Annotated in this window: 54 protein-coding genes and 6 pseudogenes (2 of these 60 running past the window's edge); 24 read left to right on the top strand and 36 right to left on the bottom strand. The window is 69.1% G+C overall.

Features of this window, described 5'->3' with window-relative positions:
• Window positions 1-131: pseudogene (locus OG293_RS41295) on the bottom strand (ABC transporter ATP-binding protein); its annotated part reaches 139 nt to the left of the window's first position; the annotation flags it as partial.
• A 139-nt stretch (window positions 132-270) separates the two neighbouring features.
• On the opposite strand from OG293_RS41295, the pseudogene OG293_RS41290 reads away from it, so the two are divergent.
• The 4 genes and pseudogenes from OG293_RS41290 to OG293_RS41275 all read left to right on the top strand — a co-directional run.
• A pseudogene (locus OG293_RS41290) lies at window positions 271-530 on the top strand (IS110 family transposase); the annotation flags it as partial.
• Between the two features lie 6 nt (window positions 531-536).
• Window positions 537-921, top strand: a pseudogene (locus tag OG293_RS41285) (transposase); the annotation flags it as partial.
• 230 nt (window positions 922-1,151) lie between these two features.
• Entirely contained in the window at window positions 1,152-1,475 is a 324-nt protein-coding gene (locus OG293_RS41280) for a hypothetical protein (protein ID WP_331752442.1), read from the top strand.
• Window positions 1,476-1,562: 87 nt separating this feature from the next.
• Window positions 1,563-4,808, top strand: a complete 3,246-nt coding sequence (locus OG293_RS41275) for a type 2 lanthipeptide synthetase LanM family protein (protein WP_406003925.1) — start codon at window positions 1,563-1,565, stop codon at window positions 4,806-4,808.
• Window positions 4,809-4,830: 22 nt separating this feature from the next.
• Here OG293_RS41275 and OG293_RS41270 read toward each other — a convergent pair.
• From OG293_RS41270 to OG293_RS41235, 8 genes and pseudogenes are all read right to left on the bottom strand, one after another.
• Window positions 4,831-5,112, bottom strand: a pseudogene (locus OG293_RS41270) (IS630 family transposase); the annotation flags it as partial.
• A 165-nt stretch (window positions 5,113-5,277) separates the two neighbouring features.
• Window positions 5,278-5,859: a DUF6262 family protein gene (locus OG293_RS41265; protein ID WP_331752438.1), complete on the bottom strand. Its 582-nt coding sequence runs from the start codon at window positions 5,857-5,859 to the stop codon at window positions 5,278-5,280.
• Window positions 5,856-8,378, bottom strand: coding sequence for a site-specific integrase (locus tag OG293_RS41260; RefSeq protein WP_331752436.1), 2,523 nt, complete (start codon window positions 8,376-8,378; stop codon window positions 5,856-5,858). The genes OG293_RS41265 and OG293_RS41260 overlap by 4 nt, the downstream gene beginning before the upstream one ends.
• Window positions 8,375-9,526, bottom strand: coding sequence for a tyrosine-type recombinase/integrase (locus OG293_RS41255; RefSeq protein ID WP_406003924.1), 1,152 nt, complete (start codon window positions 9,524-9,526; stop codon window positions 8,375-8,377). The genes OG293_RS41260 and OG293_RS41255 overlap by 4 nt, the downstream gene beginning before the upstream one ends.
• Complete coding sequence (locus OG293_RS41250; RefSeq protein ID WP_331752568.1) at window positions 9,483-11,249, bottom strand: ABC transporter ATP-binding protein; 1,767 nt, start codon at window positions 11,247-11,249, stop codon at window positions 9,483-9,485. Before OG293_RS41250 ends, OG293_RS41255 begins: the two co-directional genes overlap by 44 nt.
• A 534-nt stretch (window positions 11,250-11,783) precedes the next feature.
• Complete coding sequence (locus tag OG293_RS41245) at window positions 11,784-12,920, bottom strand: hypothetical protein (protein WP_331752432.1); 1,137 nt, start codon at window positions 12,918-12,920, stop codon at window positions 11,784-11,786.
• 52 nt (window positions 12,921-12,972) lie between these two features.
• Entirely contained in the window at window positions 12,973-13,845 is an 873-nt protein-coding gene (locus OG293_RS41240) for a TauD/TfdA family dioxygenase (protein ID WP_331752430.1), read from the bottom strand.
• A 26-nt stretch (window positions 13,846-13,871) separates the two neighbouring features.
• Window positions 13,872-14,750 carry an amino acid--tRNA ligase-related protein gene (locus OG293_RS41235; RefSeq protein WP_331752428.1) on the bottom strand — a complete coding sequence of 293 codons (879 nt, stop codon included), beginning with the start codon at window positions 14,748-14,750 and terminating at the stop codon, window positions 13,872-13,874.
• 503 nt (window positions 14,751-15,253) lie between these two features.
• Here OG293_RS41235 and OG293_RS41230 point away from each other — a divergent pair.
• The 11 genes from OG293_RS41230 (at window position 15,254) to OG293_RS41180 (ending at window position 24,750) form a co-directional block, all read left to right on the top strand.
• Complete coding sequence (locus OG293_RS41230; protein ID WP_331752426.1) at window positions 15,254-15,565, top strand: hypothetical protein; 312 nt, start codon at window positions 15,254-15,256, stop codon at window positions 15,563-15,565.
• Window positions 15,566-15,699: 134 nt separating this feature from the next.
• Window positions 15,700-16,743 carry a fatty acid desaturase gene (locus OG293_RS41225; protein ID WP_331752424.1) on the top strand — a complete coding sequence of 348 codons (1,044 nt, stop codon included), beginning with the start codon at window positions 15,700-15,702 and terminating at the stop codon, window positions 16,741-16,743.
• 112 nt (window positions 16,744-16,855) lie between these two features.
• Window positions 16,856-18,001 (top strand): inosamine-phosphate amidinotransferase 1, encoded by a 1,146-nt coding sequence (locus tag OG293_RS41220; RefSeq protein ID WP_331752422.1) that lies wholly within the window; start codon window positions 16,856-16,858, stop codon window positions 17,999-18,001.
• A 76-nt stretch (window positions 18,002-18,077) separates the two neighbouring features.
• Window positions 18,078-19,403: a JmjC domain-containing protein gene (locus tag OG293_RS41215; protein WP_331752420.1), complete on the top strand. Its 1,326-nt coding sequence runs from the start codon at window positions 18,078-18,080 to the stop codon at window positions 19,401-19,403.
• Entirely contained in the window at window positions 19,400-20,230 is an 831-nt protein-coding gene (locus OG293_RS41210; protein ID WP_331752418.1) for a DUF3865 domain-containing protein, read from the top strand. The genes OG293_RS41215 and OG293_RS41210 overlap by 4 nt, the downstream gene beginning before the upstream one ends.
• On the top strand, window positions 20,230-20,658 hold the full coding sequence (locus OG293_RS41205) for a GFA family protein (protein WP_331752416.1): 429 nt from the start codon (window positions 20,230-20,232) through the stop codon (window positions 20,656-20,658). The genes OG293_RS41210 and OG293_RS41205 overlap by 1 nt, the downstream gene beginning before the upstream one ends.
• A 130-nt stretch (window positions 20,659-20,788) precedes the next feature.
• Window positions 20,789-21,655, top strand: coding sequence for an arginine deiminase family protein (locus OG293_RS41200; RefSeq protein ID WP_331752414.1), 867 nt, complete (start codon window positions 20,789-20,791; stop codon window positions 21,653-21,655).
• Window positions 21,656-21,716: 61 nt separating this feature from the next.
• Entirely contained in the window at window positions 21,717-22,991 is a 1,275-nt protein-coding gene (locus OG293_RS41195) for a cation:proton antiporter (RefSeq protein WP_331752412.1), read from the top strand.
• The gene (locus tag OG293_RS41190) at window positions 22,988-23,554 is read left to right on the top strand and encodes a nitroreductase (protein WP_331752410.1); all 567 of its coding nucleotides are present in this window, start codon (window positions 22,988-22,990) and stop codon (window positions 23,552-23,554) included. The genes OG293_RS41195 and OG293_RS41190 overlap by 4 nt, the downstream gene beginning before the upstream one ends.
• Before the next feature lie 93 nt (window positions 23,555-23,647).
• Window positions 23,648-23,932 (top strand): hypothetical protein, encoded by a 285-nt coding sequence (locus OG293_RS41185; RefSeq protein ID WP_331752409.1) that lies wholly within the window; start codon window positions 23,648-23,650, stop codon window positions 23,930-23,932.
• Window positions 23,905-24,750 carry a class I SAM-dependent methyltransferase gene (locus tag OG293_RS41180; protein ID WP_331752407.1) on the top strand — a complete coding sequence of 282 codons (846 nt, stop codon included), beginning with the start codon at window positions 23,905-23,907 and terminating at the stop codon, window positions 24,748-24,750. The genes OG293_RS41185 and OG293_RS41180 overlap by 28 nt, the downstream gene beginning before the upstream one ends.
• Window positions 24,751-24,859: 109 nt before the next feature.
• Here OG293_RS41180 and OG293_RS41175 read toward each other — a convergent pair whose 3' ends face one another.
• From OG293_RS41175 to OG293_RS41060, 24 genes and pseudogenes are all read right to left on the bottom strand, one after another.
• Window positions 24,860-25,957: a transcriptional regulator gene (locus tag OG293_RS41175; protein ID WP_406003923.1), complete on the bottom strand. Its 1,098-nt coding sequence runs from the start codon at window positions 25,955-25,957 to the stop codon at window positions 24,860-24,862.
• 394 nt (window positions 25,958-26,351) lie between these two features.
• Window positions 26,352-27,320: an MFS transporter gene (locus OG293_RS41170; protein WP_331752566.1), complete on the bottom strand. Its 969-nt coding sequence runs from the start codon at window positions 27,318-27,320 to the stop codon at window positions 26,352-26,354.
• The gene (locus tag OG293_RS41165; RefSeq protein WP_331752403.1) at window positions 27,317-27,625 is read right to left on the bottom strand and encodes a hypothetical protein; all 309 of its coding nucleotides are present in this window, start codon (window positions 27,623-27,625) and stop codon (window positions 27,317-27,319) included. The genes OG293_RS41170 and OG293_RS41165 overlap by 4 nt, the downstream gene beginning before the upstream one ends.
• Window positions 27,626-27,693: 68 nt before the next feature.
• A complete protein-coding gene (locus OG293_RS41160; RefSeq protein ID WP_331752401.1) occupies window positions 27,694-29,838 on the bottom strand; it encodes a tetratricopeptide repeat protein in 2,145 nt (714 codons plus the stop codon).
• 34 nt (window positions 29,839-29,872) lie between these two features.
• Entirely contained in the window at window positions 29,873-30,406 is a 534-nt protein-coding gene (locus OG293_RS41155; protein ID WP_331752399.1) for a hypothetical protein, read from the bottom strand.
• The gene (locus OG293_RS41150; protein WP_331752397.1) at window positions 30,403-31,071 is read right to left on the bottom strand and encodes a hypothetical protein; all 669 of its coding nucleotides are present in this window, start codon (window positions 31,069-31,071) and stop codon (window positions 30,403-30,405) included. The genes OG293_RS41155 and OG293_RS41150 overlap by 4 nt, the downstream gene beginning before the upstream one ends.
• Entirely contained in the window at window positions 31,068-31,571 is a 504-nt protein-coding gene (locus OG293_RS41145) for a LuxR C-terminal-related transcriptional regulator (RefSeq protein WP_331752395.1), read from the bottom strand. Before OG293_RS41145 ends, OG293_RS41150 begins: the two co-directional genes overlap by 4 nt.
• A gap of 609 nt (window positions 31,572-32,180) precedes the next feature.
• Window positions 32,181-33,971, bottom strand: a pseudogene (locus OG293_RS41140) (glycoside hydrolase family 15 protein); the annotation flags it as partial.
• 340 nt (window positions 33,972-34,311) lie between these two features.
• Window positions 34,312-35,514, bottom strand: coding sequence for an acyl-CoA dehydrogenase family protein (locus tag OG293_RS41135; RefSeq protein WP_331752393.1), 1,203 nt, complete (start codon window positions 35,512-35,514; stop codon window positions 34,312-34,314).
• A 54-nt stretch (window positions 35,515-35,568) separates the two neighbouring features.
• Window positions 35,569-36,096, bottom strand: a complete 528-nt coding sequence (locus OG293_RS41130; protein WP_331752391.1) for a GAF domain-containing protein — start codon at window positions 36,094-36,096, stop codon at window positions 35,569-35,571.
• Window positions 36,093-36,710 (bottom strand): ATP/GTP-binding protein, encoded by a 618-nt coding sequence (locus OG293_RS41125; protein ID WP_331752389.1) that lies wholly within the window; start codon window positions 36,708-36,710, stop codon window positions 36,093-36,095. Before OG293_RS41125 ends, OG293_RS41130 begins: the two co-directional genes overlap by 4 nt.
• Complete coding sequence (locus tag OG293_RS41120) at window positions 36,688-37,053, bottom strand: DUF742 domain-containing protein (RefSeq protein WP_266814589.1); 366 nt, start codon at window positions 37,051-37,053, stop codon at window positions 36,688-36,690. The genes OG293_RS41125 and OG293_RS41120 overlap by 23 nt, the downstream gene beginning before the upstream one ends.
• 1 nt (window position 37,054) lies before the next feature.
• On the bottom strand, window positions 37,055-37,513 hold the full coding sequence (locus OG293_RS41115) for a roadblock/LC7 domain-containing protein (RefSeq protein WP_331752386.1): 459 nt from the start codon (window positions 37,511-37,513) through the stop codon (window positions 37,055-37,057).
• 46 nt (window positions 37,514-37,559) lie between these two features.
• On the bottom strand, window positions 37,560-39,077 hold the full coding sequence (locus tag OG293_RS41110; protein ID WP_331752384.1) for an ATP-binding protein: 1,518 nt from the start codon (window positions 39,075-39,077) through the stop codon (window positions 37,560-37,562).
• The gene (locus OG293_RS41105; RefSeq protein WP_331752382.1) at window positions 39,070-39,612 is read right to left on the bottom strand and encodes a hypothetical protein; all 543 of its coding nucleotides are present in this window, start codon (window positions 39,610-39,612) and stop codon (window positions 39,070-39,072) included. The genes OG293_RS41110 and OG293_RS41105 overlap by 8 nt, the downstream gene beginning before the upstream one ends.
• The gene (locus tag OG293_RS41100; protein ID WP_331752380.1) at window positions 39,612-39,881 is read right to left on the bottom strand and encodes a DUF5999 family protein; all 270 of its coding nucleotides are present in this window, start codon (window positions 39,879-39,881) and stop codon (window positions 39,612-39,614) included. Before OG293_RS41100 ends, OG293_RS41105 begins: the two co-directional genes overlap by 1 nt.
• A gap of 112 nt (window positions 39,882-39,993) precedes the next feature.
• Complete coding sequence (locus OG293_RS41095; RefSeq protein ID WP_406003922.1) at window positions 39,994-40,602, bottom strand: AAA family ATPase; 609 nt, start codon at window positions 40,600-40,602, stop codon at window positions 39,994-39,996.
• Window positions 40,603-40,862: 260 nt separating this feature from the next.
• A complete protein-coding gene (locus tag OG293_RS41090; RefSeq protein ID WP_331752376.1) occupies window positions 40,863-41,435 on the bottom strand; it encodes a hypothetical protein in 573 nt (190 codons plus the stop codon).
• A gap of 80 nt (window positions 41,436-41,515) precedes the next feature.
• The gene (locus OG293_RS41085; RefSeq protein ID WP_406003921.1) at window positions 41,516-42,055 is read right to left on the bottom strand and encodes a class I SAM-dependent methyltransferase; all 540 of its coding nucleotides are present in this window, start codon (window positions 42,053-42,055) and stop codon (window positions 41,516-41,518) included.
• A gap of 95 nt (window positions 42,056-42,150) precedes the next feature.
• On the bottom strand, window positions 42,151-42,807 hold the full coding sequence (locus OG293_RS41080) for a hypothetical protein (protein ID WP_331752372.1): 657 nt from the start codon (window positions 42,805-42,807) through the stop codon (window positions 42,151-42,153).
• A complete protein-coding gene (locus OG293_RS41075; RefSeq protein ID WP_331752564.1) occupies window positions 42,804-43,001 on the bottom strand; it encodes a DUF5999 family protein in 198 nt (65 codons plus the stop codon). The genes OG293_RS41080 and OG293_RS41075 overlap by 4 nt, the downstream gene beginning before the upstream one ends.
• Before the next feature lies 1 nt (window position 43,002).
• Window positions 43,003-43,536, bottom strand: a complete 534-nt coding sequence (locus OG293_RS41070) for a DUF6302 family protein (protein WP_331752370.1) — start codon at window positions 43,534-43,536, stop codon at window positions 43,003-43,005.
• Between the two features lie 66 nt (window positions 43,537-43,602).
• Window positions 43,603-43,650, bottom strand: a pseudogene (locus tag OG293_RS41065) (hypothetical protein); the annotation flags it as partial.
• Between the two features lie 389 nt (window positions 43,651-44,039).
• Window positions 44,040-44,462, bottom strand: coding sequence for an ATP-binding protein (locus tag OG293_RS41060; RefSeq protein ID WP_406003937.1), 423 nt, complete (start codon window positions 44,460-44,462; stop codon window positions 44,040-44,042).
• A 346-nt stretch (window positions 44,463-44,808) separates the two neighbouring features.
• On the opposite strand from OG293_RS41060, the gene OG293_RS41055 reads away from it, so the two are divergent.
• Window positions 44,809-46,182 (top strand): hypothetical protein, encoded by a 1,374-nt coding sequence (locus OG293_RS41055; protein WP_331752364.1) that lies wholly within the window; start codon window positions 44,809-44,811, stop codon window positions 46,180-46,182.
• Window positions 46,179-47,024 (top strand): DUF1932 domain-containing protein, encoded by an 846-nt coding sequence (locus OG293_RS41050; RefSeq protein WP_331752362.1) that lies wholly within the window; start codon window positions 46,179-46,181, stop codon window positions 47,022-47,024. The genes OG293_RS41055 and OG293_RS41050 overlap by 4 nt, the downstream gene beginning before the upstream one ends.
• A 78-nt stretch (window positions 47,025-47,102) precedes the next feature.
• Here the strand turns inward: OG293_RS41050 and OG293_RS41045 are convergent, their stop codons facing one another.
• The gene (locus tag OG293_RS41045; RefSeq protein WP_331752360.1) at window positions 47,103-47,714 is read right to left on the bottom strand and encodes an ATP-binding protein; all 612 of its coding nucleotides are present in this window, start codon (window positions 47,712-47,714) and stop codon (window positions 47,103-47,105) included.
• 287 nt (window positions 47,715-48,001) lie between these two features.
• Here OG293_RS41045 and OG293_RS41040 point away from each other — a divergent pair, with 287 nt between their 5' ends.
• Window positions 48,002-49,222 carry a helix-turn-helix domain-containing protein gene (locus OG293_RS41040; RefSeq protein WP_406003920.1) on the top strand — a complete coding sequence of 407 codons (1,221 nt, stop codon included), beginning with the start codon at window positions 48,002-48,004 and terminating at the stop codon, window positions 49,220-49,222.
• A gap of 325 nt (window positions 49,223-49,547) precedes the next feature.
• Here the strand turns inward: OG293_RS41040 and OG293_RS41035 are convergent, their stop codons facing one another.
• Window positions 49,548-50,168 carry a hypothetical protein gene (locus OG293_RS41035; protein ID WP_331752356.1) on the bottom strand — a complete coding sequence of 207 codons (621 nt, stop codon included), beginning with the start codon at window positions 50,166-50,168 and terminating at the stop codon, window positions 49,548-49,550.
• A 178-nt stretch (window positions 50,169-50,346) separates the two neighbouring features.
• Here OG293_RS41035 and OG293_RS41030 point away from each other — a divergent pair, with 178 nt between their 5' ends.
• From OG293_RS41030 to OG293_RS41005, 6 genes are all read left to right on the top strand, one after another.
• Window positions 50,347-50,745 carry a hypothetical protein gene (locus OG293_RS41030; RefSeq protein ID WP_331752354.1) on the top strand — a complete coding sequence of 133 codons (399 nt, stop codon included), beginning with the start codon at window positions 50,347-50,349 and terminating at the stop codon, window positions 50,743-50,745.
• Window positions 50,746-50,838: 93 nt separating this feature from the next.
• Window positions 50,839-51,762 (top strand): Ku protein, encoded by a 924-nt coding sequence (locus OG293_RS41025; protein WP_331752352.1) that lies wholly within the window; start codon window positions 50,839-50,841, stop codon window positions 51,760-51,762.
• A 192-nt stretch (window positions 51,763-51,954) separates the two neighbouring features.
• Window positions 51,955-52,719 carry a helix-turn-helix transcriptional regulator gene (locus OG293_RS41020; RefSeq protein ID WP_331752350.1) on the top strand — a complete coding sequence of 255 codons (765 nt, stop codon included), beginning with the start codon at window positions 51,955-51,957 and terminating at the stop codon, window positions 52,717-52,719.
• Between the two features lie 311 nt (window positions 52,720-53,030).
• Window positions 53,031-53,237, top strand: coding sequence for a hypothetical protein (locus tag OG293_RS41015; protein WP_331752563.1), 207 nt, complete (start codon window positions 53,031-53,033; stop codon window positions 53,235-53,237).
• A 16-nt stretch (window positions 53,238-53,253) separates the two neighbouring features.
• On the top strand, window positions 53,254-53,559 hold the full coding sequence (locus tag OG293_RS41010; protein ID WP_331752348.1) for a hypothetical protein: 306 nt from the start codon (window positions 53,254-53,256) through the stop codon (window positions 53,557-53,559).
• A 308-nt stretch (window positions 53,560-53,867) separates the two neighbouring features.
• Window positions 53,868-54,770, top strand: coding sequence for a helix-turn-helix transcriptional regulator (locus tag OG293_RS41005; RefSeq protein ID WP_331752346.1), 903 nt, complete (start codon window positions 53,868-53,870; stop codon window positions 54,768-54,770).
• A 478-nt stretch (window positions 54,771-55,248) separates the two neighbouring features.
• On the opposite strand, the gene OG293_RS41000 is transcribed toward OG293_RS41005, so the two are convergent.
• Window positions 55,249-56,206 carry the 3' portion of a cytochrome P450 gene (locus tag OG293_RS41000; RefSeq protein WP_331752344.1) on the bottom strand. It continues 377 nt past the right edge of the window, so 958 of the gene's 1,335 nt are visible here — the last part of the coding sequence; its start codon lies off the right edge, out of view — the gene reads right to left on this strand; its stop codon occupies window positions 55,249-55,251.

The raw sequence follows: 56,206 nt of genomic DNA, 5'->3' as shown, positions 1-56,206 counted from the left end.
ACGATCCGGTCGGCCACGGCGACGTTGGTGATGCGATGCGTGACCAGCAACACCACCCGGTCCTGGGCCAGGTCCCGCAGCCGCTGGAAGATTCTGTATTCGGCGCGAGGGTCGAGGTTTATCTGGGGTTGTCAAGTAGCTGCCCAGGTCGGGATGCCCAGTGCGACTGAGGCACGTGAGCCAGGTTGCCGCGAAGTCAGTCTGACAGGTTGGCCGTCGATCGTAGGAACTGTCGGCCGATCAGCTTTGGGCAAGAAGCCGAGCATCACCCGCCGATGGTGAAGAACGACCGGCTCAACCACGTCGGCTACCTCTGGGCGTTCTCCGCCATCACCGCCTCATCCGGAGCCAAGGCTCACTACCGGCGACGGCGGGACGAAGCCGGTGACTGGCACGCCGGCGCCCAGAGGAACCTCTTCAACCGCATGATCGGCCAGCTCCACCACTGTCTCCAGAGCCGCGAACGGTTCGACGAGCACAAGGCTTCCCCACCGCACTCGCTGCCGCAGCTTGACGAGTTAGAGCCCTGAGGTGTCTGCTTCGCCACCAGCACCAAGGATGTGCCCATCGGCGCCCTCGAACTGCTGGCATCGCCAGCGAGCCAGAGCCGAGGACCGCATCCGCGCTGCCCGTGCCACTGGCCTGCGCGACCTCCCCCTGCACGACTCCGCGCAGAATCGGATCTGGCTGGAGATCGTTCAGATCGCCCTCGACCTGCTCGCCTGGATGCCGATGCTCGTCCTGACCGGCAAGCCCCGGCTGTGGGAGCCCCGACGGCTCTGCCTGCGGCTGTTCTCCACCGCCGCCCAGCTCGTCACCACCGGACGCCGCCGCACCCTCCGCCTCGCCCACCACTGGCCCTGGACCCGTTTGATCACCGACGCCCTGGCCCGGCTCGACGCCCTCCCGAACCCCGGCTGACCAGTACTTTCCCGTCCCGGCGACACCATCCCGCCGGAGCCGTGGAACCCGGCGCCCACCCGACCGACAGCCGGGCCGCCACCATGCCCGTCTCTGCCCCAACACGCCGAAAGGGCCAGCCAGTTGAACTGACAAGCCGCCATGAAATGCCGAGGTTAGAGCGGTTCGTGCGTCGGGGCACTGACAGCCAGCGGTCGCGGCCGTGGCGGCAGTTAGCTATATTTTGAGTGATGCGCATCACCTGCATGGCGAAGATCTCCCCGCTATGGGTGGGGAGAACGAAGAGCTGGAGGGATGGGCTTGTGATGGAATCACAGTTTTCCGAATTCGTTGAGAAGCTCAAGACCGATGTCCATCTGCGACAGAAGGTTCTATTCGCGGAACACGCTGTCGCGCGTGACATGGACACCCTCAGCCGGATCGCGGCCGGTGAAGGATTCGACATCAGCGAGATTACTCGCCCGCCACATGGGCAGCCGACGCCGACCGACAGTGAAATGGATGCGATGTCGGCGTCGTGCTGTTGGGTCTTTACCTCCGTGTGCACCGTGTAAGCGACCAACATCGGCGACACCTGGGGATTTCGGGGCGTGCTCGCGACATTTCCGACGCGAGAGTGCGGAGTGGTGGATACAATGCCCATGCGCGACGAACTCGTGTCTGAAATCTCAGGGGATCGCCCCTCCGAGGTCTTTCAGGCCTGGATGCGGGCTCTGCAGGCCCACGACCCCGATCAACTTCGGCGTCGACTGCGATGGGACGGACAGTCGCCCGCGGACGCCGCCCCGTTTCTAGCATCTCTGGCGAGAGCTGATGCCTCGGATACATTCCTCGCCCTACAGGGCTGGCTGCGCAGCTCTACGCCGATCGACGCATCGGACGCCCCCTTGAGCGGCAGCCCGCCCGTATCCTTCGTCGAGCTGTGGCAGTGCATCGCACGCGGCGCCATGAGGGAGCTGTCGAAGGGGCTACCGGCTCATATCGCCATCCAATATCGGATCGGGCATGAGTCGTGGGCGGATCACCCAGGCATTCATCGGGACCTGGCCAACAACTTGATTATGAATCTCTCCGCGGTCGGCGAGCCGGCCGTCTGGGAGGAGTTCAGCAGACGCAGGAGTCCCAGCGACCTCGTCATCGCACATCTAGACTCAGGCGAATCTAGAGGTAACTACCCCAGACGCATTGGCTACTGCGCATTCCTCGAGGACCTGCGGCAAGATGGCCTATGGTCACTGAGTGTCAAGTACCCCGTCCTCAAGCGCCACTTGTCGACCACCGTGGAACGCTGGCTGCAATCGAGCCGGGAGATTCTCACTCGAGTCCACAGCGATCGGCATTTGCTAACGAAGATGTTCCATCTCCCCGCCGATGGCAGGCTCACGGGAATCAAACAGAACCTGAGCGATCCACACTGCGGAGGCCGTACGGTCGCCATTCTAACCTTCGCTTCCCCCATCACTCCGTCCGCGTCGCATCACGTCGTTTACAAACCAAAAGACTTGCGCATTGACCGAGAGTTTCAGCGGCTACTGGCCGATATACCGCCGCCAGCCCCAGTGGACGATTCTTTGCGAACTGTCCGGGTGATCGCGCGCGACGGCTACGGATACATGGAATGGGTGCCGCACCGAGTATGTACCAACGAGGGGCAACTCCGATCCTTCTATCGCAACGCAGGCCGACTGGCTGCGATCCTTCATCTTCTGGGGTGTAGTGACTGCCACCACGAGAATCTGATCGCCCAAGGCGACCAACTGGTCCTTATCGATGCCGAAACCCTCTTCGAAGGCATCCCGCACGACCACAATGACAAGGACGTCAACCCCTCGGCCTCCCGAGCCTACAGACAGATCGCCGACTCGGTGATCGGGACGGGACTGCTCCCACAATGGCAGTTCGTTGGCCAGCAACAGATACCACGCGATGTCAGCGCCCTGGGAATCGAACCCCCTCAGAGCCTGGAGCAACAAGACGTCGGGTGGATCGGACTCAACACCGATGGCATGATTCCTGGACGCATCGAGCGGCCCGCGCACCTTCCCACCTCCCTCCCGGTTGCTGTGGGCAGTCGCAATCGCCTCGGCGACTTCGTCGAAGAGTTCTGCGACGGGTTCGAACATCAACTGATGGGGATTCTGGCCGACAAGCAGTGGTGGCTCGCAGACCCTGGACTCATCGCGAGATTCAGGACATATCCATGCAGACTCGTACTGAGACCGACATGGCTGTATATCTGGCTTCATAGACAGCAGATCGAACCCGCTGCGCTTGAGTCTGAGATCGCTCAGCGGCTGCTGTTGGAAAGCCTTGCGCGGAGCTACGTCGTCTCAACGGAGCGGCCGAGGAACTGGGAGCTGTTCGCTGCCGAAGTGGCCCAGACGGAGAACCTGGACGTTCCCTTCTTCGAGCAGTCGATCGGTGGGGTCGACCTAGTTCTCCCCGGGGGGTTGACGATTGCCGACTACTTCAAAGTCAGTGGGTACAACCGCGCGCGGCAGAGGTTGCACGAGCTCGACACTGCCTCGATCGCTCTGCAGCTCAGCATTATCCGCGGTGTGATAGCCGCGAAAGGCATGCACGGCCATCATCGAGTGCCACTGGATCGTTCCTCGTCGAACAATCCTGCTCATTGCGAACCGTCGGCCGAAGAGCGCCGGAGTGAATCCACATACCTGGGAAATCTCCTCGTCAAAACGGCCATCGCCTGCGACACAGGAGCAGTGGAGTGGCTCGGGATCCATGTGGCGGAAGACCTCGAACGGGCTACATACGGGCCTCTCGGCCCGTCCCTCTACGGCGGCAGAAGTGGCATTGCCCTGTTCCTCGCCACTCTGGCTCTCCACCGCAGTGCGAACAGCGACTCCTACCAACGGATCGCATACGATGCAGTTTCGGATCTTGGGTACCAGCTGAGCGACCAGAGAACGGACGACCGCTATCGATGGTGGCGTGACCAGCCGCTGGGCCTGGCAGGCTCAGGAGGAGTACTGCTGGCCCTCCTCCATCTACGGGAACTGCTGCCCGACACGGCAGACTCGGTGAACTGCGGGCTTTCGTCCCTTCTCGACTCTCTCGACACGGACTTTCTGCGGTCGGATCAGCAGTTGGACCTCATGCGTGGATGCGCGGGCCTCATCGGGCCCCTGCTGAAAGCGGGTACACCCAGGGCACTGCTGCTTGCCCAGGAAGCGGGAGACAGGCTCGTCGATCGGCAGGACGCTTGCGGCGGATGGGTGATCAGCTCGATCGGCGCCACTGCTCTTACTGGCTTCTCGCACGGGGCTTCCGGTATGGCCACCGCATTGGCGCGGCTTCATTCGGTCACCGGGCGTTCTGCCTATCGTGAGGCGGCCGTGAAAGCCCTGCGGTATGAGAGAGAAGCCTTCCATCCGGGAGAGCGGAACTGGCCGGACTTCCGAGGTGCTCACGAGGCGGACCGTCCACGCTTCATGCTCAGCTGGTGCCATGGTGCGCCGGGCGTCGCCTTGTCCAGACTCTGCATGTCGCAGACGGCCCTGTGGGACGGGCTCGTGGAGGAGGAGCTCCAGCTCGCTCTGGCCTCCACAGCTGACCAAACGTCGGCGGGCGACTCACTGTGCTGTGGCCGCTTCGGCCGGGCTGCGATTCTCCGAGCGGCGGCGCGACGCGACGGGGAACGGCGGTGGCTGGATGCGGCAATCCGTCTGGAGGCGCACAGCATGTGGCTGAAGCGCGCCAGCGGAGACTATAGTCTCGGCGGGGTACCTGGACTCTTCCAAGGCGCTGCCGGCGTCGGCCTTGCTCTGCTCGACAGCGTGCCCGGTACACCTTCCAGCCTCCTTCCTTCCCTCCTGTCGGCAGGTTTGTGGAGCACACGGGCATGCGTGGAGGGTGTCAACGGGTGAATCCAAATGACAGCGGGATGATTCAGGCTGCGGCTGTGAGGGGGCGTCTGCCCCAGCGGATGCCCTTCTCGCTTCGGATGCGGGCGCGTTCCTTCGTTCGGCGGCCGGGACGTCCCGGTGGCGCGCGTGGGCGTTTCGCCAGCGGAGATAGGCGTGCAGGGCCCGGGTCTGCACGGTGGTGGTGGGAGTTGGCGATGGTGAACTGCCTCAGCGGTCCGAAGTGGGCCTCGATCGGGTTCGCCCACGAGGCGTAGGTCGGGGTGAAGCACAGCTCGACCTTGTGCTTCTTCGCCCAGCGGCGAATGTCTGCTGCACGGAGCCGCGGCAGCGCGAGAGTTCTGCAACCGGTTGATCGCCCGCTTGACGGTGCCCGCCCTTTGCGCCGCCTGGTAGTGGAAGTATCGACCTGACGGGGTGCGGGCTCCACGGCTGGGCGGCTGGCCACGGCGGCGGTACCGGCATCCGAGCGTCAGTCGATTGGACCTCTCTGGTTCTCTGCGCGGATCATGCGTCTCAGGCTGGTGCGGGCTGCGTTGAGGTCCTCGCCGGTCTCGGCCAGGCGTCGCTCAAGGTTCTTGTTCACTTGGTTCAGTCCATCGACTTCCGAGCGCAGCTCGCGGTTCTGCCGGGTCAGTTCCTCCACCCTCGCGGTCAGATCGGCAGAGCCCAGCTGGTCGAGTTGTTGACCGAGTTGCCGCTGGACGGCGGCCCGTGCCTGGGACAGCTCGGCTCGCAGCCGGGCGTTGTCGGCGCGAGTGAGCTCCAGTTCGGTCTGCAGGCTGGCCGCGCTGACCGGCGGGCGAATCTGCGTGGCCCTGGTCGGTTGGCGTTGCTGCCTGGTCCGGGCCGCCTCGATGTGCTCGCGCACGCCGTCAGCGTAGACGAGCCAGCTGGACACGCCGGCTGCCCTGGCCACCCCGGTGAACGTGATGAGGTCACCGCTGGTCAGCATCGCGTCCACGACGGCCACGACCTTGGCGCGCTTGGCCCGGCTGTCCTTGCGCCGGGCCTCGCGTAGCACCTCGCCTGGGGTGCGCGTGACGGCCGTCATTCCGCACCGCCTCCTCGATGGATTACCGTCAGGGGCAGCAGGGCACGTCCCTCGGCCGCGCGGGCCTTACGCAGGATGCGGCTGGCGTCCTCGATCTCCGCCCGTTGGTCGGTGGGGAGTTCGGCCAGGCGGCGGTGCATGGTGTCGGACACGTCCTTGAAGGCGTCGATCTGATCGGTGAAGTTGCGCAGGACAAACGGCGCGGCGTCCATCGCGTCGGCGGTCTCGCGGTCGGCCCGCAGCGCGTGCAGGTGTTCCTCGATGGCGGGCAGGTAGGAAGGGTCGGGGCGGTAGAACCCGCAGCCGGCGCACTGGAACCGCAGCGCGCAACTCTTGCCGCCGGCCTTGACGTTGGTAGGCTCGGTGCAGTTGCCATAGGGCACCGCCACTGATCGGGCCTCGTACGCGGTCGCGGAGGCCATCGGGGCGGGGCGTCCCGACCGGTCCACGACCTGCAGTCGCAGCGTGTTCACTGCGGACCTCTTCCGTTCCAGGGAGATCTTGTAGTAACCCATGGTCGTGTCGATGGACCGGTGATCCATCAGATCGCGTAGCACGTCGGGCTGTACCCCCGCATCGGCGTGCCGCTGGGCGTAGGAGTGCCGGAACGCGTACGGGAAGACCAACGTCGAGTCGAACGGGAGCGGAAAGCCGTCGAGACCGGGCACCTCGGAGTCCAGCACAGGCAGGGCATCGGCCCAGGCGCGGATCGCCCGGGCGAGGTTGCCGGCCAACAAATGGTGCACTCCGGTGTCTTCGGAGATCGCTGGGAATAGGTAGGACCGGCTGTGAGCCGGACCGCCAATCTGTCGGCGGCGCTGCTGCCAGACCTGGATCACGGTCGCGGTGGTCTTGGTGATCGGCAGTCGGCGGCGATATCGCTTCTTCTTGTGGTTGTCCCAGACCAGGGTGAACTCCCCGCCGTCCACCTCCAGACAAGCGGATTTGAGTGAGGTGACCTCGATAGGTCGCCGCCCGGTGTCACGCAGCACGGTGTAGGCGGTGCGGAACATCAGGTGCACGTCCTGCGGGGCCATCGAGCCGTAGGGGAAACCGTCGCCGAGCCGGTCGAGGTGGGTGTCGAGCTGGGCGATGACCGATTCAGGGATCGCCTTGCCGATCTCGTCCTCGTTGTCCTCGTCGCTGGGAATGCTGTGGGATTGCTGGCGGGCGAAGCCGCCGGCCATCCGGTCCAGCAGCCCGGCCCTGCGTCCGAAGTCGAGCATCTGGAAGAACTTCGCCAACAGGTCCCGGCGCACCGAGTTGGAATACCGCTCACCGTCGGGCTTGCGCGCGTCTCTGAACCCCTCCACCACGGCGTCGACGTCGGTAAAGGCCAACCGGGCCTCGTCCTGGCCGCCGCCGGGGCGCGCGTCCAGCGCCTGGGAGGCCCGGACGCAGGAGTTCATCATCCGGTTCAGCGCGTAGCTGTCCGGATCGGTGGTCCGAGCCCAGGCCAGTGCGGCCTCGCGCAGCCAGGGCTGTGAGATCCGGCCGAAGTCGATGGTGCCCTGGTTGTAGCGGCGCCCCGAGCGGCTGTATCGGGAGGCTACCTTGGCGGTGACCGCGTCCCAGACCTCCGAATCCCGAGGCCCGTTGCCACTGGCCTGCTCGTAGCCGGCCTGGACATGCCGGAGGAACTCCTTCACATGCGCGCGGGTGTTGTTCGAGGCTCGTTCCACCATGGCCAGTGCAGTAGGGCGGTCGACCTCGAGCAGGCTCCCGTACCCGGCGAAGACGCGGGTCAGGTGCCGTACGCACTGGGTGTCGAGCTTGGCACCGCGCTGGTCCCGTTGCTGGACTGCGTAGAGGAGCTCCAGTTGCAGCACCGGTGCCAACTGGCGTAGGGAGAACTGGTGCTGCAGCAGAAAGGGAACTTGACCCTCGGCCCACGAGGCCGCGTCCTGGCCCGCCTCGCCCGTCCGCGCGTCGGCGGAGCGGCGGCGACGGTGGTAAGCGCACAGCGGCAGGCCGGAGTCCTGGGCGGTCGGGCAGCCCGGCACCACACACATCGAGACTTCCTCCACCTCCACCTGGATCTCGGCTGACGCGAGCCACTGGCCGGGATCGTCGCCGCCTGGTCCGCCCTTGCGCTTCCAGTCCTGCCACAGTTTGTAGTGGTCCTTGCACACGCCACGTGCCGAGACCGGGTAGCCGCAGTGCCGATCCTCCTGTCGCGCTTCGCAGCGGGCCGGGGACTGCCCGGACGTCGCGGCCATCCGCTGGGGGAGGTATTCGCTGGCAAAGACCTCAGCGTCCAGGCCGCTCACCGAAAGCGCCTTCACACAGACGCTGCAGAAGCTGCGGGTGTGCACCACTGTCGAACACGCCACCGTGCGGCAGGAGTTCGCGCGGGTGCGGGGATTGTTCGGATCTCCAGTGAACAACAGCGCCTGCGGGTCCCACTCCCCTGGGCGCCACTCGGGGACAACGGCGTCCTGTAGCCAGCGGGTCCAGGCCGCCAGGTCCACGCCTCCGGGCAAAGCAGGCGTGTCGTCGCGAATCAGCGCGAGGGTCATTGCCGAGCCCCCTGGGCCACACCGACGCGCTCGACGGCATCCCGCAAATCCGTGTCGCTGGCGTGCAGGTACGGGTCCATCGACGAGGCCGAGGCGTGGCCCATCAGTGTCTGGACCACGTCGCGGTCCACCCCGGAGCGCACCCAGCGGGTTGCGGCGGAGTGCCGCAGCATGTGCGGGCGGGCCGTGAATCCGACCTTCCTGGCCAGCCGGTCGAACAGATCCTTCGCCGAGGCATAGGTCATCGCCCGTCCCAGCGGCCCGCGGAAGAGGTTGACGAAGACCATCTCGCAGTCCTCCGCCTCCCTGACGCTCCCGCGCTCGTACAGGTAGTCGGCATACAGCGCCACCACCTCTTCGGTGACCGGGATCCACCGCGAGACACGGGACTTCGCCAGCGCCCCGTTTGGGTTGCGTCGCCGCCGCACATGCACATGAGGCCCAGTCACCTGGCAGCCGAGCGCACCGGAATCCGACAGCAGGTGCATGTCCTCACGCCGCAACCCCAGCGCCTCCCCGATCCGCATCCCCGTGCAACTCAACAGCGCCACCAGGAAGCGGTCCCGGGCCCGGCGCGTGGCCGCGACCAGCAGGTCGACCTGTTCGCCGGTCAACCACTCGTAACCCTCCACCGCAACCGCGTATTTCAAGGTCCTCGTCCGCACCGTGCGGAACTGGCCTTCCTCGCCCGGGTCGTAGCCCGAGGGGAGGTAGGACAGGTACCTCGGCTCCGACAAGGATGCGGAGATCTCCGTGGGAACCCAGCCATTTCGAGTCCCGAACCGGAGGAACTCGCACACTGTCGTCATCACGGCGTTCGCGGTCGACTCCCGCCGATACCGCGCCTCTATCGCGAGCCCTCGTCCGCGCGGCGGGAGCGGCTCCACCACCAGCCAGCGCAGGAACCTCCCCAGATCCAGCATGCCTGCCTGGGACCAGTCCACGCCGTGCTGGGCGCACCAGCAGAGGTACAGCGCGACCCTGCCCGCATACACCCGCTCCGTGTTCGGCGAACGCCCAGCCGACCTCAACCCGGCCAGGAACGATGACGCCTCCTTGTGCAGGGCGAACGCCTCGTCCACGACCACCCACGCCACCGACTCATCAACTGGCGAGACAGCCCGTTCCGCCCTGTACTTTCCGATCACGATCACAAACATACCTGACATACCTACGACCCCTCAGATACTGCTGAGGCAACGGGTCCCACCGCGGGACCTCTCGTGTGCCTCGCAACCTGCAGCACCTATAGATATCAAGGTTGGCGGTCGGCTCGTCGAGGACCAGGAGCCCTGCCTCGCGGAAGAATGCCCGGGCGAGCGCGATGCGCTGCCACTGGCCGCCGCTCAGTTCCTCTCCGTTCAGCCACTCGCGGGCCAGGAGGGTGTCCAGGCCAGCGCCGAGCTTGTCGACGACCTCGTCCGCGTCGGAGGCCTCACAGGCTTCGAGGACCGCCGAGTCACCGCGGGCCGTGGGCTGCCCCTGGGTGACATTCTCGCGGACCGTCAGCGGCCAGTGCGCGTAGTCCTGCGGCACCAGGGCCACCTGCTGCCACAGTGCCTGCGGGTCGGCGTCGTCGGTGGCTACGCCGTCCCACAGCACCTGTCCTCCAGTGGGCAGGTACAGACCGCTGACCAGCTTCGACAGCGTTGATTTCCCCGATCCGTTGAAGCCGACCAGTGCGGTGACCTCGCCCCGGCGCAGCGTGAGCGAGACGTCGGACAACGCGTCCTGGTCCTTCCCGGCGTAGCGGTGCGAGACCTGCTTGATCTCGATCTCGGCCGGTGGCGCCGGCCGGTGCTCGCCGCGGCGCATGGTGTAGCCGCCGGCCAAGTCGAGGAACCGGGTCCAGTCGTCCATGTAGAGGCCGGTACGCACAGCACGGGCCCCGACGGCGACCAGCCCTCGCACCGACTGGCCCACCGTCTGCAGAGCGAAGACGGCCGTGCCGGCGTGGCCGACGCTGATGCGGCCGGTGGCCAGCAGCCACACCACCGCCGCCCACACGACAGCCGATCCGAGGCCGCCGCACAGCGCGCCGACCAGCGACATGCGGGCGCCCTGGTCGGCCGCGGTCCGGTCTTCGCGGTTGATCCGGGCGACCGTCTGCCGGTACCGGCCGGACAGGAAATCGGCCATGGTGCCGGCACGGATCTGGTCGGCGGCCTCGCGGGTGAAGATGTGCCACCGCAGGACCGACAGCATGCGGTTGTCGCCGTTGCTGCGGAGGTTCGCCAGGTAGCGGACCCGGGCGGCGCTGACCTGGGCGAGGGCCTGCGGCAGGCTGGCGGCGACCAGGAGGGGGAGGAGTACCCAGCTCACCCCGGCCAGCACGATGGCCCCGGCGAGGAAGGAGGCCGCCGAGGCGATAAGGTCCTGGCCCTCGTTGACTAGGTCGCCGGTGACCTGTGCTCCGCGGTCGGCGGCTTCGCGGTCGCGGTTGAAGTCGGGGTCGTCGTAGGCGGAGAGCTCCACCTCGGCGCAGCCGGTGAGCAGCATCTGCTCGGCTTCGCGCGACATGAGCGGGCCCAGTCGGGAGGAGAGCCAGCTGACGGTGATGCCCAGCAGCGCCCGCACCCCGGTCGCAGCCGCCAGCAGGGCTACGGACGGCCATGCCTGGAGGAGCCGGTGGTAGACGTCGCCGCTGGTCAGCAGTGCGGTGAGGGTTCCGCTGATCGCGATGAGGCCAAGGGCCTGCATGACGCCGGCGACCGTCTGGCACAGCAGGAGACCGGTGGTGGCCTTCCGGTCGACGCGCCAGGCCAGTGCCAGCGAACGCCGCACCAGCTGGGGCAGGCGCCGGGCCATGTCCCGCATCCGGATGGAGCGGCCGGCCGCCTCGCGGCTGCCGGTCAGGTCCACGTACCGCATCTCCGGGACGGGGGAGTTCTGCTCCGCACCGGCGCCCGGCGCGGCTTGCGGTGACGCGGCCGGCGGGGCGGGCGGAAGGGGGGTGGGGCGCGGCCCCGGGACGGTCTCGGCGGTTTCATCGGTCGACTCACTCATGCCGCCCACCTCGTATCCAGACGTGCTGAGGAGCGGGTGTCGTCAACACGGCGCACCGTCACGGGGGCGGGCCGTCGTTCGATTCCGGAGGGCTGATGCACGGGGGCGGGATTCATGATGTCCTCCATCTGGGCGGGGAAGTGGCACTGGTGCTCTAAGAACGCGTCGGATCGGGCTCCGTCACGGCTCATTTCGTGAACACACGTTCTGATCGGGCTGTTGGGGCGGGCAGGGTGCGGCGGCGGGCCTTGAAATCTGTTCGACGCAGTCGGCTCACTCCTTCGGGGGATTGCCGTGCCGACCGGGGCTGCGGTGTGGGGCATGGCTGACCGGGCCGTGGCAAGGAGAGGCACGGCCTGGGCGGAGAACGGTCAGATCAGGTAGAAGGCCGGTCGCGGATCATGCTGCGACGACCGTGAACGGCACGGGGGGAAAGCGGCGGCCGTTGACCTGGATCGCGACGGTGTACGGGCCGGGAGCGATCTTCGTGGTGGCCGTCGAACGCAGCTTGTGCGGCTTGGCCAGAAGGAGCGGCCGACCGGGCCGAACGGTGGTGCGGTTGAGGAAGTAGACCTTCTCGCGCGGCTTGCCGGTGGGCGTGGTGGAGGAAATCACGAACATGACATCCACCGGGACGGCCACGGTGGCGGTGAGGGCGGCGGAGAAGGTCAGCACGTCGCCGTCGGCCAACTCGGTACGTTCCAGGACGACGGGTGTCAGCTCGAGAGGTGCGTCGTGCGGGTAGCCGAGGAAGGCGTAGGCGTCCGGCGAGCCCTTCTTGAGCCTGCTCCGCAGAGCCGTCCGGGCGATGAAGGCGAAGTGCTGGTCGGAGGCGCTGGCGGTGTCCTTCCACCGCCCGAGGGTGGCCAGGACGAGTTCGGGCTGCGTGCCGGCGAGGTCGTGGAGGTGGTTGGCGACGGAGGTGCGGACGTAGGTGCTGGAGTCGGCGTAGAGCCGGTCGAGCACAGGGAGCGCCGCATCGTCGGGCAGGGAGATGCGGGGCGCGCAGGGCAGGAGGGGGCGGGTGGCTTCACTCGCGAGCCGGCGGGTCCGGTGGTCCTCGTCGCGGGACCACGCGTCGACGGCCTTCATCGTCTCGTCGGAGAAGTCGTTGAGGAAGTCCCGCACGGCGACCTCTGCCGAGAAGTACCGCGTGAAGCGCGCAAGGGCGTCGAGGGCTTGGTCCAGGTACTCGCCGGTGCGCAGGTAGCGCGCGACGAAGTCGGAGTGCGGGGAGTAGGTGTGCCACCCGAAGTCGTTCGTGATGCCGGCGGCTTCGGGAGTCGGCGGCAGCGAGCGCAGCAGGACGTCGAGGGCTTCGGTGCCGGTGACCGGAAGGTGGGTGTGCAGTGCCTGGCTGGTCCGAGAAATCCGGTCTTTCAGCTCCAGTGCGGGCAGGTCGGACATCACGTCCTGTACGAACGCGCCGGCGTCGAAGTCTGGGCACACGCCGTGGACTTGGTGCCCGATCTGGGTGATGCGCTCGAGGTTGAGGGCGGTTTCCTTCAGGGGCACCTTCACGGCCTTCGACGTCATGGGCAAACACTAGGGCTGGCGACCGGCGCAGACAGCGTGTTCTCGCCGCCGGTCATCCCTCGGAGCCACGGGAATCCGCGTGCTGTCGAACGGCAGCGCGATACAGCAGGCGGGGGTGGCGGGAGCTGTCGCACGGGGATGCGGTGTGGAGGGTGGCGAGGTTGTCCCATACGACGAGGTCGCCCTGACTCCAGGTGTGGCTGTAGAGGTACGGCGCGCTGGTCGTGTGCTCCAGCAGGTCGTCGATCAGGGCGCGGCTGTCCTGAACGGAGAGTCCAGTGACGCAGCGGATCACCATGGAGCCGAGCAGCAGTGAGCGGGCTCCGGTGACCGGATGGGTCAGGACGAGCGGGTGCTCGACCTCCGGGTGGTCGGCGAGGCTCCCGGCCGCGGCCGACGACTGCCCGCCGCTGGCCTGGTTCTGCAACGCGCCGAGCTGTTCGATGGAGTGCACCGCGCGCATCTTCTCGATCCGCTGCTGTACCGCCGGGGGAAGGGCGGTGTAGGCGCGGGTCGCGTCGGCGAAGCGGGTCTCGCCGCCCTCCTCGGGGGTGATGGCCGAGTACAGCAGCGTCGCGGCCGTCAGGTGTGGCTTGAAGCTGTTGTCGGCGTGCCATTCCTCCTCGTCGTCCCCGTCGTAGATGCCGACGTGCTTGCCGTCCTCGACGATGTTGCTGATGACGGTCAGTCCGGGAAAGCCGCCGACGGCGTAGCGGCGGTCGATGTTCGTGTCCACCGTTCCGAAGCAGGAGGCGACGGTCAGGAGATCGGCGTGGGTCAGGTGCTGGCGGGGCACGACCAGCAGCCGGTGCTGGTGCAGGGCTCGCGCGAGCTGGGGCGCGAGGTCTTCGGCTTCGGTCGCGAGGTTGCAGTCGACGACGGCGCCGAAGCCGCTGTCGTTGAGCGGGCGCAGCGACAAGGACATCGCGGCTCCTTTCGGAAGGGTGGCGGTCAGAACTGGGCCGACTGCTGGAAGACGCTGATGTCCTTGATGCCGGAGGCGGCCATGCACAGGCGCTCGATGCCGATGCCGAGCCCGACGCTGTGGGCCGGCGCACGCCCGGCGTCGATCGCCGTCCATGCCAGGGCCTGCTCGTCGTCGTCCAGGTCCACCGCACGGGCCCGCTCGACGAACGCTTCCCGGTCGGGTTCGTCCTCGTAGCCGTGCACGACTTCGAGGCCGTCGATCAGGACCTCGAACCGGTTGAGGACGGCGGTCGTGCCCGGCGTGAGTCGGGCACACGGCTCGTCCCCGCCGACCGGGTACTCGGTCAGGAAGAGTGCGGCCCCGGTGCTCTGGGTCTCCAGTTCGCGCTCTACGAACCGGCCGAGCACCGTCTTGAACGGCACCTCGGTACCCATGTCCAGGTGGGCGGCCATCTGCGCGGGCAGGTCGCCCAGCGGCTCGCGGCGCAGGTCGATGCCGAAGACGTCACGAATGTGGCCGGCGACAGATACCCGCTCGGGGGTGTAGCGGATGTGCGGGACGACCAGGCGCTCGGCCAGCGCGAACAGGAACTCGAAATTCTCGTCGGCGGCGTAGAGGTCGAGCATCTGGAATTCGGGCGCGTGCAGCTCGTCCGGCTTCTCGGGCCGGAAGCACTGACCGATCTCGAAGACCCGCCGGTGGTGCTCCATGTTCACGCGCAGCGCCGGGCCGATCATCGCCCGCAGGAACCGTCCGCCGTCGAGATCGACCGGAACGCGACGTCCCGGGCCGAGGTCGGCTCGGCGCACCGTAGGGGTGACCACCTCGACGAACGTTTCCGAGCGCAGCGTTTCACGCAGGCTGAACAGCAGGTCGGACTTCATCACAACGGGGTTGAGCACGTGTGCTCCTCAAGGCCTGTGTTTTCGACGGCAGATGGAGGGAAGCCGGTCGCCACGGCGCCCTCGTGCACGGCTCCTCGGCGGGCCCACAAGCTAGCCGCGGCGACGCGCGCAGCAGAAGCCCTTCTGCTGGCATCGCAGCGCCCTGCGGCCCCGATCCGCCGTTGTTCCAGGACCAGACATCAGCGTTTCCGCAGCTCAGATGGTGTGGGTGCGCAACGGTCACGCAACGGTCCCGTGCAACCGCCGCAACGCCCACAGCCGTTGCGGCTGCCTCTGGCGCAGCCCTAGCGTGACTGGCCAAGCGCCCAGCGCGACCACGTACCGCAACGCTCATCCACGGATGCAGCGGACGTGCTCCGGCGCGACCTTCCACCGGCGGGCGCCCGCGCCCACGACGTCCGAGCCGACGGTTCAACACTCACCCGACCGCGGCCCGGCAGCTCCATCGCCCGATCACACGGACTCGCGGGGTCACCCGCGACCGAAGAGGGAGAACCTCCATGACCGCTACCGCCGCAATGACCCCGGACACCGGCCTGAAGGCTGGCATGCGCCCGGACGCCCCGGAGCTGAAGCTCGGGATGCGCCCCGACGCCACCGGCCTCAAGGCCGGGATGCGCCCGGACGCCACCGACCTGAAGTTCGGCATGCGTCCCGACGCGGGCGCCCTCAAGCTCGGCATGCGCCCCGACGCCACCGACCTCAAGAGCGGCATGCGCCCGGACGCCCCGGAGCTGAAGCTCGGGATGCGCCCCGACGCCACCGGCCTCAAGGCCGGCATGCGCCCGGACAGCGCCCTCTCCGCCGCCTGATCCGCGGCTGAACCACCCTTCCGTCGTCCTCCGGCGCGCCCGCCAACGGTGCGCACGACAGTGCGCTGCCCAGCCGCGGGCGCGCCGGAGCACGGCACCTCCCCACCCCGCACCACACCCGACTGGAGGACCTGATGGGCAGCCCCGCCGCCAGCAGGACCCGCAACGGCACCGGAGCCTCCGGCCCCGTGCGCAAGGCCCTCGGCCAGCAGCTCATCACCGACCTGGAAAAGCTCTGCGGACGCCCGACCATCGGCCTGTGGGACGTCGCCTGGGACATCATCGCGATCGCCGCAGCAGCGATCACCGGCCACACCATCGGCCACGTCGTCGGCCCGCTCCTCGCCATCTGCTACATCGGCTTCCGCCAGCGCCACCTGTCCAACCTCGGACACGAGTGCGTGCACTCCAAACTCATGGCCACCCGACGCGGCAACCGGATCATCGGATACCTGCTGACCGGACTGCTCGGTGAGGGCTTCGCGCCGTACCGCAGCAGCCACTACGTGCACCACGCCAAGCTCGGCTCCGACGACGATCCGATGTTCCAGTCCTACCGCGCGGGCAACATCCGTGCCGCCGGCCGGGCGCCCAGCCGGAGCGCATTCGTCCTGCGGGTCATCGTGCGCAACGCCTTGTGGCGCCTGCCGAAGACCGCCGTGCTGACCCTGCTCACCCGCGCGCCGGGGGAGGCGTGGCGGGCCCTGGCCGCCCGTGCCCTGCTCTGGGCGGGCGTCGTCGCCGCACTGTGGCCCGTGGGCGGCGTGCCGTACCTCCTGCTCTACTGGCTGCTCCCCCTCGTCCTTGTGCGGCCCGTCGTCACCTGGATCACTGATCTGGGCAACCACGCCGGACTGATCGAGAACGACGACATCCTCCTGCAGACCCGCGGCTGGACCTCGCACTGGCTCACCCGGCACCTGCTCGGCGGCCACCTGGACGACATGTACCACCCCGTCCACCACTGGTGCCCACAGATCCCCTGGCGGCGCCTGCCCGAGGCCCGCGCCCTCACCGCGCAGCACCTACCGCGCTTCGGTGAAGTTCCCTGGTGCTCCGGCTACTTCTTCCGCCGGCGCTCCACTCCCGACCAGCTGTGCGTGATCGAGGACATCATCGCCCGGCTCGCCGCCCCCGGCGCCGCCTGTACCCCGCACCGGCACGCCTCGGCCGCCTGACCTCGCCCCGAATCCGCCCACCGAACCCCGTACGGCACCGCCCCTCCCGGCGCACACCCGCGCGCTGGAGGCAGGGGCGTGCCGTCGCCCGCCGCCGAGGAGGCGGCCCACCATGCCCCAGCCCGCGCCTGCCCCGCCGGCCCTGAACAGCTTCGATGAGTTCACCCGGCTCGATGAAGTCGTCCTCGGACGTGCCGATCACTACGACGCCCACCACACCGACACCTCGTGGCGGCTGTTCTTCTACGACAACGTCGCCCCCGTCCTCGGCCGGCACACCAGCCCGTCGGGGGAAGAGCTCCTGCCGATCCCCGCGCAGCTGGTCGACGAGCTCAACGAGGACATCGCCGGCCTGGCCGACGCCCTGACCGGGTGCGGCGTCAACGTCCTGCGGCCCGCGGCCCCGGGCAAGGACGTCGACATCCGCTCCCCGCACTGGGACGCCCGGGCCACCCCGCCCCTCAACGTCCGCGACCAGACCATCATCCTCGGCAACACCATCGTGGAGACCGCGCCCCACGTACGCGCCAGGGCCTTCGAGAACGACCTGCTCAAGCCGATCTTCTACCGCTACTACAAGGACGGCGGCGCGAACTGGCTGTCCATGCCCTGGCCCGCCCTGGCCCGCGGCTCCCTGGACACCAGCTACTTCACCCGCCAGGGCCTGGACGTCGCCCGCGCCACCGACAACGAGAGGGCCGGCACGATCGAGGGCCTGGGCCTGGAGATGGTCTTCGACGGCGCGCAGTGCATGCGCCTGGGCCGCGACGTCCTGGTCAACGTCGCCAACCACAACCACGAACTCGCCCTGCGCTGGCTCCGTGACAACCTGCGCGACCTGCGCTTCCACCGCCTGGACGCCATGGCCGACAACCACATCGACAGCGTCCTGGTTCCGCTGCGCCCCGGTCTGATGCTGCTGCGCTCCCCGAAGTACCTGAAGTTCCTGCCCGAGGCCATGCAGTCCTGGGACGTGATCTACGCCCCCGAGACCGACGACCGCAACTTCCCTGACTACAGCGACCTCGGCTTCGTCATCCCCATCGGCAGCCGGTACATGGACATCAACCTCCTGTCCGTCGACGAGAACACCGTCGTCGTCAACTCCCTCTACCCGGAGCTGATCAAGGTCCTGGAGGCCCGCGGCTTCACCGTCGTCCCGGTTCGGCACCGCCACCGGCGGCTGTTCGGCGGCGGTTACCACTGCTTCACGCTCGACACCGTCCGCCGCGGCGGCCCCGAGGACTACCTCAGCTGATCCCGGCGCCCCGTCACCGCGACCGCGCCCCGCCTTCCCGATCACGGCAGCCCGCCCCGACGTGAGGAGATCCTCGATGGACACCGCCTACCCCTGGCCGCCCGACCAGTCCTTCTGGACCGGCACCTTCCCCGACCACACCACCGGGCGGACCACGCCCTTCCTGTTCAAGGGCATCATCCCCGCCACCGCAGCCGGCCCGGACGACGTCCTGACGGGGTTCGAGGCCATCCGCCGGGCCCACGCCGCGGGCACCGACATCAAGGCGCATGCCCGCGTCTACGTCGGCGAGGCCCGGCGCGACGACCTCCTGCCCCAGGCGCTGACCGCCCCGTCCTGGGACGGGGGCGTGGACGCCTTCGTGCCGTGGATGCAGGGCCTCGCCGGCGCAGAGCGTTTCTCCCTGGTCGTCAACAACCTGGAGACCGTCAGCCCCGCCCTCGCCGCCGGCCTCGGCACCTTCCTCAAGACCCTCATCGACGGGTGGGGCCTGCCGCTGGGCGGCGCCGAGCAGGTCGCCTTCGCCGGGAACTACGCCGGCACCGCCTTCGGGATCCACGAGGGCTACGAGGACGCCTTCCTCGTCCACCTCGGCCCCAACGCCAAGAACTTCTACTGCTGGCCCGCCGAGCAGTACGAGAAGCTCACCGGCGGCAAGGAGCCCACCTTCGGCGACTACCGCGCGCTGCTGGAGGAGGCCGAGCACTTCCTTCTGGAACCGGGCGACGCCCTCTTCCTGCCCCGCCGGGTCTTCCACGTCGGCACCCAGGACACCTTCTCCGTCTCGGTGGCCATGCCGCTGTACACCTACCCGTACGCGCAGATCCTGCAGAGCCGCATCGTCCCGGACGTCCTCGCCGACCTGGCCGGGGACGGGCCCGACGACCCGCTCAACGAGCCCTCCGCGATGGCGGACACGACCGCCGGGCCCGGTGCCGTCGCCGACCGACTGGCCGGCGTGGGCCGCGAACTCCTGACCGTCGCCGCCGACCGCGTCCGCGGCGCCGCACGCGAGCACGCCGAGCAGCGGTGGGCCACCCTGCTGAGCAACGGCGGCTGGGAACTCGTCGAGGGCGACCTCTCCCGCCAGGAAGCCGCGGACGCCTTCGACCCCGAGCGGGTCACGCCGGGCGCCGGCATCCGCGTGATCGCCCCCTACCAGGTGACCACCCTGCTCGACGACGACGGCGACTCCCACCAGGTCCTGCTGCGCGGACACCAGGTGGGCATCGCCCTCGACGGCGCGGGCCTGGACCGGGACACAGTCACCGCTCTCAACCGCGGCGACACCCTCGTCCTGCCCGACAACTCCGAGCTCCTGACGGCCGTCCGTGCCCTGGGAGCCACCGGCGGCCTGCACGTGACCCCCCGCCCCTCCGACACCAAGGACGCCGACGCATGACCCCCGCCAACAGCCTCGTCCAGGCCTATCTGAAGGCCCACCCCGAGACGCAGAGCGCCGTCAACGGCACCCTGCTGGGCAAGTTCACCTCCGGCCCCGCCCTGGTCACCGCGCACCTGGCCCCGCTGGTCGACTGGGCGTACGCGCGGATCGCCGAGAAGGTGGGCGCCGCCGACCTCAACGAGCGCCAGGCCCGGATGTACATCGAGGAGCTCTCGGTGTTCGCCCGCTACAACGCCCAGTATCTGAAGGCGGCCGCCACCGCCGTGGAGGGCTACTGCCCCGAGCTCGCGCACGAGCTGCGCCGCAACCACCTGGAGGAGGGCGGCGAGCGCGGCAAGGTGCCCGCGCACTACGTCCTCTACACCAACGCGCTCCTGTCGGACCTCGGCCTGCTCGTCAACGGCCACGTGCCCGCCCCCGAAACCGAGACGCTGGTCAACCTGCACCAGTGGATGGTCGGCTCGCACATGCCCAGCCACATCGCTGGCGCCTACTACGCCACCGAGGCCGTGGCGATCGCCGAGACCGAGATCCTGCGCGACATCACCAACCGCTACGGCGAGCTGACCATCGGCCGCAGCGGCAGCGCACTCAAGGCCCTGCACTACTACTACGACCTCCACCTCGACGACGAGCACGAGGCCGCCCAGGTCGGCGGCATGAGCGTCGAGGCCGCGCACATCGAGGGCCTGGCCAGGTTCATCAAGGAGAGTGAACTCTTCCACATCGACCTGCCCCAGGCCCTCGACGGCTGGCTGACGATCACGGAGGGGATGACACACTGGTGGGCTCAACTCGCCCACCGTGCCTCGGAGATGAACTGATGAACGCCACCCCCGACATCGTCGCCGCAGCCCAGGAGCGCTCCGGCGGATGCCTGTGCGGCAAGATCCGCTTCACCGTCAAGGGCGAAGCCGTCTACCCGCACCTGTGCAGCTGCCCGCACTGCAAGAAGCTCGGCGGCGGCCCGATGATGTGGTGGGCCGGCTTCGCCCCCGAGAACGTCACCTGGACCGGTGAGAGCGAGCAGATCTGGTTCGAGACGTTCAAGGGCGAGGCCAAGCGCAGCTTCTGCCCGGACTGCGGCAGCCGCCTCGCCGCCATCGACAACGGCGTCCCGGAGCTCGGCATCGTCGTCACGGCCCTGGACGACACCAGCGGAGCCGACCTCGTCCCCGTCAACCAGTCCTTCCGCGACGACGCCGTGCACTGGCTGCCCCAGGACACCCAGAAGAAGAGCCCCGTCGGCTGACACCCGCGCGACCTCCGGGGGCCGGCAGCCCTGACCCTGCCGGCCCCCGGACCCCGCACCCTCCTGGGACCGTCTGCGCCGCGTCCGGCTCACCGTCCGACCGTCCCGCCCCCGGCCCAGGAGACCCATCGTGCTCACCCCGTATGCCACCAGCGAGTACGGCGCGCTGCTCCACGTCGTCATGCGCTACGCGAGCGACGTCACCCCCGACCTCGACGGCCCCGACGTCCACCCCGTCCTGACCCGCCAGAAGACCACCAGCTCCTGGAAGCCGTACGACCCGGCCACCGTCCGCACTCAGCAGGACACCCTGATTGACCTCCTCCGCGGCCGCGGCACCGCGGTGACCCTCCTCGACGCCGCTCCGGGCTGCCCGGTCCAGCACTACCCCCGCGACATCGCCTTCGTCATCGACCACGTCCTGGTCATGGCGCGCCTGAACTCCACGCACCGCCTCCCCGAGGCCGACGCGCTTGCCCCGCTGCTGGCCGGCGCCCCGCACGTCGCCCACTTGGACGAGGGCACCATCGAGGGCGGTGACGTCGCCCTGCACACCGGCACCGTCCTGGTCGGCCTCGGGGAGGAGACGTCCCCCGCGGGCGTGGGGGCGCTGCAGCGGGCGCTGGCCCACCACGGCGTCGACCGTGAAGTCCGCCCGGTCCGCTTCGCCACCCGCGGCATCGTCCACCTGGACGACCACTTCACCATCGTCGCGCCCGGCACCGCCCTCATCCACCGCGACGTCTTCCCGCCCGCCGAACTGCGCTGGTTCGAGCAACACTTCGACATCATCGACGTCACCGAGACAGAGGCGCGCGCCGTCCAGGCCAACGTCCTGGCGATCGCTCCGGACACCGTGATCGTCACCGCCGCCAGCGACCGCATCACGGAGCAGCTCACCGCACGCGGACTCGTGGTCCTCACCGTCGACTACAGCGAGGTCACCCGGATCCCCGGCTCGCTGCGCTGCACCACTCTGCCGCTGACCCGCGCCTGATCCACCCCGATCCCGCCGTGCCGCGCGCCGTGCGGTCCTTCGCCCGACTCCTGGAGCTGTCGTGTCCGACCCGCTGCTGCCCGTGCTCCTCGCCGTCCCGGTCGTGGTCCTCGCCTGCCAGGCCGGCGGGCGGGCCGTCAGGCTGCTCGGCCAGCCCCCGGTCATCGGCGAGATCCTTGCCGGAATCCTGCTCGGTCCCTCGCTGCTCGGCTGGCTCGCCCCCACCGTCCAGCAGCACCTCCTGCCGCCCTCAGTCCTGCCCGTCACCTCCGCCCTGGGCACCCTCGGACTCCTGGCGTTCCTGTTCCTGACCGGACTGGAACTCGACCTGAGCAGCCTGCGCACCACCCGCGGCGCCGTCGCCGCGGTCAGCCTCACCGGCCTCCTGCTCCCCATGGCCCTCGGCGCCGCCCTGGCCGCCGCCCTCTACCCGCACTTCGCCCCCGACGGCGTCGAGCGGCTGCCGTTCACCCTGTTCGTCGCCGTCGCCCTGAGCATCACCGCCTTCCCGGTCCTCGCCCGGATCCTCGCCGACCGCGGCCTGGAGACCACCCCCCTGGGAACCTTCGCCCTGGCCTGCGCCGCCGCCGACGACGCCCTCGCCTGGTGCCTGCTCACCGCCGCCGTCGCCCTGGCCACCACCGGCACCGCCCTGTCGGCCCTGACCACCCTCGCCCTCACCGCCGCCTTCGCCGCCGGCCTCGCCCTCATACGCCCCCTGCTGTGCACCCTGCTCGAGCGCGCCGGCCGCACCGGCGACGAACTCGTCCTGGCCCTCGTCTTCGCCGGGCTGTGCCTCAGCGCCTACACCACCGACCAGATCGGCGTGCACCCCGCCTTCGGCGCGTTCCTGTTCGGCGCCGCCGCCCCCCGCGGCCTGCCGGCCGTCGAGCGCAGCGCCGCGCGCATCCGCGCCGTCGTCCTGCCGCTCCTGCTGCCGCTGTTCTTCGTCGACGCCGGCCTGCACACCGACTTCTCTACCCTCCCGGCCGGACAGTGGGGCTGGGGCGCGGCAATCCTCGCCGTAGCCATCATCGGCAAGTGGGGCGGCGCGGCAGGCGCCGCCCGGCTCACCGGCTCCGACTGGCGCTGGTCGGCCGCCGTCGGCACGCTCATGAACTGCCGCGGCCTGACCGAACTCGTCGTCCTGGGCATCGGCCTGCAGACCGGCGTCATCACCGAGACCCTGTTCACCCTCCTGATGATCATGACCGTCATCACCACCGCGGCCACCGCCCCGATCCTCCGGCGGGTGGCCGGCGACGACCCGCGAATGACCCCGCCGGCACCGCACGACAATCCCGAGAGCGTCCCGGCCCGGAAGGCGACCCGATGACCCGCTCCCCGAACCCGGTCCTGGACGCGGTCCTCACCCGGCGCAGCGCACCCCGCCTGACCGAACCCGCCCCCGGCCCCGCCGACCTGGAGCGCCTCGTCCAGGCCGCGGCCACCGCACCCGACCACGGGCGGCTTCGCCCCTGGCGACTGGTCGCGGTGAGCGGCGACGAGCGGGCCCGCCTCGGCGACGCGCTCGGCGAAGCCGCCGACACCCCGGAACAGGCTCGCCGCGCTGCGGCGAAGCCCCTGCGCGCGCCCCTGCTCCTGACGATCGTGCACCGGCCCGTGCCCGACCACCCGAAGGTCCTCGAGTGGGAACAACTGGCCGCCACCTCCGGCATGGTCACCACGCTGTCGCTGCTCCTGCACAGCCACGGATGGGCATCGATCTGGCGCACCGGAGATGCGGTCCAGGCGCCCCAGGTCCGCAAGTACCTCGGCGTCGCCGATGGAGAGCAACTGCTCGGCTGGCTGTACGTCGGCACCCGTTGCTCGTCCTGCGTCTCCGTTGAACGGCCGCCACTCGACCCCGCCACCAAGATCGCCTGGGCCGGCGGCTGAGCCCTCCATCCAGCACGCGGCCTCCCAGACCATCCGACATCCCCCGCGGCAACAGAACCGAACCCCGCTGAGGAACACCGCGAAAGGCGGACCATGTCCGACGTCCAGCAGATCGAGACACACGGGCGCTCCCTGCGCGTGAGCGTGGATCCCGAACCCGAGCAGGAGGGCCGTCCCGCCCTGTGGCCGAGCGTAGGGGAGTACCCGATCTACGACCCGTTCCTCTACACGACCATGACCACCGACGACGAACGCAACCAGCGCTTCCGGACGGCACTGTCGCAACTTGCCCGGGCAGGCGGATCCTGGACATCGGGACCGGACAGGATCTTCTCTGGGCGCGCGAGAGTGTGCAGGCGGGAGCCCGGCACGCCGTAGCCGTCGAGGTCATCGAGGACGCGTTCCACAAGGCGGCCGCCAACCTGCCGGCCCTCACACCCCAGGACCGGATCACGCTCCTGCTCGGCGAGTCGACATGCCTCCACATCGCGCCCCGAGCCGATGTCTGTGTCGCGGAGATCATCGGCTCCCTGGCGGGCGCCGAAGGAGCGGCAGCCGTCCTGGCCGATGCCCGCAGCCGCCACCTGGAGCCGGGCGGGCTGGTGATACCCCATCGTGCGGTCACCCTGGCCGCGGCGGTCCGCCTGTCCGACCTGCTCCCCGAGCAGCCCGTGGCGTTCGCCGAGGCCTCCCTCCCGTACCTGCAGAGCATCTTCGACTGGCACCGCGGGCCCTTCGACGTGCGGCTCCGCGTCGAGAACCCGTCTGCCGACGCACTGCTCTCCGAAGGCGCGCCCGTCGAGGTGCTCGACTTCAACGGGGACTTGCGGACGGAGCAGCGCACCGCAACACGCCTGGTCGTCACCCGGCCCGGCCGCATGGACGGCGTGCTCACCTGGCTCAACCTCTGGTGCCTGCCGGACGAAGAGCCCCTTGACGCCCTGCATATGAAGACGAACTGGGCCACCATCTACCTGCCGCTCTTCGACAGCCCTGTGCCAGTTGCGCCCGGAGACATCCTGGAGCTCAGCTTCGCGGCATCCCTTAGCGACGACGGTGTTCACCCGGACTATCAGCTCGATGCCGTCCTGCGCACGGCCGACGGCCAACAGCATCACGGCTCCCTGGAATCCCCGCACCACGGTGGTGCCTTCAGGGCCCGGGCGATCTACCGGGCGCTCTTCCCCGCACGCTGACCAGCGCCAGTGCCAGCGCGCCCCAGAGAGCCAACGGGGCACGTCACGACGTCCTCGCTGCCCGCGCCCGCACCCGAACCTCTCGGGTGTGGGCGCTTGGCCGAGGAGTTCAGAACCCGCGCAGCGGCTCCCCCGAGTTCAGGTGCTCAAGGCGTTCGGAGAGCCTTCGGCTCATCAGGTGCTGCGACGCCTGAGAGGCACGTCTCGCCACAGCCGCGTGCTCGGCCGCGTCACCGCGCAGCCGAGCCAGTTCGGCCTCGGTGATCAGGAGTTCCACGGTGTCGCGCGTTCGGTCCGAGGGAAGGGCTGAAGCCTCCTTCAGGGCCTGCACCCCCTGCTCGGCCAGTCCGGCCACGGCAAACGCCCAGGCCGCCTGTCCCTCCAGCTCACGTACGTCGAACCACTCCAGCCACGCCGGGCCGATGCCGCTCTGCGCCCGGGCGAAGAACTCCCGGGCCCGCTTCACCGCCGCCACGACATGGTCCGGCTGTCCGTTCAGCGCCCACGCCCGAGCCTCGGTCACGCAGGCGTAGGCCCTGACGAGGGCAGGGGCTCCCTCGGCCGCCAGCACAGCGCTGCGCGCGTGAGCGAGCACATCCGCTCGCCCGCCCTGCGTCGCCGCCAGTCGGGCCTGGTGGATGTGGACCCGGGTGATACGGGCGCGGTCACCGACCGCTTGTGCCAGCCGCATCGCCTGAAGGTCGTAGCGCTGAGCCAGTCCGGGGAGCTGGTCGTCGTAGGCCATCGAGGCCATCGCCAGGACCGCGTCCACCACGCTGCCATAGAGCCGGCGCCCGGTCCGAGTAGAGAAGCTTCCGTTCAACATCGGCGTGGCGTGCGTGTCCATCATCGACGCGAACACCCCGCGGAACTTGCCACCGCCGTGCTGGGAGTCGAGCTTGCCGTACAACCGCGTCTGCTCGTCCAGCAAGTCGATGTCGGCTGAGGTGACCTTGTGTCGTCCGTGGCCACCGATGATGGCGTCCGCCGGCATCACAAGCGCTTCCCGCGAGGCGGGGCCGAAGACGCTCGGTGAGAACGCGCTCTTGACGACGTTGCGCCGGCGCATGGCGTCGAGCGCCCACAGCTTCGACAGCATGCGAACGGCGTGGGCGACGTCCAGGTACTCCAGCGACTGGGCTGCGACGAGTCCGGTGTCGGACGGCCAGCCCAAGCTCTCGGGCGTCACAACCTGGTGCAGCGCCACCGACAACACGTGGCATGCGGCAGCCGCGAGATCGTCGCCGGGAGTAGATCCCTTGCACCACCGCGAGACGGTGCTCGTGACCACCCTGTAGGGCAGGCGTATTGCTTCGCAGCGTGTGGCGATCCGCCGGGCGAAACCGCTTATCGACCAGTCCAGAGCTTCCAGGTGCTTGAGTAACACCTCGTTGCGCTCGGAATGCGCTGCTTTCCGACTCATCATCGTGCCTTCCATCGCCGTGGGGTCCTGGAAGGCCGCGACGCGGAGAGCGTGGTGGGGCGCGTCAGGCCAGCTCGAGGAAGGGCCGACCGGAGCCGGGAGTGGTTGGACGGCGTCGCCGACGGGGCCAAGTCGCCTTCTGTGCTGCGGGCGAACCGGTTCGCGCCGATCAGTCTCATCAGATGTTCCCCTCGTCCCTTGCCGCCAGCAGACGGACGGGAGAGCGCCACAGCGTGGCTGCGGACAGCAGCAGGACGAGGACTCCGGCGACCATGACGGCGCGGACGCTGGTCAGGGAGGCGAGGGCGCCGGCGGCCAGGGCGGCGAGGGGCCGGGCCCCGTTGATCAGCCACAGCGCGGTCTGCTGGACGCGGGCCCGGAGGTGGGGCGGGCTGCTCCACTGCTGTACGGAGCGCTGGGTGGTGCCCACACAGGTAGCAGCGGCGAAATGCCCACAGCTGCCGACCATGAGGACCGCGAGCCAGGCCCGGCCCGGTTCGGCGACGAGCGGCGGGATCTGCATCAGGGCGTGGACGACGAACCCGACAGCCAGGACGCTGCCGGAGCCGTAGCGGCGGACGAGACGGGGTGCGATGAGGGCGCCGATGAGGCCGCCGAGACTGCCCGCGGCCATGATCAGTCCGAGACCGGTCGTGCCCACCCGCACGGTGGTCAGCAGGTGGTACGCCAGCAGGGTGGTGGTCAGGCCGCTGCCGATGCCGGTAGCCGTCAGGATCAAGAACAGCGGCCGGAGCACATCGTCCCTGACGGAGTAGAGGACGCCCTCTCTGATCTCGTCGAGCATCCGGCGCTTCGCCGCCCGTGCCCGGTCCGGTCCAGGCAGCGCCCGAACGCGGACCGCGCAGCACGCGGAGACGACGAGGGTCACGACGTCGGCAATCAGGGCGCGGGCGGGACCGGCCATCGCGACGAGCATGGTGCCCAAGGCGCTCCCGGCGACGCCGGCGGTGGTGAGCACGGCGGTGAAGTGCGAGTTGGCCTGGTGGAGCTTCCCGGGCCCCGCCAGGAGAGGGACGGCGGCCATCGACGCGACTGTGTGCAGGACCGACAGGGAACCCAGCACCAGGGCGATCGAGTAGAGGAGCGGCATCGTCAACACGCCCAGGACGGCGGCGGCCGGGATCATGACGACCACGCCGCCGCCGCGAGGTCAGTGGTGACCAGAACGGCTCGTAAGGGGTACCGGTCGAGCAGTACCCCCGCGGGCAGGGATACCAGCAACGCCGGAACGGTCGCGGCGAAGGCCAGCAGAGCGACCTGACCGGGTGCGGCGCCGAGGTAGAGAACCGCGAGGGCGGGAAGGGCAACCCCGTGGACGGAGGATCCCGCGAAACCGATGCCTTCGCCAACCAGCAGAAAGGCAAGGGACCGCCCCGTGGGCCTGCCCTCGGATCGACCCGACGCGTTGCGGGTCTCGGATGCCGTTGTCACAGAAGGTGCTCCGGGAGAGAGGGGGAGACGCGCGGAGGCCGTCAGCCATCCGTGCGACGGGTCGTGTGTCAGGACAGCCGAGCGCGGACTCGTGCGGCGTCCGTGACACTCAGCGGCTCGTACGACGCCAGTGCGCGGGCGAAGAGCTCTCGGGCTTCTTCCTCGGCGCCTGCCGCTGCGACGCTCTCGCCCAAGAGCTCCAGGCTTCGGGCCATCCACTGGCGAGATCCCGTCTGCTCGAACTCCTGCTGCGCCGTCCAGCCCACCCGCCGGGCTTCGTCGTGGCGCCCGGCCATTGAGTACGCCTGGCCGAGCCAGGCCAGGGCCCGGGCCGCGTCGTGCGGGTCCTCGACCTCGACGAGAACGGCACGGGCGGCGGCGAGGACCTCGATGGCCGCGGCGGCATCACCGCGGCCCAGATGGACTTGCCCGAGGAGGATGTCGGTGAGGGCGACTCCGCGACGGTCCTCCCGGCTCTCGCGCAGGGTCCGGGCCTGCTCCAGGTGCCCCACGGCCTCCTCGGGGCGACCGGCTTCGTACGCGGTGGCGCCGAGCTCGTGCAGCGCCTGCGCCTCGCCCCGGACGTCTTCGCGCTCGCGGGCGCCGGCCAGGACGTCGGTGAAGATCCGGGCCGCTTCGTCGAAGCCGCGGGCTCCGCGCAGGCCGATGCCGAGGGTGTTGGCCATCTCCTGAACGGCGAGGTCGTTGTTGTAGAGGCGGGCGGCTTCCAGGCCCAGGCGGTGGGCGTCGATCCAGGCGTCGTACATCCTGGCGGCGCGCCACCAGGGCCACATGGCGTGGACAAGCTGCCACACCAGCCCGTACGAGCCGGCCGCGTGCACGGCGCGGATCACGGCCAGGAGGTTGGCGGACTGCGCGTCGAGCCAGGACAGGGCCGCCGCGCGGTCCGGGAATTCGACCGGGTGCTCGGCGGGGTAGACGTAGATCCGGTCGAGCTGGCGGTGGCTGGGCGTCAGCAGCCGCTCGGCCGCGGTGGCCGCGGCCAGGTACCAGTCGGCCGCCCGCCGACGGGCCTCGGTCTCCGCTCCGTCCGTCTCCTCCCGCGCGGCGTGGTGGCGGGCGTGGGCGAGGGCGGCACTGGAGTAGCGGAAGACAGCGCCGCGCACGGGGTGGTCGCCGTCGCGGACCAGGAGGCCGCCGGTGGCGGCCTCTTCGAGAAGGCCGGCCGCCTCGGCGGGGGTGAGCAGCGCGACGGCGGCCGCGAGGGAGCCGTCGACGCTCTCCACGGGCAGTTGGGCGAGCTTGCGGTACAGGCGGGCGGCGGGGCGGGAGAGGTCTGCGTACGCGGTGTCGAGGGCGGCGGTCACGATCGCTCCGGGGAGGTCGGGGGCGGGGCTGGTGCTCGCGGTCCAGCGGCGGCGCTCGCTCAGGGCGCGCACGGCGGCGCTGAGTGGCCGGTCCGGGTGCCGGGCGAGCTGGGTGATGCTGAGGGCGAGCGCGAGGGGCAGGCCAGCGGTGAGCCCGATCAGTTCGGTGACGGCCTCCGTGTCGCGCTGAACGCGGTCAGCCCCGAGGCATCGCGCCAGGTAGGAGCGGGCGGCGACGTGGTCGAGGGGGCTCAGCGCGAGGGTTGCCGCGCCGTGGCGGGCGAGCTCCGGCAGCGGGATGCGGCTGGTCGCGACGACGAGGTGTCCGCTGCCGCCCGGCAGGAGACGATGGATCTGGTCGGCGTGGGAGACCCCGTCCAGCAGGAGGCACATCGGGGCCCGGGCGGCCGAGGCGGATCGCCACCAGGCCGCGAGCTCCTCGGCCCCGGCGGGCAGCGGGACCGTCAGGATGGAGCGCAGCATCCGGCCGAGGACTTCTCCCGGGCGGGCGGGACCGTCCGGGGCCTGTCCGCGCAGGTCGACATGGAGCTGGCCGCCCGGATAGCGGGCGGACAGCCTGTGGAGGAGTCGCTCGGCCAGCGAGGTCTTGCCGATGCCGACGGGGCCGGTCAGGACGGCGATGGGCACGGCGTACTCGGGCTGGGTCTCGATCCACCGGGTGAGCTGGTCCTGCTCCCGCTCACGGTCGGTCCACGCGGGCGCCACCGGCCGCAATTGCATGGGCACCGGCGGTTCGTGGCGTGGCTGGTGGACGTGGACGGCGCCGGCCGTGCCCGCCTGCACGCTGGCGTGCACGGCGGCGTCCCCGCCGACGGTGTTGGACACCGCGGGCGGGCGCGGAGTCCCGGAGGCATGCTCGGTCATCACCAGATACCTCGTCGTCGTGTCCGGAAAGGGGTCAGATCTGGGTTTCGCCGCGTACGAGCCACAGCCCCGCGCTGCGGGCGGCGTACCAGGTCAACTGGTCCTGGTAGATGCGGTCGGCGAGGGTGATCGCGGTGCGACTGGCCGCGACCACGCCGCGCACCGGGCAGTTGGGGTCAGCCAGCATCTGCAGCGCGCGGGCGTAGCCGCGTCGCAGGAGCGGGTTCTCGCCGCCAGTTCGCGCGTCGATGTCGTCGAGGGCATCCACGATCGGCGGACCGGCCACGGTCAGGTGCTCGACCGCGGCGTAACCCCGCACGGCAGCCAGGTCGTCGTGAGCTTCCCGGCCAGGCCCGGTTAGGGCGTACAGCACCACGCACGCTGCTCCAGCGGCGGAGAGGGCCGCCCGGTTCATCGCGTGGCGCTGCGCCTCCAGTGCGCCGAGACCGGGTACGGGCAAGGGCTCCACCGGTTCGGGCCGCTGACCGTAAGCGCGCGGGCGCAGCCCACGACCCGGCGACACCGGGGCGACCTCGGGTACGTGCGTGGCGAGGGCCGGGGCGTTCACCGCGGGCCCCCGTTGCCGTGCGCGGGGCAAGCGGTGTCGAAGGGGACGGTGCAGGCGATCAGCCCTGAAAGACCGTCCCGTTCCTGTGCGTTCAGCCGCAACCGTGCCACCCGCTCACCGTCCCGGTTGATCCCCGTGCCGGTGATCAGCCAGCCCAGAGAGCGGAGGTAGTCGAGCAGCGGATCCGTGGTGTTGCCGCGGCTCGCCGGGGACGGGGCCTCGGCGTGCACCCTCGTCGCCCCGATCCGGGAGGCGAAGTCGCTCACCCAGAGCGTGATCAGCCAGCCGTACCTGACGTCGAGACCCGGGGCCGTGTAGAAGAGCGAGATCCCCAAGCCGGGCCCTTCCGCGTCCGTGACGCCGGGACGCGGCTCGGGCTGCCGGTGCAGCAACAGGCAGCCGATGAGTATCTCCTCGTCGTCGGCGCCGTCCTCGTACAGGCCGACGCCCTCCGCCCAGGCCTCCCGGTACGCGGCGACGTGGTGGTGGGGCACCCTGATGCCGCGCTCGGCGAGCCAGCGAGCCCTGTCATCGACAAGGGCAGCGGCCGCCGCGCGGTCGGCGGCGGTGCTCAGCGGCCGCATCTCGTACTGCGGGCCGGTCGGCCGGCGCTCCTCTTGCGTTCCGGCCGGTTCCGCGGCCGCGGGTGAGGTGGTGGTGTTCACCGCGCTGCCCCTTCAAAGGCGGCCGACGGGTCCGGGGCGCCTTGCCCGTCATCGCCGAGGAGGCCCAGAGCGTGGCCCCAACCGATGAGTTGCGTGGCGTCGTTGGCGCCCGCCGCGCGGACGAGGTCTTCCGTGAAGGGCTTCACGTCGGCGCGGGCGATCCTCGCGGCGCGGGCGATGTCGGCCGGTGCGGAGTGCCCGGCGAGGGCCTTCAGCAGCCGCTGCTGGTTCTCGTCCGCCGTGAACGGCGGCCGAGACACGGGGAGCGACGGCACGGCGACCTGCCGGTGCAGGAGCAGGGCATGGGCGAGAACCGGGCGGGAGGAGCGGGGCGGGCAGTGGAGGTTCTGACGCATGCCGCGGATGTGGGAGCTCACCGTGTCGCCAGACAGGTGCTCCTCGGTGGCGATCTCGCTGTTGGTCAGCCCTTGGACCAGGTGCTCGGCGATCCGTTGCTGGGCAGGGGTGATAGGCGTGATGGGGGCTGTAGTGGTGGTCATCGAGGAGTCCTCGTCGGTTGGGGGTGATCAGACCGCAGTGGCGTGAAGCTGACGGGAAGCTGCTACGGGCCGATGCCCGATACGGAGTTGAGCGGCCTTCGCCGGTCAGCAGCGACGGCGAGTACCAGCCGGGGGAAGCGGACGGACAGCGCCGAGGTTCGGCGGCGATTTCCTGGCAGGCGAACGGCGCGCCGGAGGAGTAGTGGAGGCCGAGGGGTGGGAGGGGCGGAAAGGGGAGCCGAAAGTGGCGAACGGGCCGGCATCGCCGAAGCCGAAGACGGGTATCCGACAGTGATCAGCAGGCGGCCAGCGCCAGGCAAGCTCGCAGCCATGCGTCGTTGCGGGGGAGAGACGGGATCTTCATGCCGGCTGTAGGATCTCGCGGCTTGTGTCGGATGCCGCCCTCGTGACCAGCGGCTTCTCCCGGAGTCTCACGCCGTGTCGGACGCTGGAGTCTCAGCTTCGTGTCGTCTTCTCGGCGGTCCGCAATGACCGGCGCGGACCGCTGGGCCTGTGACCTGGGCTGTCTCACGGTCGATGTCGGATCCGACTTCGATCCGACATCGACCGTGAGATTCCGACATGGAATTTGAGATCCCACACCGGCACCCCGATCGTGGCGGACACCCGTCCGAGGGTGAGCGCCGTGTCCAGCAGGCCGACGTGCGAGAACGCCTGAGGAAAATTCCCGACCTGGCGACCGCGCTTGGCGTCCCACTCCTCGGCGAGCAGTCCGACATCGTTGCGCAGCGCCAGCAGGCGTTCGAAGAGCCCACGGGCCTCGTCGAGACGCCCGATCATGGCGAGGTCGTCGGCGAGCCAGAAGCTGCACGCGAGGAAGGCGCCCTCGTCGCCGCTCAGCCCGTCGATCCCGACCTCGTCACCCACGGTGGGGTAACGCAGGACGAAGCCGTCGGGGGTCGTCAGTTCGCGCTGGATGGCCTCGATCGTGCCGATGACCCGGGGGTCGTCCGGGGGCAGAAAGCCCATCTGCGGGATGAGGAGGGTGGCGGCGTCGAGTTCCTTGGAGCCGTACGACTGGGTGAACGTGTTGCGTTCCGCGTCGAATCCGCGCTCGCAGACGTCGCGGTGGATCCTCTCGCGCAGTTCCTTCCACCGCCGCAACGGTCCCGGCACGGCGCCGGACTCGATCAGCTGCACCGTGCGGTCCACGGCCACCCACGCCATGACCTTGGAGTGCACGTAGTGACGGCGTGGGCCGCGGCTCTCCCAGATCCCGTCGTCCGGCTCCATCCAGTGCTGCTCCAGGAAGTGGATCAGCTTGACCTGGAGGTGGTCGGCAGGGCCGGCGGGAAGGCCGGCCTGGCGGGCGCGGTGCAGGGTTTCGGTGACCTCGCCGTACACGTCCAGCTGGAGCTGGCCCGCGGCGTCGTTGCCGATGCGTACAGGGCCCGAGTCCTCGTATCCGCGCAGCCAGTCCAATTCGCGCTCGGGGAGCTGGCGTTCGCCGGCGATCCCGTACATGATCTGGAGCTTCTCCGGGTCGCCGGCCACTGCCCGGACGAGCCAGCCCGCCCAGTCGCGGGCCTCGGCCCGGTAGCCGGTGCGCAGCAGCGACGAGAGGGTGAGGGCAGCGTCGCGCAGCCAGCAGAACCGGTAGTCCCAGTTGCGGGAGCCGCCGATGTCCTCGGGCAGGGAGGTGGTGGGGGCGGCGACGATGCCCCCCGTCGGGGCGTAGGTGAGTGCCTTCAGGGTGATCAGGGAGCGGATCACGGCCTCCCGGTAGGGGCCGTCGTAGGTGCACTGGCCCGACCAGGCGGTCCAGAACTCTTCCGTCACCTTCAGGGCCGCCTCCGCGTCGGGTACCGGGGGCGGGCTCAGGTGGGAGGGGTGCCAGGTGAGGGTGAAGGCGATTCGCTCGCCTTCGGTGACGGTGAAGTCGGAGCAGGTGGTCAGGTCTTCGCCGTAGGTGGGGGCGGTGGTGTCCAGCCACAGGGCGTCCGGTCCGGCGACTGCCTGAGTGCGGGAGCCCCAGGTCTCCACCCAGGGGATGACGGATCCGTACTCCATGCGCATCCGCAGCCGTGAAGCCATGGACACACGGCCGCTCATCCCCTCGACGATGCGGACGAGTTGAGGTGCGCCGTCCCGGGGCGGCATGAAGTCGATGACCTTCACGATGCCCGAGCCGGTGACCCACCGGGTCTCGAGCACCAGGGTGTCCCCGCGGTAGCGGCGGTCGGTGGACACCGGACGCGTCTCCCCGGCCGGGCCGATGCGCCAGAAGCCGTTGTCCTCGTCGCCGAGCAGGTTCGCGAACACCGCGGGGGAGTCGAAGCGGGGCAGGCAGGCCCATTCGACCGTCCCGTCGCTGCCGATCAGGGCGGCGGTCTGCATGTCGCCGACGAGTCCGAAGTCCTCGATGCGTCGGGTGGCCATAGAAGTTCCGTTCGGTGCGGGTGCACGTCGGCCGGGGGACGGGCCGGACGCGCCGGGATGTGTGATGTCGGTGGTGCTGAGTTCGGCGCGGCCCAGCCGGTGGGCCTCGGCTGGGCCGGTGCGTCACGGCCCGCCGGGCCCCGGTGCGCGGGGCAGGGGGATGGCCGCCCAGGTGCCCGGTGGCGAAGGGCACCGTCGGGAGCAGGGCCGCCGTCCGTCCGTGACCGACGGCGGGCAGCTTGCTGAGGCTGGGGAAACTGCGATGCGGCACGTACTTCTCCTGGAGAGGCTGGTCGGCTCCCGGGCGAGGCGATCCCGGCGTGGGGCGTCGCCGATCGGGTCAGGTCAAGGGGACCGGGGTGCGGGAGGGCACGGTGGGAAGGCGTTGCGACCACTGGCCCTTGTTCTGGCCGAGGGCGAATTCGGCGAGGCGCAGCAGCTGGATGTCGGAGGTGCCGGCGGGGGCGAAGATGTGGTGGGCGTCGCGCAGGTAGCGGCCGATGGGGACGTCGGCCAGCAGTCCGGCTGCGGCGTGGATTTCCATGGCGGCCCGAGCGGAATCGAGAGCGAGCTCGACGTTGATCAGCTTGGCGTTCATCAGCTCGGCGTCGCAGGGCATGCCCTCGTCGAGGAGGTGGGCGGCGTGGTAGGCGGTGAGCCGCGCGGTCATGACGCGTGACTGGATCTGCCCGATCTTGATCTTGATGTTGGGCAGGTGGTGCAGCTGGTTGTCGTACCGGACGCGTTCGCTGGCGAAGGCCGTGGTCTGTTCCAGGATCGCCTGGTGGATACCGAGGGCGACCGCGGTGAGGTTGGGGCGCCCGTACAGGACGCTGGAGGAGTAGGCGACGTCCCGGCCCTCTCCCTCCCGGCCGAGGCGGTTGCCGACCGGTATTCGGCAGTCGTTGAAGTGCAGCTCGCCGAAGCTGAAGCCGTGGAGTCCGAGGGTCTGGCCCGGTGGGGGCAGGGTCAGGCCGGGGCGGTCCGCTTCGACGAGGAACGCGGTGAGCCCCTTGGAGCCTTCGCCGGTGCGGGCGACGACCCCGTGGAGGTGCCCGATGTGGGAGTTGCCGACGTAGACCTTGGTGCCGTTGAGGACGTAGTGACGCCCATCCCGGCGCGCCGTCATCTGCATGCCCAGCACATGGCTGCCGGCCTCGGGGTCGGTGACGGCGATGGTCGGCAGGCACGACCCGTCGGCGACCTTGGGGAGCCAGTCGCGCTTCTGCCGTTCGCTGCCGAAGTGGATGATCTTTGCAACGCCGAGCTGGGAGGCCTGGACCATGGCGCCCATGGCGCCGCTGATCCTGGACAGCTCCTCGATGATGAGGGTCTTGGCGAGGTGGCCGGCGCCCATGCCGCCATAGGCCTTGTCGACGGTGACGCCGATCCACCCCTGCCGGGCGATGGCCGCCGCGAGCTCTGTTTCCACCGCGCCGGTGCGCTCCATGTCCGCCACGCGCGGTGCGACCTTGGACTCCGCGAAGGCACGGACCTGCGCACGGAGTTGATGGTGGCGCTCTTCGAGATAGGCATCGGACACTGTGGGCTCCCCTCCCTGTTGATCGCTCGTGACGTGCGGCGGCGCGGGTTCGGGCTACGGCTGGATGCCGGCGCGCTGGTAGAGGAAGTTCATGACGTCGTCGCGGCGCTGCTTGATCAGGGCGAGGGACTCCCGCCCGGTGCTCAGGTCCCGCTCCACCGGGCCCACGAAGCACACGGTGCCGAGCACCGTGTCGCCGTGCAGGAGGGGAGCGCCGGCGTAGGTGCGGATTCCGATCAGGTCGACGACGGTATTCCCGGCGAACCGCGGCGAGGAGAAGACATCGGGCAGGACCAGGGCCTTCTTACGGTCGACAACCTCGGGGCAGAAGCCGTGGTCGAGGGGCATGCTGCGGCCGACGGTCGGCAGCTCGCTGTTGTCCCCGGGCGTGTGGAGCCCGAAGAACTGCTGCTGGTCTCCGAAAATGTTGACCATGGCGTAGGGGACGCCTGCCTCCTGGGCCAGCTGCGTGGCGAACGCGTCGAGTTCCGGCTCGGGGCCGGTCAGGCCGAAGGCGCCCAGTACGGCGTCCCGTTCGGTTTGCGGCGTGCCCACGTGGGGGGTGTCCGTGGGGAAGGTCATGCGAGGGCTCCAGAGGTGAGGTGACGGCGGCGCCGGAGGCTGTGTTCGACGAGGCGGATCAGAACAGTCATGGCGGACGCGCGCTCACGGACATCGCAGATGAGGACCGGGACTTGAGGGTCGAGCTCGAGCGCCTGCCGTACTTCGGTGGGCGTGTAGCGGTAGGCGTCGTCGAACTCGTTGACAGCGACGACGAACGGCGTCTTGAGCTGCTCGAAGTAGCTGACCGCGGCGAAAGAGTCCTCAAGGCGCCGGGTGTCCGCCAGGACCACCGCGCCGACCGCGCCGTACGAGAGGTCGGGCCAGGCGAACCAGAATCGCTCCTGGCCGGGTGTGCCGAACAGAAAAAGGATCATGGGGCGGGGCGTCTCGTCGAACGTGATCCGGCCGAAGTCCATGGCCACGGTGGTGGTGGTCTTCTCCGCCACGCCGGTCAGGTCGTCGATGTCCCGGCCGGCGTCGGTAAGGACTTCCTCCGTCATCAGCGGCTCTATCTCGCTGACTGTGGCGACCATCGTGGTCTTGCCGACGCCGAAGCCGCCGGCCACCACGATCTTCAGCTCCGCCACGGGAAGCGCCGCGCCCCCAGGCTCAGAGCCGAGTGTGTAGGCCATGAAGAAGTGCCTCCAGTAGGTGTACGTCGGGATCGGCTCCGGCGCCCACAGGGTTGGCCCGAGCCAGCGCGTCGCAGTCGAGGAGGTCCCCGATCAGGACCTTCACCACCTGCACGGGCTGGTGCGTCCGGGCGGCGAGTTCGGCGACGGAGCGGGGGACGCCGCTGCAGTGCAGCAGCAGCGCCTCCCCCTCGGGACTGGGATGGGCCGTCCCGGGGGCGGCCGGTCGGGTGATCAGGCAGGTGGTGAGATGCAGCGTGTGGTGCGAGCGGGTGCGGCCTCCCGTGATCGTGTAGGGACGGACATCCGCTAATGAGCTGTCGGCCCATCCGCCGGCCTCCACGTCACAGCCCCTGCCCGCTATACGAGTTGGGCCGGGCCGCCACGACCAGGTGCTCGTCCAGACCCCTGATGAAGATCTCCATCACGTAGCCGACCTGGCCCGGGTCCGCGGTGGGCGTGGCCACGACGGCCAAGACGGTGTTCACGGCCCTGTCGTCCTGGAACTCGACGCCGGCGCTCATCACGAAGAGGCTGCCGCCGTCATGCTCCACGACGACCTGGCGGATCCCGCCCGACATGTCCTTGAACTGCTGGCGCCCGAGCGAGTACAGCCCGGAGATGACGGCCGCGAGGTTGTCGGCATCGTCGATCGACTGTTCGGTCCAGGCCAGCTTCAGCCCGTCACCCGAAGCGAGGAGGGCGCGGGTCGTCCCGGGTGCCTTGTCGAGAAGCCCGGCGAGCAGTCCGCTCAACTGATCTCGGGCAGATGCGGCAGAGGTCGGGAAGCCGTCGCTTTGCATGGATGTCTCCTGGTCAGGGATGGAGGGTGGCTGGACGAGGGGCGTCTCAAACGGCGGGTGGCTGAGACCCGGGGGAGTCTCCAGACGGTCTACGGGACCGGAAGTTCGCCATCAGCCCGCTGGTGGCGCGTCCCGCCGGTGCTTGCTGAACCAGAGGCGGGATACGCGTCTCGGCCTCGCCGCGCCGGGGCAGTTGCGGTCGGCTTCCGTTCTGACCGGGAGAAGCCGCAGGGACACTGTCGCCCTGCAGAGCAGGCCGGATGCGCCGGGGCAACTCAGCGGTGTCATCCGGGTGAGGCATCATGTGCTCCCGTCGCGCCGGGCCGGGCGTGTGCGCGGAAGGACGTGGACTCGGAGGAGGAGGCTTGGGCGAGTGCTGCCGGTCGGCGGGGACGAGCAGTTCCTTGGGGAGGACCACGACGGCCTGGGTCCCACCGACGATGTTGGGCCCCAGCCGAATGGTGATCTTGTGTCGTTGCGCGAGGAGGGCAGCGACCAGGAGGCCGATCTTGCCTTCCCGTAGGCGGGCTCGAGGGTCCTCGCTCTCCGGTGCGGCCAGCAGGCGGTTGAGTGATTCCCGCTTCTGCTGCGACATGCCGGCGCCGCGGTCGAGCAGTTCGATGGCTATCCCGTCGGCGGCCTCATGGGTGTGGACCTCCACTCGGTCACTCGAGAAGCCGGTCGCGTTCTCCATCAGGGCAGCGAGCAGGTGCACCACGTTCGGGCTGACGTATCCCGGCAGTGCGGCAGCCGTGTGCGGGGACCGTGCCACGCGTACGCGCGGATACTCCGGGATCTCCGCGACCGCGCGCCGGATCGCCGCGGCGAGCACCACAGGGGCACTGTCCCGAGGAGGGGTGTTGCCGCCCAGGACAGCAAGGCTCTCGACCGCGCGCCGCATCTGAGTCAGCAGGTGATCGACCCGGAAGAGCTCGGCCATCAGCTCCGGGTCCTCGATGTCCCTTTCGACGTCGGAGATGACTTGGATGCTGCGGTTGACCAGGCTCAGCAGACGCGGAGAGATCGACTTGAAGATCTCGGCGAGCTCCGCCTGGGCGTTGAGCTGCTGGTGCTGACGGGTCGCGGCCACCATCACCGTCTTCCACGCTTCGTCGAAGGCCTCGTCCAGCAGGCCAACGGCGTCGGCGCACACATTGCCGCTTCGGGGGAATGCGACCGTCGGAGGGAAGTCGGTGCGCGCGGCGCCCTGCGCAGCCTGTTCAGCGGCCCAGCGGATGTGATCGCGACCTCGTCCGGCTGCGGTGACGACCCCTTCCAGAGCTTGAAGGGCGGCGTCTCGCTCCCCGCGAAGTTCCCCTATCCGGGTCAGGCTGCGGCGCGCGCGGAGCGACCGTGCTCCGGTCCACCACAACGCGCAGGCGGCCGCGGCGACAGCTGTCGCGATGCCGAGCGGGGTGGGCAGCACGTCGAAGCCATCGAGCAGCCAGCCCCCGGCCACCACCGCTCCCGTGAGAGCGCTCCCTGTGAACGCGGGCGGAAAGGCCCCGCTGTCACTGGCGCGAGCACGGTGACGCCGGGCGGAGTCGGCTGTGTGATCAGACATGGCACATCTCCCGAGTCCGAAGGCCCATCGGCTGCCGGGCGACGTTTCGCATCCGGGCGCGCATCAGGCTGAGGCTGTCGTGCAGTACCACCGCGTCCGTGGTCGGGTAGGCCTGCGGTGCAGGCGGTGCGACCCAGAAACAGTGGTGGCACAGCGACTGGGGCCCCTGGGGCGAGCACCGTAATGACGGCCCGGGCTCGCAAGCCGAATGCGCGGCCCTCCACACGTCGGCGGTACCGGAGGAGACCGGCACGAGCAGCCTTCGGTGCGTCATGCAGCACAGCAGCGGGCCGACCCGGCTCCCGCAATCGATCATCTCGTCGAGTGCGGCCATGCCCAGGCCCATGCTGACGCGTACGACATCGAGCTCAAGCGGAAGCGTGAAAGGCGGCGGGGCCTCGCCGAATTGCAGCTGCCAGGGGTGGCGGGTGCTCAGTAGGGGAGTCATCAGCTCTCCGGTCAGGACGGTGGTGTCCGTCGGGTTGGTGAGGGCCGCCCTGGTGCCGCGCCGTAGCGGGGGAGGCCGACGCGGCATCAGAACGGGGACGTGACGTCGCGCGGGCTAAGGCAGCGCCACTGCTGCGACGGTCGGCACGGTCTCGCGAGGAGGCCGGATCCGGCCGGAAGGCTGCTCGGCAGAGGGAGGCCAGCGTCCCGTCTCCGAGCCGTGCCCCCATGTCCGGCAGGGGGCATCAAGAAGGTGCAGTTAACAGACCAGTCCTGATCGGCGTGGCGTACGACCACTATGGCGGCTTCGCGGTCGGTCGCATCGGCGGCTGGACAAGGGGGCTTGTGCGAACACATTCGCGCTTTCCTCTCAGACGTGCTCGTTCGATGTGGATTTAGGCCCTCTTCGGCGCTCTACGAAGCTGCGGGGGAACGGCTTCCGGACGATGCTGCGTGACCGACAGCCCTATCAGGGAGTCCTGGCAGCAGCCTTGGCGAGGCAGAACTCAAGCACCTGATCGATGGCACGTCTGTGGCTGTCGGGGTCGCTGGTGACGGGCTGGTGGGCGATCCGATCGTCGTCGAGGAGGGCGTGCACGTGGCGGTCGACCAGGAAGCGGTAGTGCGGGTCGTAGTCGTGGCTCGGGTCGACCGGCATGTCCGGGTCCAGCTCGGTGGAAAGGAGCAGGTCGTACTTTGCTGTCTGAGTCGCAACGAGGAGTCGAAGCCGCTCGCTCTCCAGTCCGTCGAGTTGTTCCTCGCGGAACTCCAGGGCAGCGCAGTAGTACGCGAGGGCGTCCAGGGCGGCCCGGTCGGCGAGGACGACCTGTGCACCCTGTGCCACGGCGGCGAGTTCGTCGGCGACGCCCTGCACAATGATCCACTCGGTGGATACCTCAGTGTGCCTCTGCATCTTCGGCAGTCCGATAGCCGCCGCGCGCTTGGCGAGGCGGCCGGTGCGGGCCACGGTGAGCCCGTGGCCGCGCAGCTCCATCTCGATCCGCTTCAGCAGCGTGGTCTTGCCGGTGGAGTGGGTGCCGAGCACTCCGATACGGACGGGCGTCGTCTGTGTCACCACAGGGTGGGGTCCTCTTCTGGTTGGGGGGCGCCAGGCCGGGCGGGCGGCCCAGCTGGTCCCAGGTGTCGCAGTGGCGGGCCATGGCCAGCAGGAGTTGAGCCGTGGCGTAGGCGTCGAACGTGGCGCGGTGTCGGACTAGGCGGCGCTGCCAGAGACCTGGCGGGCGGAGCGTAATCGTGGGCCATCCGCGGCGGTCAGGTTCTGGCCATCCCGGCTCGCCGGGCCGGTGGGCCAAGGGAACCGGAAGCTTGTGGCGCTGTTCAGACAGCGGCAGGACTGAGGAGCCGCAGTGCCTTCTCGACGGCCCCTGTCTGACTTGCCAGGTCGTTGGTAACGCGCAAGTGAGGTATTTGCTCTTCGGTGAGGAGCGCGTGCGTGTGAAGGTCAACCAGCACGCGGTACCGGGAGTTGTCGTCGAGCCTCTGCTCGACCATCCGGGCCGTGTCGAGCACCGTCGCCAGGAGCAGGTCGTACTTCGGTAGCTGCGTGGAAGCGAGCAGCAGCAGCCGCTCCCGCTCTTGGCGGTGGATGCGTTCGCCGCGGTACTCCAGAGCCGCGTTGAGGTAGGCGAGGGCCTCGTGAGGGGGGCCGTCGGCCAGAATGGCCTGGGGGCCCTGGGCCGCTGCGGTGATCGCGTCGGCGATGCCCTGTGTGATGATCCACTCGGTGGACGCCACAGTGTGGTACTGCTTCTTGGCCAGCCCGATAGCTGCGGCCCGGTTCCCGAGCTGTCCTGTCCTGGCCAGGGCCACACCCCTGGTTTCCAGCTCCTTCTCGATCTGCCTGATCAGCTTCCCCCTGCCCAGGGATGGGGCGCCGAGTACTCCGATCATGACGGGCGCATTCCTTGTCGCCACAGCGTGGGCTCCTCTTGGTTTCGGCGGTCATCGGGCGGGAGGCGAAGTGCGTCAGATCAGCGGCTGGGCCCGGTGAGGGCAAGAGCGGTGTATCCGCCATCGGCGTCAAGGCTCCAGCGAGCGGTGTGCCGCCAGCCGTGGCGGTGGCCTTCTATGACGGCGTCGGGGTAGCCGCGGCGCAGTCCGGATTGCTGGTTCTCCCACACTTGGACGACGACGTACATGACGCCCGTGCGGGGTTTGAGCCAGCGCCGCACATCGGCGAGGAAGAGGTTCAGCGGCAAGTACGGCAGGACCAGGCGGCACGACACCACGTCGAGACTGCCCGGTCGGAGATGTGGCGGAGGCGTCCGCATCACGAAGTCGTGCACCTCGAACGACAGCCGCTGATGGTTGGGAAACAGGCTCTGTGCGCCTTCGATGGCGGCTGGCGACCAGTCGTATCCAGTGGTCCACAGCCCCATACGGGCCATCGCATCCGTCAGGACCCCCCAGCCGCAGCCGACATCGATCGCGGATCGCCCGTGCCCGGTCAGCACATGCCGCTGGAACTGCTCCAGCTCCCACACACTGAGCGGCAAGTTCTCGTGTGCCACCGGCTGACGGTAGAAACGGTCCCAGGCCTGCCGCTTCCTGCTCGCCTCATCCGCGTCTACCGGGACTCGGTCCAGGTCCAGCCCGGTTAAGCCGTTCACTGCGCACCAACTTCACGTAAGAGGTCGTCCAGGTTGACGATCGAGTAGTCCCTGAGCGTGCGGACGAGCTGCGAGGCCAGGAACCAGGACAGCTCGCGCCGTCCGTACCGAACCGGCTCGTCGGAAGCAGCCACGGCCCGGATACCGTCCGAGCCGTACTCGTAGGCAGTACCGATCACGCCGTACAGCGGAGCGCTGCGCACCAGGAAAGCCGTCACCCCATGCCCTGCGAGATAGGGGAACTGCTCGGCGGCGACGGGAGCGTGCTTCAGGCAGACCGGCGGTTGTGCCGTGCGGACCACCGCACCGTAGGCCGGACCGCAGGCTCTCTCCAGAAACAGGTGTCCGTCGGGCGTCTTGGCCGGCCCAACGCACAGTTGGCAGCGAAGCAGCAACATGCACTCGCGCTGGCGGGCCGGGTGAACCAGGCGCCACCGCGGCTGGCCCGCCGGCAACCCGTCCGGGCCGATCATCTGAGAACACCGGCCCCACAGAACTCCACGCGTGTCCCGATCCTGCGCGCTCTCATCCCAGTAGCCCAGGCGGGATTGGCCATCGGAACTGAAGTCCGCACGCAGCGAAAGGAGCGAGTCGGCTTCCTCGCCCTCGCGGGCCGTGATGTACGGGACCAGGCGGGTGGCAGGGGCGGTCATGCGGCTGTTCCCGTCGCCACCGCCGGCCGGTGGGGGGCGATGACCTGCCCGTCCGGCAGCAGCTCACCGGTGTCAAAGAGGAGGACGCCGTTGCACAGCAGGCTCCAGCTCTGCTCTGGGCGGTGCGCCACGAGGCGGGCGGCTTCCCGGTCTGCGGAGTCTGATGCCGGGCACGGGGGCCGGTGTTGGCACATACTAATCCTCATCGACAGCCCCTCTCCACCGGTTCGGTTCGGGGGTCGGGCACGAACCGGTGGAGAGGGAGATGGTCGCCGCAGGAGGCGGCTGCGGGGGTGGGGGCAGAGGCTTCGATCGGCTCTGGGTCTCGCCTGTCAGGTGGTCGCAGTACCCGTAGAAGCGGATGCGTTCGGCGCTGCCGAGCGGCCAGTCGGAGGCGCGGTCGCCCCACTCGACGACCCAGTAGGTGGGGGACGGAGCTAGGCGGACACGCAGGTCGGGGAACCCGGGGAGGTCCCGCAGAGCGTCGCGGATCGCGAGGGCGACGGACACGGGGCCGGCCCCTATGTATCCGCCCCGCCGGCGGCCACCGACCGGCACAGCCAGAAGCGGAGTACGAAAGACGCGGACGGCGACACTGCCCTGCAGAAGGTGGCGGTCATGCAGACGGGAGGCAACGAACTCGAAGTCGTAGGCCTCGTCAGCGGGCAGCACTGCGATGCTCAGCGGCGGAAGCTCACGCCTGCTGCGATGAGTAACGCGAGCGGTCACGAAATGTCCTCCAACAACAACTGGGCGGGCAGCGATCCACCCGTGCCCTCAAAGATCAAAAGGTGCTTACAGCAGCGCCCGGCCCCGCTGGACGGGGCGCGCGACCACCTGGGCGGCTTCGCGATCGGGCGCCTCAGCGGTCGGGCAGGGGGCTTATGCGGGCACATGGCTGCGCTACCTCTCGGACGTGCTGGTCTGCCACAGCGATGTTGCCGAGTTGTATGAGTGTGCCGCGTAAGCGTTCGCCGAGCTCATCGATCTGATCAGCCGGAGGCGTTTGGTCCCCAATGACTCTGTCCAGGTCGTCGAATACGGCGTCCACTACGAGGGGGTCCCACGCCCGCATCTTGGCAACGACGGTGGCCAGTCTTTCGGCTGACAGCACGGATTCGTACTTCCGCGCCTGACGTGGGTCGCTCGCGCTCACGCCGTTCTCCGGGGCCAGGGCGATCGGGGGCAAGACGGCTCCATAGAGGTGATAGCTGAGAGGGGTCGAGGGTCCGCTACTGCGGCGGACCGTCGGCGTCGTCGCACAGCTTCAGCTCGCACCACGTCCGCTTGCCATCTGGACTGGTTCCCCAGGCATCGGATAACTCGGCGACAAGGAGCAGGCCGCGGCCTCGCTCGGCGTCTGTAGCAGGATCTCGGCAGAGCGTGGGCAACTCGGAGGAATCGCCGCCGACTTCGATGCGTACCGCCGCCTCGCTGCAGGAGATCGCGAAGCCGATGTGTGGCCCACGCCCATGCTGGAGTGCGTTGGTGACGAGCTCGCTGATCAGGACGGCTGCCTCTTCGGTGACCGCCTCCTCGCAGCCCCAGTAGCGCAACGAGGCGCGACCGAGGCGACGCATCTGTCCGACACGACGGGCACCTTCTGGCCGAAGGGGTTCACCAGCGGGCTGCCGGACGCATTCGAAGGAGACGATGCGTCGATCGGCCGCCGGTCGCTGACGGCAGGCATCGCCCAGGGCCACAGGTACCGGGTCGGTGCTGGTCAGGGTCGAGACCATCGCTTGTCTCCTCGTCATCCACGGCAGTAGTTGAACGGAAAGTGATCCGTGCTTCGTTTTCCGTGACGTTGGTGGTGGAAGCCGCAGTCTGTTGGGGATCGCAAGGACTTAGCGAGTGCCGTACCTGTGTCTTGTTGCGTCTTCTTCTGCCTTACCTATGTCTTCTTGCTGAATGCAGGGCGAGACAGCGCAACACCTCTGTTGAGCAGGCTGGTTGATGTCTAGCGTGGAGTGGTGCAGCCCCCGACCTCAAGAGGTAGCGATGGAGCCGACAGACCCGACCCTTTTCCAGTTACTGATCGCCGAACGTCAGTGGCAGAGATACGAGGTGTTCCTGCGGCGGTACGAGGACGCGGCGCGAGAGCTGGCCGCTCTTGAGGGGCCGGAGAACCTGGCCACCGCCACCATTGAGCGGCGTCAGTTCCTCCGCTGGGCACACGGCGAGATGAGGGGACTGCCACGGACAGAGGCTCGACGCATCCTCGAGTACCTATTCCGGCCCGCTCCCGTCAATGCGCTCTTCTCGCCTGCCGAGCGGCCCACCGCTCGGCCAACTCTTGTACCTGCAGGTCCCACGGAAGGCGGGGCAGGATTGCAAGGCGAGTACGTACCCGAGGATGTGGTGATGGAAGCAGCCAACGAGTCGGCCAGTTTTGCGGCCAGGGTGGAGGGCAGTAACTGCGGCCCTCACACCATGGAGCAGCTGGAATCCGACATTCGGCGGATAGTGACTACCTATCCGAACCGTCCCGTGGGCCCGCTTTTCCAGGAGGTCAGGGTTCTCCGCAATCGCTCCTTTGAGCTCCTGGAGGGTCGCCAGCCTCCCCACCTCACCCGCGATCTGTACGTAGCCGCGGGCGTGCTCTGTGGCGTATTGGCCAACGCCAGTTTCGACCTTGGGAAGTACGTGGCGGCCGAGACCCAGGCCCGGACCGCATTCATGTGTGGCGAGCTCGCCGGTCACAACGGGCTCCGAGCATGGGTCCGTGGCCTGCAAGCCCTGATCGCCTACTGGGACGGCCGGCCCGGTGATGCCGTACGACTTGCAGAGGCTGGCAGCGGGTTCGTGCCTGAACAAGGCACAGCGCACATCCGTCTGATGAGCATCAAGGCGCGAGCCCACGGGCAGCTGAGCCAGCCCACTGAAGCGCTCACCGCCCTTCTCGAAGCCGAAGCCATGCGCGAGCGGCTCACCGCTGGCGATGACCTTCCCGGCGGGATGATGGCGTTTCCGTTTGAGAAGCAACTCTTCTACGCCAGCAGCACCCATCTGTGGCTCGGCGGGCGAGAACACCTCGGTGATGCCGAAGCCGCCGCCGACGAGGCGGTCACCTTGTTCGAAGCGGCCGCACCCGAGCAACGTCGTCTCGGCGAGATGTCGCTGGCGCGCATGGACTTGGCCATGGCCCGCATGGGCCGCGGAGACCTGGACGGAGCTGCCCACCAGGTGCACGCCGTTCTGCAGGTTAACGCGCGGAGGGGCACGGAAAGCGTCAGGAAGAGGCTGGGACACTTCACACGGAACCTCGCCGTGCATCCTGGAGCCAGGGCCCCGATTGCGATCGGGCTGCGTGAAGCACTCACGGCTCATCACGAAAGGCACGCCCTTGAGCTGCCGTCAGGAGGCATTCAGTGACCGCGGTGACCTTGTTGAACCCCGGCTCGATGGGCGCGCCCCTGGCCGCACAGGCTGTGAAGGCCGGGCATCGGGTTCGCTGGGTTGCCGCAGGGCGCAGTGAACTCACCCGCTCGAGGGCCGAAAGGGCGGGCCTCGTTGCGTGTGCTTCGCTGCATGAAGCCTTGGCGTCTAGCGACGTCGTGCTTTCCGTGTGCCCGCCCCACGCCGCGGAGGATGTGGCGGCCGTCGTAAGCCACCACAGGTTCACCGGCATCTACGTGGACGCGAACGCGATCAGCCCCCAACGCATGGCTCGGATCGCGGCCAAGATGCCGGCTGAATGCACGCTGCTCGACGGCGCCATCATCGGGCCGCCGCCCAGCGACGGGCGCGCTGCGCGGCTCTACCTGGCCGGGGATCATCGGGCGTACCAGATGGTGGCTGACCTCTTCGAGGGCACTGACGTCGTGGTCCGGATGGCTGGGGACCAGCTCGGCGCCGCCTCGGCGCTGAAGATGGCGTTCGCCAGCTTCCAGAAGGCTGCGCGGACGCTCGCCGGTGTCTCCCATGCTCTGGCGAAGCAGCACGGTGTCGGCGATCTACTGACTGCGGAAGCGCAAGTTATGACATCCGAGATTCTTTCCGACCCCGGATACCTGCCAAGCGTGGCCGCGCGAGCCTGGCGCTGGGGGCCCGAGATGATCGAAGTCGCGGAGACTCTGAGTGCGGCGGGCCTCCCCGCTGACATGGCTAAGGCGACGGCCGCAGTCATGCGGCTGTGGGAGCAGAACAAGGACCGGACTGATCTGCCGCTCGCTGATGTGCTCTCCCACCTGCAGAGGAATACGCCGCAGCCCTAAATGATCACGGTGCTCGCCAGGACCGCAAGCGATCAGCGATGTCAAAGGTGTCCAGCCGTAAGGACTTGATGTCCCCGATCAGCTGGATCCACTGCGCCTGACTCGCGTCGACAGTCTCGCCGGACGCCTCGATGTAGGCGACTGCGACGGCGTATGCGTACAGCCCGTTCCGGGCGGGCAGCGCCCGCTGCAGCACGAGGGTGTCCAGCAGGGCGGCGGCCCGCCAGCAGGCGTCCGGGTCGGAGGGTGCTCGTCGCCCGCGGACAGGTCGGCCCGCTCTTGCTTGCGCGCCAGCCGGACCGCATCCGGGGCGGTGACCTCCACCAGGACGAACCCGAGGCCGGTGACCGCCTCCACGTCCGGGGCCCGCAGGTCGTCGCAGACCAGCACAGCGTCCGGCCTCGCCACCTCGGCCTGCCGCACGCGCCGGGTGAACACCTCGGTCAGCGCGACCGGGTTGATACGCCGCAGCTGGGTGCCGAGAGCGTTCAGCAGCTGGCCGTCCTGCTCGCTGCCGTCCAGCAGCGGGCGCCCGGCCATCGCGTGCACGACGGCCTGGAGTTCGTACAGCGGTGCCCCCACCTTCAGGGTCAGCACGTCCGCACCGGCGACGGCCAGTTCCTGCGCGAGGAGACCCGCGAACGAACTCTTGCCGGCCCCGGGCCTGCCGTACAGCGCGACTTTGGGCATGACTGGGCTCCTCTCAGCGGCTCCGGATGAAGTCAGGCGGGCCCTGGAACTTCCTGCAGTCCGACGACTTGGCCGGCCTGCGGCGTGTCCCTACGCTCAGGGCCCGTGACGACCATGTTGGCCACCCGCCCGGCCCCTGGGCAGGGCCCGACTGTCCGCACTTGTCCGCAGCTGACCCAAGGCCCGCCAACGCCCCGGGGAGCGGGTGTTTGCTGGTCACAGCAGCACGGATGCTGTCCGCACCACCGTGCGGACAGCCGGATCACCACAAGGGCGTGGAGGTAGCGATGCCGGAGACCGACGAGGAGACCTTCGCCGCAGCACTGCGGCGGCTGAGGGGAACGGTGACGCTGCGGGAACTCGGGCGCCGGGCCGCGTGCAGCAAGAGCATCATCAGCGATCTCGAACACGAGCGCAGATCGCCGACGCTCCCGATCGCGCTCACTCTGGACAGGGCCCTCGGGGCAGGCGGCAGACTGGTCTCCTTAGCCGAAGCTCAACGACAGCGCTTGAGCAAGGAGACGGCCGAAGCAGGTGCGGACAGTGCCGTGGACGGTCTCCTGCGGGAATGGGACGACGTGTGGCGCAGAGACTTCCTCAAAAGCGCGGGCGCCGCCGGTGCCGCCCTGGCCACCGGCCTGGGCGCGGGCCCTACGGCCACCGCGGGCGGCCGTGACCTGATGGACGCCCACATCGCACTCAGAGCCGCCCACGGCCGGCTGGACAACTTACGCGGAGCGTCCGCCGTCTACGCCCACGCCGTCGGCCACCACCAGCAGATCCTCGCCTGGCACGCCACCGCCGCCAGCCCTGCCGAGCGGCAGCAGATCGCCGCGCTCGCCGCCGACACCGGCGGCTTCGTCGGCTTCCTCACCTACGACCTGGGCATGGCCGAGAACGCCGCCACGCACTACCGCGACGCCGCCGCCCACGCCCGCCAGGCCGGCGACCTCTCCTCCTGCATCAACCTCATCGGCCAGATGAGCCGGATCCTCACCGACCAGGGGCACTACCGCCGCGCCCTCACCCTCGCCGACGGCGCCCTTCATCTGGCCGGCACCAAGGCCCACCCCGCCGTACGGTCCTGGCTGCACGCCGTCCGCGCCCACCACCGCGCCTGCCTCGGCGACGCCCGCACCACCCAGACCGATCTCGCCACCGCCTGGAAACTGCTGGAGCGCGCCGACGACGGCGAGAAACCCCTCTACATCGGCTACCTGGACGCCGCCGAGCTCAACAAGTGGACCGGCCACGCCATGGCCCGTCTCGGCCAGAAAACCCCGTCCCTCCTGCGCGCCGGCCAGACCGCTCTCGACGAAGCCCTCGCGGCCTGGCCCGCCACCAGCGTCCGCGGCTCAGCCGAGGTACTGACCGCAAGCGCCCGCATCCACACCGCCCGCGGCGACCGGGACACCGCCGCCGACCTCGCCTCACAAGCCGTGGCCATCGCCACCCAAACCGGATCGGCCAGGAACCTGCGCACCGCCCTGACCGCCGCAAACGGATGAAAACGGTGTTGCACCGCGCTCGGCACTTGCCCGGGGAGCGAGCCCGGCCGTCGGCCCCGGCCGGTGTTCCTGGAGCTGCCCGCACCCGTCGTCGCCGACGCCCCCGGCTACCACCAGGTCACCACCGCCAAGCTGGCCGCCCAAGCCGGAGACACCTGGAGCCGATACGCCGCTGGAGATCACCTACGGTCACCATCCGGCTGCGCACCACAGCGAACTGACGACAGTTAAATCAGTACCGAGGCCGGGCACGCCGATCGAGTACCGGACGCCGGCACGTATTGAGGGGCGGGGTCTGAATCGGTGCCGACCATCCTCGGCTACGTCAGCGCCAAGTGGTGGCCGACTGCTGGCCGTCAAGGTCGAGGTGCGGCACGGTCTTCGCGTACGCGGCCTCGACGTCCTCGGGGTTCCCGGCGAACTGGTACTTCTCCCAGGCGGACTGGCGAGTCACGCCGAGCGCGTCGGCGAGCTTCTGCCAGGGCTCCTTCCGGTACCGGGCGCGAGCCACGGCCACCACCCGCAGCGGCTCGGTTCGCCCCTCCAGCTCACGCAGTGCGGCCAGCGTGGCGAGCGGTTGCTGCTGGGCCAGCGAGTACAACCGGCCGAACAGGTCGTCCAGGTCGTCGGCGACGTCGACCGGATACATCGCCTCGGTCTTGGCCGCGAGGTGCTTTTCCCAGTCGGCCTTCACCGCGACCGCTGCTTTCGCCGGGCTGTCGCTGACCGGATGGGAGGGGCCGTGCCAGGTGCACTGGCACTCGGCACGCAGCGCGGCCGGTGCCCCGGAGCGCAGGTCGAAGGTGACGAGCCCGGTGTACTGCCAAGAGTCCTCTTCCCGCCAGGCGTGCCCATTCCAGATCCGGCGGTCCGGCGCCCCGGAAGCATTGAGGGCACGGGCCACCCCCTCGTGCTCGCGGCGCCCATCACGCTCGTCGTTCCACATGTCAGTTCCCCTCTCCAGATCAACGCAGGATGTCAGGAGAGCCCGACATCCCGTCTTCTGTCAGGCTCTCCTGACAGTTCGGCTGGAAGTTGTCGACCGGCGCGGCGGCGGACCCCCTCTCCCGGACCGTGCGGCCGCCTTCAGGGGAATGTCCGTGTGGCCGATTACTCTCGCTCACATGAACGAACCCACCGCCGCCCCTTTCGATCCGTACGGCTTCCCTCCTGACCTGATCGCTGCCCAGAAGCGGGCTGCTGATCTGTATGCGGAGCTGCACCGTTTCCAGGCGACGCTGGGCTGGTCGCGGGAGCCGCACGAGGGGTGGAGCGACGTCGGGTCGGGGCAGCGGCGCGAATCGGCGCGGCCCCGGACGGCCGGGTGGGAGGAGCAGGAAGCGGCGGAGTACGACCAGCTGTGGCGGGAGCTGCGCGATGCTGCCGCCCTGGTCTACACCCACCCGCACTGGGCGAAGTGCCCCGACGCGTACAAGGCGCGGCAGGCACTCAAGCAGGTCCCCGAAGCTCTGCCCACCGCTGTACCCGAGCCGGGGCAGGCCGGCGTCGTCGCGGCCGCGTGAGCACGCTGGCAATGGCCGCGGAGTAGCTTCCCCGTGTCCCCCCGAGCTGACGCTCGTATGCTGGAAGTCACAGGGGTGGCGGAAGGAGGGACGGTGCCTGTCCTGCTCTCGACTGCCGTGCAGTTCGGCCTGGTCAGCATCCCCGTGGCTGTGGTGTCTGCTACCGAAAGCCACAGCGTCAGCTTCCGCCAGATCCACCTGGAGGACGGCGGCCGGGTGCGGAACCGGAAGATCTGCCAGGAGTGCGGGCAGCAGCTGCGGCAGGATGAAATCGGCCGCGGATGGGAGCTGCCCGACGGGTCGCTGATGGAGGTCACAGACGAGGACCTGGACAGTCTGCCGCTGGAGCACGTCCGGGCGATCGAGGTCATCGGCTTCAACCAGGCCGAGTCCGTGAACCCGATCAGCCTGGGTCACTCGTACTACCTCGCGGCCAAGGGCGCCATCGCCGCGAAGCCGTACACGCTGATCACCAAGGCTCTGCAACGCACCGACAAGATCGCCGTCGTCCGCTACTCGCTGCGCGACCGGACCCGGCTCGGCCTGCTGCGGGTCAAGGACGACGTGCTGCTGTTGCAGCAGCTGCTCGCGCCGGACGAAGTCCGCTCGCCCACGCTGGTCGGCGCGCCCGAAGCGGACGTCGAGGACGACGAGGTGCAGGGCGCGCTCCAGCTGGCGGAGGCCTTCGACGCGGATGATCTGTCCGGCTTCCGCGACACGTACACCGACGCACTCACCGAGATCATCAACGCGAAGATCGAAGGGCGCGAGGCGCCGGCAGTCCCGGAGCAGGAGGGGCCGGGCGCTCCGGTCGTGGACCTGATGGCCGCGCTGAACGAGTCCGTCGCAAAGGCCCGGGCCACACGCGGCGACACCGGCCAGGACGCCACCGTCCACACGATGACCGCCCCGAAGAAGCGGGCCGCCAAGAAGTCCACCACGGCGACCGTCAAGAAGGCCGCGGCGAAGAAGACGGCCGCCAAGAAGTCGAGCGGACGCAAACCGCGAAGCGCCTGAGCTGCAGACGCCGGAGTACTGCCCTCCTGCCCTGCCGGCGATCTGATCGGCTCTGTTGAGGGCCCGCCTCGCATGTCAAAGTTGTCCTGTCAGGGGGATCACGACGAGGGGGTTGGGTGCGTGGCTGCGGAATCGGCGCGTCAGGCGCAGTCGGAGTCGGGTAAGGGGGGCCTTGTGCCCGACCGTGACCAGATGATCAGAAAGCTCGTCGAGAGTGAGCAGCAGCGTCTCGGACTCGCCAAGCAGGACCTGGCCAAGGTGCTTGGCATCACACCTCGGCAGTTCCGCAACTGGCTGACGGCGCCCTCACGGCTGGACCTCGGCCAGGTGGAGAAGCTGGCACGCGCGCTGGGAATGAGTCCCTCCCGCCAGGCCGATCTGTACGTCCTGATGGGTCTGCTGCCCCCGGCGCCACCGGTCGAGGAGCTCAGGCGCAGTCCGGAGATGGCCGTCTACCAGAGGATGATCGACGGACAGGGGTCTCCTTCTGTCGTCTACAGCGCCGCCTGGGACGTCGTCCTCTACAACGGTCCGTTCTGGGACTTCTTCGGACGCGTGCCCCCGCACGAGACTGCCCACCCCACCCGCAACCTCACGCGCTACGTGCTCTTCCATCCGGACGCCCCGTCGATCCTGGGGGGAGGAGACGGCGAGGCGTACCGCGAAATGTGGCTGATGCCCGCTTTGGCGAACTTTGCGGCCACCCTTCGGCAGTGGCCAGCTGACGAACGGCTGATGGCCATCGAGCAGGACATCAACAGCCTCCCCGATCTCCGGCACGCACACGGCAATGTGCCGCGCTGGATCGTGGAGCACAGCGACATTCCCATCAACGCCGACCCGCGCCCCGTCCGCGACCCGCGCACAGGGGAAATGGCCGAGGTCCGGATCGTCCTCGAAGCGCACCAGGGCTACCAGGCGATGACGCTCCAGCGCTCCACGTGGATTCTCACCTGACCAGCGGGCTCGGGCGGTAGGCTGCGCGTCCGCTCGCCTAGATATTCGAACACGTGTTGTACTTTGGGCCATGGTGTCTCGCACGTTTCCCGACCTGGTGCAGGCTCAAGTGGCCTGGGACCGCACCTACGCGGAGCTCGCCGCCTCGCGGCCACGGAGCATCATGGCGCTGCGCCGCCGACTGCTGCGGCTCTCGGTGCGCGTCGTTTTCCATCCGGTCTGGTCGACGGCGGCGGTCTGGTTGACGCGGGCCTCGCGGACCTGCGCCAGCTCGCCCGCGACAGCAACCGCAGAGAGGAGAGGGCATCGTGATGGACCACCTGAGCTCCCGGCAGGAGCGCATCCTCGTCTGCATCAGGGAGTGGATTGCCGAGACGGGCGAGGCCCCGAGCATCCGCCAGATCGGTGAGGCCGTCGGCCTCTCGTCCACCTCGTCCGTGGTCTACCAGCTCGGCCGTCTCGAAGACCGCGGGCTGATCAAACGCGGCCGCCGCTGGCGGGACTGCCGCATCAGCTGAGGAAGGGACGGCCGCCATGAGGCACGTCGACGAGCCGGAGCAGGCGCCGCCCTGGCGGCCGGAGCTCGGTCCCCCGCCGGTCGTACGGACGTGGCCGTACGGGCACGCGCCCGGCATGCTCGTGCTCGCGGACAGCCACTGGGTCTATGCCGTGGTGCGGGCCCGCCACGACTACCGCGACGGACGGACCGTGTTCCATGTTGCCGTCGATCTTGGGCGCGACCTGACGGTCCGGGCCCGCTTCTACCGGTGGCCACAGCAAGGCTTGCGCTGGGCGCACCCGGGCACTGCTGAAGGGCCCGAGTCCACCTCGCGCGATTGAGGCGCGTCGAGTTCGAACTCTCATCTCCCACGAGGCTCTTCCGGCCCCGGGCAATCTCGCCGATATCCACCGTTCGACGGATGCCGGGGGTCGAATTAGAGGAATCGGGGGTGATCGGTTGATGTTCCAACGGCTACCGTGCAGAGAGCGTGTTCCGGCCGCCTCGACCAGGCGCTGCAGGGGCACGCCGCTGCGGATTGCGGTCCAAGGCACAGAGAAGGATCCTTTCCTCCTGGGCCGGCGGGGGTGAACAGCCGGGCGAAGACTGAAGAGCACAGAGCACAGAGCACAGAGCACAAGGGGGCAAGATGGCTGGCGAGCCTGACGTGGTGGCACCGGCGGCACTGGGCACCGATCGCGAGCATGATCAGCTGGTGCGCAACATTTTGGACAGTGCGCTACGGAAGCGGGGGATCTACCGCAAGGACTTGGCGAAGGAGCTGAAGGTTCACCCACGGACGCTCCGGAATTGGCTGCAGTGTCCGACCGGGCTGACCGCTGAGCAGATCGAGCGCCTCTGTGCATGCCTGCCGATCAGCGCGGAGAACCGATTGAATCTCCGTCAGCTGACTGGTCAGAGGCCGTCCATGGCGACCGTCAGGGAACTCAAAGGCCTGCCCGAGATGGACATCTACCGGCGGGTGATCGACGGCTGCTCCTACCCGTCCATCGTGACGGACCGCGCCGCGGAAAACGTCATGACGAACGCCGCCTACGACACGATGTTCGGAGTCGTGACACCGCACAGATTCGCCCACCCCATGCAGAGTGGGCTGAAGTACATCCTGTTCCACCCGCGGGCCTATCTGATGCTGGGCGGTGGCGATATGGATGCGTTCCGCGAGTTCTGGCTCATGCCTGCCCTGGCGCACTTCAGCGCAGCATGGGAGCAGCACCCAGACGATGCGAATCTGCTGACGATGGAACGGGAGATCCAGCGGCGTCGCAGCCTGCGTCGTGCCCACGCGGCCACCCCCGCATGGATCCTCAAAAGCGGGGACATCCAGGTGAACACCCAGCCAAGGCCGTTCCGAGATCTGCGCACAGGCGAGCTGACCACGGTGCACGTGGTGACCGAGGGGCACCGCGGCTATCAGGCCGTCATGCTGACGCACACGTCTTTCATTTTCAGCGATGTCCCTACCGTTCCGCGAGCCGGGGGCGATTCGTCGCCTGCGCGAGCTCGGCGGCCAGCCGCGCGACCGCTCTGACCGAATGTGCTCCGGCGGTCTGCCGGAAGCGGCGTATCAGAGCGGAGCCGACCACCACGCAGTCCGCGTGCCTGCTGACTTCTTGTGCATGGCCGGGGGCGAGACTGCTATGCCCACGGCGAGGGGGAGCCGGGTCACGGCGCGCAGGCGGTGCACGAGCTGGGGAAGGGCTGGATGAGGTGCGCCTGGTAAGTCCCCCCGTTGGGCTAGGTCGGTGGCGTCGTGGCCATCGCCCGTTGTGCGGTCTCTATCATCGCCACTCCGCCGGAATCCGCCATCAAGGGGAACCCCGTTTCCCCCGCCGCCCCTTTGTGCCCTGACCGGAGGGAATCGGTGGAGTGTGGAGTGGCGTTCACAGCCCGGCGTCGATTCCCGTGAGGCAATCGACAGGATACGAAATGGGGGCCTTACACAGACGCACGTGTGGCCGGTCCCGGGGAGTGCGGGGAGTGGGACCGGCCACATCTGGTTGCGCTGCTCAGTGTTCGCGGCGCGGGTGCACAGTCATCGGCATTCGTGTGGGGTGGGCCATGGAGGACTTTGCCTCTGCGGGTGCTTTCGTGCCCGGCACGGGCCGCAGCTTCCAGCGCGGCAGGATCGTTGCCAGGGTGATGGTCCCCTCCATCCACGAGAACCGGTCTCCCATGCATTTCCTATTGCCCGCCCCGAACATGACGGTGTGCTCGCGCGGCCGCCTGTCCACGTGTTCGGGAAGCCAGCGGCTGGGGTCGAAGCGGTCCGGGTCCGGGTAGAGCTCCGGATTGCGGTGCAGGGCGTACAGGCTGAGCAGGACTTCGGTATCGGCGGGCAGCTCGTGGCCGCCGACCGTGACCGGCTTGGTCGTCCGGCGCATCAGGGCCACCACGCCGTGCAGCCGGAGCGCCTCGTCCAGGACCCGGGTGATGCTGGGCAGCTGGGGGACATCGGCGAAGGTCACGGGTCGGTTCCCCACCACCTTGTCGATCTCGTCCAGCACCTCGCGCTCGATGTCGGGATGCTCCGCCAGGTGGTGCAGCGCCCAGGCGAGGGTCGAGGCCGTCGTCTCGGTGCCGGCGAACAGCATCGTGGACAGTTCGTCCCGGAGCTCCTCATCGGTGAGGCCCGCCCCGGTGTCGTCGCGGGCGGCCAGGAGCAGGGACAGCAGATCGGTACCGGATTCCGGGTCGCAGGCCCGGGTCCGGGTGATGACGTCGTCGATCACTCTTCGCATCCGCGCCGCGGACTTGTCGAATTCCCTCCAGATCGGCCAGTTGTCCATGAAGGTGGGTGCCAGCGCGCGGCGCAGCATGTATTTGAGGATGACCGGCAGGTCCTCGCGGACGGACTCGACGGCCGGGCCTCCGAAATCGGCGCTGAACAGCGTCGCGGCCAGGGTCTCGATGGCATACCGGCCCATCACCTGGTTCACGTCGATCTGCTGTCCGGCGCTCCATGAC

The sequence above is a fragment of the Streptomyces sp. NBC_00829 genome, from assembly GCF_045161795.1.
Taxonomy (GTDB): domain Bacteria; phylum Actinomycetota; class Actinomycetes; order Streptomycetales; family Streptomycetaceae; genus Streptomyces.
This window is presented reverse-complemented; position numbering and strand designations above follow the sequence as displayed.

Excerpts from the sequence above, each read along its gene's own strand:
- OG293_RS41280 (WP_331752442.1), top strand. The coding sequence starts at position 1,152 with ATGCGCATCACCTGCATGGCGAAGATCTCCCCGCTATGGGTGGGGAGA.
- OG293_RS41170 (WP_331752566.1), bottom strand. The coding sequence starts at position 27,320 with ATGATCCCGGCCGCCGCCGTCCTGGGCGTGTTGACGATGCCGCTCCTC.
- OG293_RS41220 (WP_331752422.1), top strand. The coding sequence starts at position 16,856 with ATGCCCCAGCCCGCGCCTGCCCCGCCGGCCCTGAACAGCTTCGATGAG.
- OG293_RS41240 (WP_331752430.1), bottom strand. The coding sequence starts at position 13,845 with ATGTCCTTGTCGCTGCGCCCGCTCAACGACAGCGGCTTCGGCGCCGTC.
- OG293_RS41035 (WP_331752356.1), bottom strand. The coding sequence starts at position 50,168 with ATGTGGAACGACGAGCGTGATGGGCGCCGCGAGCACGAGGGGGTGGCC.
- OG293_RS41005 (WP_331752346.1), top strand. The coding sequence starts at position 53,868 with ATGGCTGGCGAGCCTGACGTGGTGGCACCGGCGGCACTGGGCACCGAT.
- OG293_RS41015 (WP_331752563.1), top strand. The coding sequence starts at position 53,031 with ATGGACCACCTGAGCTCCCGGCAGGAGCGCATCCTCGTCTGCATCAGG.
- OG293_RS41075 (WP_331752564.1), bottom strand. The coding sequence starts at position 43,001 with ATGTGCCAACACCGGCCCCCGTGCCCGGCATCAGACTCCGCAGACCGG.
- OG293_RS41190 (WP_331752410.1), top strand. The coding sequence starts at position 22,988 with ATGACCCGCTCCCCGAACCCGGTCCTGGACGCGGTCCTCACCCGGCGC.
- OG293_RS41265 (WP_331752438.1), bottom strand. The coding sequence starts at position 5,859 with ATGACGGCCGTCACGCGCACCCCAGGCGAGGTGCTACGCGAGGCCCGG.
- OG293_RS41260 (WP_331752436.1), bottom strand. The coding sequence starts at position 8,378 with ATGACCCTCGCGCTGATTCGCGACGACACGCCTGCTTTGCCCGGAGGC.
- OG293_RS41040 (WP_406003920.1), top strand. The coding sequence starts at position 48,002 with ATGCCGGAGACCGACGAGGAGACCTTCGCCGCAGCACTGCGGCGGCTG.
- OG293_RS41010 (WP_331752348.1), top strand. The coding sequence starts at position 53,254 with ATGAGGCACGTCGACGAGCCGGAGCAGGCGCCGCCCTGGCGGCCGGAG.
- OG293_RS41250 (WP_331752568.1), bottom strand. The coding sequence starts at position 11,249 with ATGCGGTACGTGGACCTGACCGGCAGCCGCGAGGCGGCCGGCCGCTCC.
- OG293_RS41045 (WP_331752360.1), bottom strand. The coding sequence starts at position 47,714 with ATGCCCAAAGTCGCGCTGTACGGCAGGCCCGGGGCCGGCAAGAGTTCG.
- OG293_RS41090 (WP_331752376.1), bottom strand. The coding sequence starts at position 41,435 with ATGATCGGAGTACTCGGCGCCCCATCCCTGGGCAGGGGGAAGCTGATC.
- OG293_RS41160 (WP_331752401.1), bottom strand. The coding sequence starts at position 29,838 with ATGACCGAGCATGCCTCCGGGACTCCGCGCCCGCCCGCGGTGTCCAAC.
- OG293_RS41185 (WP_331752409.1), top strand. The coding sequence starts at position 23,648 with ATGTCCGACGTCCAGCAGATCGAGACACACGGGCGCTCCCTGCGCGTG.
- OG293_RS41125 (WP_331752389.1), bottom strand. The coding sequence starts at position 36,710 with ATGGCCTACACACTCGGCTCTGAGCCTGGGGGCGCGGCGCTTCCCGTG.
- OG293_RS41055 (WP_331752364.1), top strand. The coding sequence starts at position 44,809 with ATGGAGCCGACAGACCCGACCCTTTTCCAGTTACTGATCGCCGAACGT.
- OG293_RS41080 (WP_331752372.1), bottom strand. The coding sequence starts at position 42,807 with ATGACCGCCCCTGCCACCCGCCTGGTCCCGTACATCACGGCCCGCGAG.
- OG293_RS41100 (WP_331752380.1), bottom strand. The coding sequence starts at position 39,881 with ATGTGTTCGCACAAGCCCCCTTGTCCAGCCGCCGATGCGACCGACCGC.
- OG293_RS41275 (WP_406003925.1), top strand. The coding sequence starts at position 1,563 with ATGCGCGACGAACTCGTGTCTGAAATCTCAGGGGATCGCCCCTCCGAG.
- OG293_RS41145 (WP_331752395.1), bottom strand. The coding sequence starts at position 31,571 with ATGACCACCACTACAGCCCCCATCACGCCTATCACCCCTGCCCAGCAA.
- OG293_RS41245 (WP_331752432.1), bottom strand. The coding sequence starts at position 12,920 with ATGACGTCGAAGGCCGTGAAGGTGCCCCTGAAGGAAACCGCCCTCAAC.
- OG293_RS41230 (WP_331752426.1), top strand. The coding sequence starts at position 15,254 with ATGACCGCTACCGCCGCAATGACCCCGGACACCGGCCTGAAGGCTGGC.
- OG293_RS41110 (WP_331752384.1), bottom strand. The coding sequence starts at position 39,077 with ATGTCTGATCACACAGCCGACTCCGCCCGGCGTCACCGTGCTCGCGCC.
- OG293_RS41215 (WP_331752420.1), top strand. The coding sequence starts at position 18,078 with ATGGACACCGCCTACCCCTGGCCGCCCGACCAGTCCTTCTGGACCGGC.
- OG293_RS41225 (WP_331752424.1), top strand. The coding sequence starts at position 15,700 with ATGGGCAGCCCCGCCGCCAGCAGGACCCGCAACGGCACCGGAGCCTCC.
- OG293_RS41130 (WP_331752391.1), bottom strand. The coding sequence starts at position 36,096 with ATGACCTTCCCCACGGACACCCCCCACGTGGGCACGCCGCAAACCGAA.
- OG293_RS41030 (WP_331752354.1), top strand. The coding sequence starts at position 50,347 with ATGAACGAACCCACCGCCGCCCCTTTCGATCCGTACGGCTTCCCTCCT.
- OG293_RS41020 (WP_331752350.1), top strand. The coding sequence starts at position 51,955 with ATGATCAGAAAGCTCGTCGAGAGTGAGCAGCAGCGTCTCGGACTCGCC.
- OG293_RS41115 (WP_331752386.1), bottom strand. The coding sequence starts at position 37,513 with ATGCAAAGCGACGGCTTCCCGACCTCTGCCGCATCTGCCCGAGATCAG.
- OG293_RS41205 (WP_331752416.1), top strand. The coding sequence starts at position 20,230 with ATGAACGCCACCCCCGACATCGTCGCCGCAGCCCAGGAGCGCTCCGGC.
- OG293_RS41210 (WP_331752418.1), top strand. The coding sequence starts at position 19,400 with ATGACCCCCGCCAACAGCCTCGTCCAGGCCTATCTGAAGGCCCACCCC.
- OG293_RS41105 (WP_331752382.1), bottom strand. The coding sequence starts at position 39,612 with ATGCCGCGTCGGCCTCCCCCGCTACGGCGCGGCACCAGGGCGGCCCTC.